A 41,041-nucleotide genomic window follows, 5' to 3' on the forward strand; every position below is an offset into this window, starting at 1 on the left:
CCGCATCCTTCCTGGCATCCTGCTGATGCTCGCCTTCGTCGTGCTGGCCCCGCTGCTGGACACCGCCTCAAAACTCGCCACCGCGGCGATCCCCGTCGGCCAGATCACCACCGCCCGCTTCGTCGTCCAAGGCGCATTGATGCTGCCCATCGCGCTGTTCATGCGGCTAAACCTGCGCATCTCGGCCAAAACCGCAGCCCTGATCACCCTGCGCGCCGCCCTCCTGATCGCCTCAACCTACAGCTTTGTGGCGGGCGTCCAAGTCATGCCAATTGCCGACGCGCTCGCCATCGTGTTCATCGAGCCGTTCATCCTGATGATCCTCGGCTATTTCCTGTTCGGCAATAAGGTCGGCCCACGCCGCATCATCGCCTCGCTGGTGGGCTTTGCGGGCGCCCTGCTGGTGATCCAGCCCTCACTTACCCACTACGGCACCGCCGCCTTGTATCCGCTCGCCACCGCGTTTACCTTCGCGTTCTACATGCTGCTGACCCAATCCATCGCCACCGGAATGCACCCGGTCATCCAGCAACTGCACACCTCTATTGCTGGCAGCATCCTGTGCCTTCCTGTGATGATCTGGGCCAACGGCAGCGGCATTGTTGAATTGGACCCGGTGATGCCGCACGGCCTCAACTGGCTTTGGCTGTTCGGCGTCGGTTTCTGGGCGGCCGCCAGCCATATGTGCATGACCGTGGCGCTGAAATATGCGCCCGCCAGCGCGCTTGCCCCGCTACATTATCTCGAAATGGTCACCGCCGTCGCCGTAGGCTATCTGGTGTTCGGCGATTTCCCCGACGCGCTGACCTGGGCGGGCATTGTGATCATCGTCGCCTCGGGTCTTTATATCATTTACCGAGAGCGTCTGACCGATGCACAAGCCCGCTCAATACTGCCCGCAGAGATTTGATCGGCACGATCACCAACATCTTTGCCGCCGAGAACGTCAAATGCACCGGCCCTGACACCTCATTTGAAGTGCCAATCAAACCATCCGGTGCGAAGTCCAAACCCTTCAACGGCCAGCGCAAACCTTCGCTTGTCCCGGTCACCGCCGCCATCGGAAACAACGAAAACCGACTGCCCACAGGCAAATCCAGCCGCAATTCCGCTGGTGCCAAAAAAATCACATCCTGCGGCGACAGCAACAGACATCGCTGTTCGGGTTGCCGCACCAGAGTGTTCAGCACCGCCAATCCGTGATCGAGCCGCGCGCCTGCGAATCCCAACCCCAGCACAAACGGCGCTCTGATCGACCGCAGCGCCTTATCGAAATCGGTCGTAATTTGTTCCGCAATCGGAAACAACCGATCCGCCAGCCGCGCCTTCGCCATATCTGTGATCGAATCCATGTCGCCGATCACTGCTTCGGGTTCGACGCCCAAGGCCAAAAGCCGATCCGCGCCCCCGTCGGCCCCAACGATTCTTGGTGCAATTCGCATGGCACGGATAAGCTGAGCTTTGCCGAACGGCCCGCCGCCCGCCAAAGTTATGCCCTGCAGAGAGTCGACAATCACCTGTATAATCCCGATACTGTTTTTCTAATTGCGGCACAAACCATGTGTCGTGAACACAAACAATCCTTCAAATTACCCTGTTTTGTCCACGGAATTGAACAAAGCGCAGTGCAGTTTGACCTAGTGAACCTTCAAGAGGCGGCATCCAATGCTCGGTGCAAGTAAAATTCTCACGGTATCGTATGGAACATTCAGCTGTACGCTGGAAGGTTTCGACGAACCCTTCAATACAATGAAGGCGATTGCCGAATATTTCCGGGATTTGGCTGCTGAAGATCGCTACTTTGGGGCCGAGCCGCCCACGCCAGACGCTGCCATGCTGCACCGCATCGCCGAACGCGAGATTCAGCGCCGGGTTGAGGCTAAGATTCAAGACAATGGCGTGATCTTGCGCGCGGCCGATACCGAAGCACCTGCTTTGGCGGCGCCTCTCGTTACCCCCCCCGCCGTCACCGCAGCGCCCGCAGTCGATGCCAATGGTGAGACGGTTGCCGCACGGCTGTCCCGGCTACGCGCCGCTCAATCTGCCGTAGTTTCGCCTGCCGCCATACCCGCGGCGCTGCCCGAAGCTGCCACGCCTGTCCGCCACGTCAGTGAAGCCGCAGCTTTGACCGACGATGCCTATATGGAAGATCAACATTCCGAGGATATTCTGGCGAGCGTTTCGGCACTCGCGGCGAAACCGACCTTGGCGGAACAACATCACCCCGCGCCACCTGTCCTGATCGCAGCCGCACCGCAAGTTGATCACTCCAACACATCACAAGCCGAGACTGTGCCACAAGACCTGCCCAACCTAGCAGCGTTTGAGGCTGTCGCAGCGCCTGAATTGTCTGCTCATTTCGACGACAGTTACGCGCAAGATTTGCTGACGTCGCATGACCTACATTTTGAGGATGATCCGGCATTTTCAGCCGCCCCCGCTTTCGATCTGGTCGCGGCGTTTGAGGACGATCTTGAGCAGATCACCCCAGAGCCTGAAGCAGAAGCAACACCAGATTTCGCTGTTGAAGCCATTGAATCGCAGGACTTCCTGCCTAAAAGTTTCGCCGACGAAAACCCGTTGACGCAAGATTTCGCGGCCGAAGTTTCCGTTCTTGAGGACGCGACCGCCGACGTCCTCGCCGCCGAAGATTTCGCTGCGCAGCCCGACCTTGCGGATTTCGATGACGCTCGTCTCAGCGGTGCGATCGAAATTCAAGCCGAAACGCCAACCAGCCCAGCACCCGAACGCGACGCGATCATCGAAGCGGCGGCTTATGCTGACGAGGACATGCTGGCAACGCTCGGCACACTGATCGCAGAAAACGATCAAGCTGACCTCGATGCCCCAGCTGTAGCCGACGCGAGCGTGGCCGCTTCTTTGATCGAACCCGTGGATGTATTCGACGACTTCGACGATGCAGAGGATGGCCTTCTAAGCGCCAGCCCGATCCATTCGCCACAAGAAAATCCGGCCCTCGACGCCGCTGATGCTGACGCCACAGCAGAGCCGCAAGTCGCGCCTGCACTCGAAATTGCCGCTGAAGTTGATGCCGCCGTTGAAGATGTTTTCGATGAACCCAACGAGAAAATCCAGCGCGCCCGCGCTCGGGTTATCAAGATCCGCCGCGTTGACGTAGCGCCGCGCAGCCCTGACCAAGCCGACATTCAGCCGACCACGTCGTTGCTTTCCGTCGAAGCTGAAGCCGCGTTGCAAGCCGAACTTGCCGAATTGGAAGCTGACGCGCCGGCTTTCTCTGTGACGCCCCTGCGCCCCACCCGTCCGATGCGGCCAGTGCGCCCCGCCCCTGTCGAACCCACTCTCGACAAAGCGGCCCCCGCCGCGGTCTTGACGCAAGTGCCGATGTTCATCGACAGAGATGCAACACCCGAGGCAGACGCTGTCAATGCGATGATTGCGCAAGATAAGGCTGAAACCGCTGCAGATTTCGCCGAGCAAATCTCAAGTAAATCCGATGACTTGTCAGAGGAACTTCATTCAATGCATCACGCAGAATCTCGCAAGCTGCTGGAAGCCGAATCGGATGACGCTGCGGTATCCCGCCTGATGGCCGCCACCAATTCCGCGATGGACGACGAGGAAAGCCGCCGCCGTCATTCGGCGATTTCGCATCTGAAAGCCGCCGTCGCCGCGACCGAGGCCGAACGTCAGATCAAAGCCGCCAACCCCAGCAAACCACAGCCTGATCGGCAAGACATCTACCGTCACGATCTGGAAAGCGTGGTGCGCGCCAAGCCCGTCGATGGCACCATTGAAACCCGTGCCGCCGCCAATGCCGAACGGCTAAGCCCACTGGTTTTGGTATCCGAGCAGCGCATTGACCGCCCAAAACCCGCGGCTCCTGCCGCATCCTTAGCCCCGGTGCCCACAGTTCCGCGCGTCGTGATCCCCGTACGCCCCCGCCGCGTTGGCGGTGCCGCTGCCATGGCCGCGATGCAAGCGATGCCCGCTGAACACAGCCCGCTCGAAGCCCACCTTCTTCAAGACAGCTTGCTTGGCGATGATTTCGACGCTGAAGACAGCCTAAGCTTGGAGGAGACCGTTAATTTCTTCGCGGATGGCCAAAGCTTTGCCGAATTTGCCGAAAAACTTGGAGCGAACTCGCTGCCAGAGTTGCTGGAGGCATCCGCCGTCTATTGCGCGCAAGTGCTGGGCCGTCCCGAGTTCAGCCGACCGTTTATGATGAACCAAGTCGAATCCTTGATCGACGCGCCCGATCACGGCCGCGAAGACAGCCTGCGCGCCTTTGGAACTTTGCTGCGTCAGGGCCGCATCGCCAAGGTCAAACGTGGCCATTTCTCGGTCACTGATCGCTCACCTTTGCTGGCTGAAGCCAAGCGCATCGCGAAATAATCTGCGCAGCACTTGCCCAAGACAAGCCTCAACCCGATAAAACAGGCCGGAAAGCATCGGTTTCCGGCTGTACGCATTTGAAAAACCAAGCGCGCCGATCAGGGTTTGCGATCGGCATCAGGGTCCGCCTGACCGATCCCCAGAAATACCCGTTTGAACGGCAATATCCACGCGACGCCCAAAATCAAATAGGCCGGAACCTCTGCCCAAATCGGCAGACGGTCAATTTTGTCGATCAGGTTGACTGCGACCACGACATAAATCGGCATACCGACCAAAAGGATCAGCAACGACCACCGCTTACGGGATTTGTAACTCAGCGCCATCGCAATCTCCTGAAACCAAAACGCCCCCTGCACAACGGCAAGGGGCGCGGTGAGAGTTAAACCGAAAGATCAATCTGCAAAGGGATCGGTCACCAAAATCGTATCGTCACGCTCTGGGCTCGTCGAAAGCAGCGCCACCGGGCATTGGATCAATTCCTCAATCCGCCGCACATATTTGATCGCAGCCCCCGGCAGATCGGCCCAAGACCTAGCACATGCGGTATTCTCAGACCAGCCCGGCATTTCTTCATAGATCGGCGTGCAACGCGCCTGTTGATCCGCTGCGGTCGGCAGATAATCCAATCGCACGCCGTCAAGATCATAGCCGATGCAGATCTTCAGCACCGGAAAACCATCCAGCACGTCCAGCTTGGTCAACGCAATCCCCGACACGCCCGAAGTCGCACAAGTCTGCCGCACCAGCACGGCATCAAACCAACCGCAACGCCGTTTGCGGCCCGTGACAGTGCCAAATTCATGCCCACGCTCACCCAACCGGTCGCCATCAGCATCAAACAACTCCGCCGGGAACGGGCCCTCACCAACGCGAGTCGTATAGGCTTTCACGATCCCCAACACGAAATCTATCGCCGTCGGCCCAAGGCCAGTGCCCGTCGCCGCCTGCCCTGCGATGACATTCGACGAGGTCACAAACGGATACGTCCCGAAATCAATGTCGAGCAACGCGCCCTGCGCGCCCTCGAACAAAATCCGCTTGCCCGCCTTGCGCGCCTCGGTCAGCACCTTCCACACTGGTTTCGCATAAGGCAAAACCTGCGGCGCAATCGCCCGCAACGCTTCCAGCAGGGCCGCGCGGTCAATCGGCTCAATCCCCAGACCACGCCGCAGCGCATCATGGTGGCCCATCAAGCGATCTACCCGGGTTTCCAGAGTCAACTCATCGGCCAGATCGGCAACCCGAATGGCCCTGCGACCCACCTTATCCTCATAAGCCGGGCCAATACCGCGGCCAGTGGTGCCGATCTTGGCGACCCCCATCTGACCTTCCCGAGCCCGATCCAGCTCACCATGGATCGGCAGGATCAGCGAGGCATTCTCGGCAACCATCAAATTTTCAGGGCTAATATCAACACCCTGCCCGCGCAGCTTTTCGATCTCAGTCATCAGATGCCACGGGTCCACCACCACGCCATTGCCAATCACCGACAATTTCCCGCCGCGCACGATCCCCGAGGGCAGCAGCGACAGCTTATAAACCTTGCCATCAATCACCAAGGTATGCCCGGCGTTATGCCCGCCCTGAAAGCGCGCAATCACATCGGCTCGCTCGGAAAGCCAGTCGACGATTTTCCCTTTACCTTCGTCACCCCACTGGGCTCCGACGACAACAACATTGGCCACGGCATATCCTTCGCATTCTGGAAAAACCGAGCGACCTATAGCGACCCAAGCGGCAGTATGAAACCGCTAAATCGCAGTAGGGCGCTGGACAGAGCAGCGCAGATGCGCGACCAAAGGCATAAGGCGGCACAAACAGGCAGGAAATTCATGGGAATTCTTCTACGCTGGCTTGGGGCATTCATCCTGCTTTCCGCCACTTATAACCCGACGCAAGTGAATTTCACCCGCTGGGCAGAGGCGAACTGGCAAACTCAAATGCCGCTGACCATCCTGCTCGGCCTGCTTTTGGGTGTCGGTTACATGATTTACATCGGCGCAACCCTACGCTCCATCGGCAGTTTCGGCATTTTGCTGGTCGGTGCGATTGTGGCAGCCCTGATCTGGGTGCTGATTGATTACCAGATTCGCACCCTGCAAAATCCTTCACTGAACCTGTGGCTCGGCATCTTCGCGCTGTCGGTGGTCTTAGGCATTGGTCTTTCGTGGAGCATCATCCGCCAACGCATATCCGGCCAAGCCACGGTGGATGAGGTGCAAGAGTAACCGTCACCGCACCGACCAGCCGAACCCGATCATCATCGCAGCCATTAGAAACATCACCGCGAGCAACGCGATACTGCGCCGCCCGAGTAGCAGCATGATAATGCCCTGCGCCGCGCCGATCAGCCCGAAGATCAGCAAAAAAATACTGGCGACACCCGGCAGGCTGCGCAGCCGATCGGCATCTGTCGAACTGGCATCCAAACCGTGAATGCGCAGTCCCGATGAGGGCCTGATCGCGTCCGGTAGCCATTCTGGGAAAGGCCGCGCCAACACAAGCCACATCAGCCAAAGCCCAAACGCCAACAACGGCAGCACAAAAACAAATACAACCGCACCGCGAATGCGGGTGCTTCTCGCTGACAATCTTAACATAAAAATCTCGCTTAAATTTGGTTTCTGAATGCGCGCAGTATGACGCCGCAGCGCCACGAAGCAAGTGGCTTGCCGCAACCGTTCGGGCTAGTCTGGCGCACATTCCATAAGGAAGCCAAATGCTGCTTTACATCACCCTCGGCACCAACGACCTCGCCCGCGCCAAACGCTTCTACGACGCCACATTCGCCCCAATCGACCTGCGTTTCATGGGCGAATTTGACGGCGAAATCGGCTACGGCCCAAGCGGAGCGACCAGCCCCCTCGTCTGGATCAACCCACCCTACGACGGCAAACCCGCCACTGTTGGAAACGGCTCAATGCCCGCCTTCGCAGCCGCAACCCGCGCCGCCGTCGATGGCTTCTACCAAGCCGCAATCAGCCACGGCGGCAGCGATGAAGGCCCTCCCGGCCTGCGCTACAGCCCGAACTTCTACAGCTGTTACGTCCGCGACCCCGATGGCAACAAACTCTCCGCCGTCTGCACAATGCCAGAATAGCGACCGACCCTAGCCATTCATCTGTCGATAAATATCCCCGCCCAAGGCTCCTTACATCAATGTCACATGCCTCCGGCGGGGATATTTAGACACAGAGGATGACCTAAAGCCCCGCTAACCAACCGCGAAGGGCTTGCGCGCCTGACTGCATCCGCCTAGATAGGCCGCGACCTCTTAGAAAGCCCGCCCGCATGGAAAATGTCGTTCTCACCATCCACCTCATCCTCGCCCTGCTGTTGATCGGCGTGGTGCTGTTGCAGCGGTCGGAAGGTGGCGGGCTTGGCATGGGGTCTTCGGGTGGTGCGATTTCGGGCCGTGCGGCAGCGACCGCCTTGGGCAAAGTCACCTGGATTCTGGCGATCGCCTTTATTGTCACCTCGATCACCATGACCATCCTCGCCGCCCGCTCTGCCTCGACCGCTTCGGTGATCGACCAGATCGGTGCCGAGCAACCAGCAGCCACCGCACCGGCGCTTCCGAAGGGCAGTGACTTGTTGCCGCCTTCCAGCAACGATGCGCCAGCAGCGCCTCCGGCCGCGACTGCGCCTGCGCCTGCTGCACCTGCCGCCGATCCGGCCGCGCCCGCAACGCCGCCAGCTTCGAACTAACACCAACTGTTGCAGCGCAACACCGTCAACCGACAGCATCTAGCGGTCGGGTTGCGCATAGGCTTGGCTTAAGCTATTGCTCAACTCCCGTGATGCTGTGATTCCACGCTTGCGAATCATAGCCGATTTAACCAATGCACGGGGGCTTCCACATGGCACGCTATATCTTCATCACAGGCGGCGTGGTGTCCTCGCTCGGCAAGGGTCTGGCCTCCGCCGCCCTTGGCGCATTGCTGCAAGCCCGCGGTTATACGGTGCGATTGCGCAAACTCGACCCCTATCTGAACGTCGATCCCGGCACGATGTCGCCCTTCGAGCATGGCGAGGTTTTCGTCACCGACGATGGCGCTGAAACCGACCTAGACCTCGGCCATTACGAGCGTTTCACTGGAGTATCCGCCCGCCAAACCGACAGCATTTCCTCGGGCCGGATCTATTCCAACGTGCTGGAAAAAGAACGTCGCGGCGATTACCTTGGCAAAACCATCCAAGTCATCCCCCATGTCACCAATGAGATCAAAGACTTCCTGCGCATTGGCGACAACGAAGTTGATTTCATGCTGTGTGAAATCGGCGGCACCGTCGGCGATATTGAGGGCCTGCCGTTCTTTGAGAGCATCCGTCAGTTCATCCACGAACGCCCGCGCGGACAATCCATCCTGATGCACCTCACCCTGCTGCCCTACCTTGCCGCCAGTGGTGAGCTGAAAACCAAACCCACCCAACACTCCGTCAAAGAACTGCAATCCATCGGCCTTGCCCCCGACGTGCTGGTCTGCCGCTCTGAACACCCGATCCCCGACCGCGAACTGGAAAAGATCGCGCTCTTTTGCAACGTCCGCAAAGAGCATGTCATCCCGGCCTACGATCTGAAAACCATCTACGAGGCCCCGCTCGCCTACCACCGCGCTGGCCTCGACCAAGCCGTGCTGGACGCGTTCGGCATCACCCCCGCGCCAAAGCCGAATCTCGCCCGTTGGACCGATGTGATGGACCGTCTGACCCATGCCGAAGGCCAGGTTCGCGTCGCCATCGTCGGCAAATACACCCAGCTTGAAGACGCCTATAAATCCATCGCCGAAGCCCTCACCCATGGCGGTATGGCCAACCGCACCCGCGTCAAAGCCGAATGGATTGACGCCGAAATCTTTGAACGCGAAGACCCCGCCCCCTACCTCGAAAACTTCCACGCCATCCTCGTCCCAGGTGGCTTTGGCGAGCGCGGCACCGAAGGCAAAATCAAAGCCGCCCAATTCGCGCGTGAGAAAAAAATCCCCTACCTCGGCATCTGTCTCGGGATGCAAATGGCCGTCATTGAGTCCGCCCGCAACCTCGCAGGCGTCACCAACGCAGGCTCGGAAGAATTCGACGTTGACGCCGGAGCCAAACGCTTCACCCCCGTCGTCTACCATCTGAAAGAGTGGATCCAAGGCAACCACGTCGTCGCCCGCAAAACCACCGACGACAAAGGCGGCACCATGCGGCTCGGCGCCTACACCGCCGCCCTAACACCGGGCTCCCGCGTCGCCCAAATCTACGGCACGACGACCATCGAAGAACGCCACCGCCACCGCTACGAAGTCGATGCCAAATACATCGCCCAGTTGGAAACCACCGGCCTGATCTTCAGCGGCATGAGCCCGGATGGCAGGCTCCCCGAGATCGTAGAAGTCAAAGACCACCCGTGGTTTATCGGGGTTCAGTTCCACCCGGAGTTGAAAAGCAAACCCTTCGCGCCGCATCCGTTGTTTGCAGATTTCGTGAGGGCCGCTAAGGAGGTGGAGCGGTTGGTGTGAGGGGAAAAAGAAACTAACTTTCTTTTAGATTGGCTTAAGCCTCAACGCTTGCAGCTTTGGCCTTTCTGACGAGGTGTTGTGCGAGTACGAGCAGTTCTAATGCTATCTCAGGTCCATCAATCCAGCCAAACTCATGCGTTGCAGGATTTCTAATTCCAAGCATTACGCCTGAATAAATTTGATGATAACCCTTCTGCTCATCTCGCTCCGAGTTGGTTGTGCGATTACTCCATGCAAGTTTTGGTCTATTTGGAGAAAATGCTTGATCCATCAGCGTTGTCCCCGAATGTGAAAGTCCAGAAAGTGCAGAAACAACTTTGTCGACAGCTTTGTACGCCTCGCTGACTGCCAGATTATAGTGACCAGATGCGAATAAATCACGGGACACAGCCACTATTTCCGGCTCGACGACCGTGCTTGAAAATATAACCGTTCCCGCCCCGCCTTCGGAACTGCGATCTTCAATTGCAAGCATTCTCGGAGCGGGCAGCGCAAGGACAGTCCTTGCAACTCCTAACTCGATTAAAAACTCTTGAAATCTCCTGATTTTTTCAATCATCCCTAAGATATTTCCTCATCGACGAAAAGATTGTCTCAATCTGGTCTGTAGTAGCATCGGCACTGATGTGAATCTGCACATTCACATTCAAAGGCATCAGCATCTCCCCTCTCGTCTTGCTGCCTCTTGGTGTTTCATTCCCCTTCTGAACTCTGCCCCTTGTAGCTTGCGAGGCAGTGCGGGGTTCCACTCGCTTGGCCTCTTTCGCCTTCTCTCCACTAGGACGGGTAGCTTGGTTTGGTGCGCCGTTTGGTTGTAAACTTGTGATAAGAAGGTATGTTGCAGCTTTATTTTTTGCCGATCCCTCACCTAGACCTTGGTTCATAAACCAGCTTACCACACGCGCTCTATCCGCATCTCCTGGTGGTGCAATAGTTATAAGTCCTTCATCATAAACTCCACGGGCCAGCTCCTCCACTGCTTGTGGGTAACTTTCGTCCATCCTCCAACGGCCAGCTAAATCTGTTCCCTTGTTATCGTCATCAAGAATACCAACTCGCTTTAGCTCATTAATATATTGTTTAGCTGCAACAGCTTGAACATTTAGCGAAGCCGCCAGCATGTTCTCATCGAATTTTGCGTTGGGGGTTCTTTTCAACAATTGTCGCATACCCCACCAAACCGTACTGGGGATTTGCGGGAAGGACTGATCGGCCATTGTGAGCACTCTCCGTGTGGACGCGCTTACACGTACCACAATGTATGATTTTTATGCAAATACTCTGTTTTTATTTGGGATACGCCAATTGGTGAGCAGTTCCTCACACCATCTCCACCCGCAGCCTCTTCCCCACTGCCTTCGCATACTTCCGCAACGTCTCCTCCGAGGGCGACACCCGACCGCCCTCCAGCCGCGCAATCGCGGATTGAGTCGTGCCCATCCGCCCCGCCAAAGCGCCTTGCGTCAGCCCCGCCTCGGCGCGCGCCGAGATCATCGGCTCAATCACCGAATACTCCGCATCCGCCTAGGCATAGGCGGCGGCGGTTTCGGGGTCGGCGAGCAGATTGTCTTTCGTTCCCGGCAAAGCAGTCTCGTTGTGAACGCCGTCACCCCATCAGCCGCGACCAAGCCGAAAAGCCGTAAAAACCACCCCGTCAAATCCCTCGGAAACGCTCCAAATCCCCCCATCGGTGTTCCACTCTTTGCTCCTCCCTAACAACAATCATTAACAAACCTTTAATCACACCACCCTATACCATTGAAACGTAACACATAAAACTGCTCCCACGTTTGAAGCCTCACGCCCCCTTCCCCCCCGCAAAATCGCGCCCTATAACCCCACATGCTCAGTTATCAACACCTGTTCCATGCCGGGAACCTCGCCGATGTCCAGAAGCACGCGCTTTTGGCCGTGATGCTGGATTACCTGATCCAAAAAGACAAACCGCTGACCTATATAGAGACCCACGCCGGTCGTGGTCTCTATGATCTGGGCAGCGATGAGGCGCTGAAAACCGGTGAGGCCGAGGCCGGCATCGCCATCGCCGAACAATGGTTTGCGCCCTTGCACCCCTACCGCAATCGCCTGAATGAAATCCGCGCCAGCTACGGCGCGCTTGCATACCCCGGCTCGCCGATGATCGCGGCGCTAAGTTTGCGCGACCAAGACACCATTCATCTGGCCGAACTTCACCCACAAGAACACCAACACCTGCGCCATGCGCTGAACCCATGGAGCGCGCATATCTACCAAAAAGACGGCTTCGAGCTGGCTCTCGCCATCACACCCCCCACGCCCCGGCGCGGCTTGATGCTGATTGACCCGAGCTATGAGGTGAAGGCCGATTACGATGCCATCCCGAAGCATATCGCCAACATCAACCGCAAATGGAACGTCGGCGTCATCGCGCTTTGGTATCCGCTGCTGACAGGTGGCCCGCATGGCCCGATGCTCAAATCGCTAGAAGCCCAATTCCCCGAGGCTTTGCGTTCCGAAGTCCGGTTTCCCCCGGCGCGCGAGGGACATCGTATGGAGGGCTCGGGCATGTTTATCATCAATCCGCCCTATGGTCTCGCCGAGGAAGCGGCCCGGATTGAAGCGCATTTCAAAGGTCTTTAAATGCTGGAATTTCATACCCTTGACGTCTTCACCGAAACCCCATTCGCGGGCAATCCGCTCGCTGTTGTGCTAGACGCCGACGATCTGACCACGAGCGAGATGCAAACCATCGCGCGCGAGTTCAATTTGTCCGAGACGATTTTCGTGCAAGCGCCGCAAGACCCCGCCCATACTGCACGGGTGCGCATCTTTTTCCCCACCGCCGAGATACCCTTCGCAGGCCACCCCACCATCGGCTGCGCCATCCATCTTGCCTGCCAAAACCGGACGGGGGATTTTGAAACCCTGATTACGCTCGAAGAAGAAGCCGGTCTGGTCCCCGTAACCGTCACCCGTCACGGCAACCAAATAGAGGCCGAATTCGCCGCCCCGGTGTTGCCCTTCGCGGTCCTGACCGATCTGCCCTCGGATCTGATCGCCGCCAGCCTTGGCCTGCACGCCCGCCAGATCGGCTTTACCACCCACCGCCCCGCAACCCATCAAGGCGGCCCGCGCTTTCTTTTTGTGCCGGTTGATAACCTCGCCAGCCTCGCCTTGGCCAAACCGTGCGAGCCGCATTGGTCCGCCTTGATGAGCCGCGCCGATGCTCACAATGCCTATGTATACACTCCCGGCGATAATTGCGATTTCCAAGCCCGAATGTTCGCCCCCACTGCAGGCACCTATGAAGACCCCGCCACCGGATCGGCCAGTGCCATTCTTGCAGCCCAGCTTTGGGCAAGTGGCGCCGTCGCCCCGGGCACCACCAAATTCGCCCTGCGCCAAGGCGTTGAAATGGGCCGCCCAAGCAGTATTGGCCTGACGATTGATGCCGACGCCAACGGCCCAACAGCGGTGCGGATCAAAGGCAGCGCCGTGCCAATCAGTTCCGGTCAAATCCGCCGCCGCTGAACGCTTCACCCCACCCACCTTACACATTCATTTCATCAGTCCAACGCACCCAATCCACTTGGCAACGCCAACGCGCCCGCCTATCTTGCTCCGATGTTCGCAGATCTCCTCCGCAGCCTTCTGGCTCCCGCCCCGCCCCGTTTGCCCGAACCTGACGCCCAACTGGCGCTCGCAGCACTTTTGGTGCGGGTGGCCAAAACCGACGGGCTTTATGCCGTCGAAGAGGTTGAGCGGATTGAGAAAATCCTGCGCAACCGCTACGAGCTTGACCCATTTGCCGCCGCAACCTTGCGCGGCCATGCCGAGGATCTCGAATCTCAGGCACCCGACACCGTCCGCTTCACCCGCGCTTTGAAAGCCGCGGTGCCGCTGCAAGACCGCGCAGGGCTTGTCGAGGCGTTGTGGTCGGTGGCCTTGGCCGATGGTGAGCGTGACGCCTCGGAAGATCAGCAAATGCGCCTGCTTTCCAACCTCTTGGGCGTGACAGATGTAGAGTCTGCGCAAGCCCGCCAAAAGGCAGACCGCGAATGATCGCTTCGCGGGGCGGTGTTGCCTCGCTTGGCATGTATGACCGCCCCGAAACTGCCGCCGCCAATGACCGGCTATGGGCGAATATCCGCGACGGCCTGCGCAGCGAAGGCATCCACCAAGCCCCCGACGCATTGACCCGAGGCGACACCGCCTTCTGGACTACATGGCAATCGCCCGATCTGGTGTTCTCGCAAACCTGCGGCTTTCCGTTTCGCGCCAAACTGCACGACCACGTCACTCTGATCGGCACACCCGATTACGGCCTGCCTGGCTGCCCACCCGGCTATTACAACTCGGTGTTTATCGCGCGCAAAGACGATCCGCGCACCACTTTGCCCGAGTTTTCCGGAGCGCCCTTTGCCTATAACGAAGACCTCAGCCAATCCGGCTGGGCAGCACCGCAAAACCACGCGGCAGCGCACGGCCTGCATTTCCCACCCAGCCTGCAAACCGGCGGCCACCGCCTGTCTGCCCTTGCGGTGTCAGAGTCCCGCGCCGATTTGGCGGCAATTGATGCGCTGACTTGGGGACTGCTCCTCGCCCACGATCCATTTGGCACGACCTTGCGCGAAGTCGGCCGCACCGAACCGCCGACGCCCGTGCTGCCCTACATCACCGCCAAAGGCCAAGATGCCGCGCTCTATTTCCGCGTCACCAAAGCTGCGATTGATGCGCTCAGCGCTGATGATAAGGCCACGCTGCACCTGAAAGACCTGATCGCAATACCGGCCACTGCCTATCTCGCAGTGCCAACCCCGGCCGCGCCCTCAGAAATCATGGATGGGCTTTAGGCGCAACACCGAAGCCTACGCCAAGATGCGCCGCAAAAGCCGTTGCAATGCCCGCCATTCTGCGCCCTATTTGGTCACAAGCTTCCCAGACAAGGTCCAACAGTGAACGAATCTGCCGATACTCCTGTCATTGCGATCCACGACCTGCACAAAAGCTATGGCTCGCTTGAGGTCTTGAAGGGCGTCGATCTGATCGCCCCGCGCGGCCACGTCGTCTCGCTGATCGGCTCGTCGGGTTCGGGAAAATCCACCCTGCTGCGTTGCTGCAATCTGCTCGAAGACAGTCAACAGGGCGAGATTTTTTTCGAAGGCGAACCCGTGCGCTGGAAGGGCGAAGGTCTTGGCCGTCACCCGGCAGATCGCGGGCAAGTAACCCGGATGCGCACCAATCTTTCAATGGTGTTTCAACAGTTTAACCTTTGGTCGCATATGACGATCCTGCAAAATGTCATGGAAGCGCCCGTGACCGTGATGAAACGCGACCCTAGGCAGGTAGAGGCGAAAGCCCGCGAATACCTTACGAAAGTTGGCATCGCCGATAAGGCCGATGCTTGGCCCGCAATGCTGTCAGGCGGGCAACAACAACGCGCCGCTATCGCGCGGGCTTTGTGCATGGAGCCCCGCGCTTTGTTGTTTGACGAACCGACCTCGGCGCTCGACCCCGAGCTTGAACAAGAGGTGATCAGGGTCATCAAGGCGCTTGCCGACGAAGGCCGCACGATGCTTCTCGTTACCCACGATATGAAGCTCGCGGCCGATGTGTCTGATCACGTCATCTTCCTGCATCAGGGCAAAATCGAAGAACAAGGACCGCCGTCCACGCTGTTCAGTGCGCCAAAAACCGACCGCCTGCGCGGCTTTCTGTCCGCCGGGGCGCATTAAAGCGTTGCGGGTTTGTCAAAGTTACAAATCTACACCCAAGCTCTTCTCGTTTGAGTTTCGGTTCTAAATACCTCGCAATCACCCTACCAATCGACCAAGATAATCTGGGAGTTACAATGAAAAAGCTACTTCTCGCCACCGTCGTGCTTGCCATGACCGCAGGCTTCGCGTCGGCACAAGTCGTGCGGCTCGCCACCGAGGGCGCTTACCCTCCGTTCAATTTCATCAATGACAAAGGTGAGGTCGCAGGCTTTGAGCGTGAGCTCGGCGACGAGATTTGCAAACGCGCCGCCTTGGAATGTACCTGGACCACCAACGAATGGGACAGCATCATTCCCAACCTGCAATCGGGCAACTACGATGCGATCATCGCCGGCATGTCGATCACCGACGAGCGTTCGAAGGTGATTGCCTTCTCGGACAACTATTATCCGCCAACCGCCTCGGCTTATCTCGCGGCATCAGCGGATGCCGATATCAAAACCGGCGTGGTTGCAGCACAGGTTTCAACCATCCAAGCGGCCTATGTGGCCGAATCCGGTGCAACTCTGCTGGAGTTCCCGACCCCAGACGAAACCGTCGCTGCAGTACGCAACGGTGAGGCAGTTGCGGTATTCGCCGACAAGGATTATCTGCGCCCCTTCGCAGACGAGTCCAACGGTGCGCTGGTGTTTGTTGGTGAAGACGTGGCCATCGGCAGCGGCATCGGCATCGGTCTGCGCCAGTCCGATACCGAACTGAAAGCCAAATTCGATACCGCGATCAAGTCGATGAAAGCCGACGGCTCGATAAACGCCCTAATCGACAAAAATTTCGGCGGAAAAGGTTTGAAATTCTAATCTCCCAAGGCCCGCGATGCACATCGCGGGCCGTTTCCTTTCAGGGCACATTCAATGTTTGCAGCTTGCGCCGACCCAAAGGCAATTGAGGGCCTGACTTGGGCCATGTGCTACCTGACCTCGGGCAAGCACGTCGATTTCTATTGGTCGTTTGTCACCGTGCTGGCCTTGCTTGCCATCACTGCCCCAGTCGCCATGGCTTTGGGCTTTGGTGGCGCAATGGCCGCGCGCAGCCACATCACCCCGATCCGCTGGTTTGGCAAAGCCTATACCGCGATGGTGCGCGGCGTGCCTGACATCGTGTATTTTCTGTTCTTCGTCATCGCGCTAGATCAGGGCATAGAATATCTCAACCACCTGCGCGTCTGCGAAGACCTGTCGCAGCCGGTGTTTCGAGGGCTAGAGTTCCACGTCTGCCCCGAGGCCAAAGTGCCCCCCGCCAGCGCCTCGCCATTCGTAAACCAACTCTACGGCTTTGGCCTTGCCGTCATTACCTTCGCTATCGTGTTTGGCGCTTTCGTCGCCAATGTAATCTTCGGCGCGATGCAGGCAGTCCCGCGCGCCCAGTTGGAAACCGGCGAAGCCTACGGCATGTCGCAACGCCAGGTTTTCCGCCGCATTCTCGTGCCGCAGATGTGGACCTACGCGCTGCCCGGTCTGACCAACCTCTGGATGATCCTGATCAAAGCCACGCCATTGCTGTTCCTGCTGTCGGTCAAGGACATCGTCTACTACGCCCGCGAACTTGGCGGCACCAAGACCCAAGCCTATGACTACCCGCACCCCGATTGGCGCCTGTTCTACTTCCTCGGCCTGCTGGTGTTCTACCTTGCGATGACCAAAATCTCGGAAATCGTGCTCACCCGCATCAGCAACCGTCTTTCGAAAGGCCAAGCCACCGCCGCCGGTGAAGCCATGCGAAAGGCCGCGATATGAGCTGTTGGGAAACCTTCACCGACTACGCCCTGCGCTCCGTCGGTATTGGCGCGAAGCTGCTGCCAAAAGCCGATTTCACCCTGTGCCAGCAATTCACCCTGATCGGCTCCGGCCTGATCTGGAACGTGTATTTTGCGGCCCTCGCGTTGCTGTTCGGCTTCTTCCTCGCCAACGCCTTAGCCCTCGCCCGCATCGCGCACAGCCCCTTCATCCGCAAACCGGCCGAATGGTTCGTCTTCATCTTCCGCGGCTCACCGCTGTTCATCCAATTCTTCCTCGCCTACGAAATGTTGGTCCTACTGCCCCGCACCGGCATCAACCTGTTCGGCATAACCATCGTCACCTCATGGCTGACAAAAGCTTGGGCTGGCGCGCTGATCGTGCTGTTTCTCAACACCGCCGCCTATTCAGCCGAGATTTTCTACGGCGCGCTGCGCTCCATCCCCAAGGGCGACTTAGAGGCTGCCGAGGCTTACGGCCTCACCGGATGGCACAAATTCCGCCGCATCCAATGGCCCACCATGCTGCGCCTCGCGTGGCCCAGCTACACCAACGAGGCGATTTTTCTGTTCCAATCCACCACTTTAGTGTTCTTCTCCGGCTTCCCGGCGTTCAGCCAGCAAGGCGACGCGCTCTATTATGCCAACTATTTCGCCGACAAAACCTTCAACCCGTTCATCCCCTACCCCATCGTTGCCTTCTACTTCGTCATCCTCACCTTGGGGGTGATTTGGCTGTTTGGCCGCATCAATCGCCACCTCAACCGCCACCTGCCGCAAAACAGCCGCAGCAAAATTCGCTTGCGTCCTCAACTGATCCGATAGTAAACTAGATTTGATCAAATTGCGTGGGTGTCACAACGACACTCGCCGGGGTCGGACAAAATAGGATAGGATCAAGGGCATGATCCACAATCCTCCGCTGGCGTTTGCGCAAGTGTGGGGGAATGCGTGCCTTCCTGATGTGTATTGATGAAAGACTGGCTGAGAAAGCATCCCGACGTGCGCACCATTCGTGTCGCTGCGGCGGATTTGAACGGGCAAGCCCGGGGCAAACGCGTGCCTGCGCGCTTTGCCGATAACGTAGTTAAGAACGGCACGCGGTTTCCGTTCTCGGTGTTGAACCTCGACATTTGGGGCGAGGATATTGACGACAGCCAACTGGTGTTCGAACAGGGCGACCAAGACGGCATCCTGAAGCCAACCGAGCGTGGCTTCATGCCAATGCCGTGGCTGGAAGCCCCCACCGCGCTGCTGCCGATCTGGATGTTCCGCGAAAATGGCACGCCCTACGAAGGCGACCCGCGTCATGCTTTGGCGACGGTGGTAAACCGTTTCAAAGCCCGTGGGCTGACACCCGTGTGCGCGATTGAGCTTGAGTTCTTCCTGATTGATGACTCCGGGAAAACCCTGCAAGCCCCCGCGAGCCCTCGCTCCGGCAAGGTGCGTAAAGCCGCAGAAACCCTGTCGATTCGGGCACTTGACGCGTTCGACACCTTCTTCACCGACCTTTACGACGCCTGTGAAGCGATGGATATTCCCGCCGACACCGCCACTTCGGAAACCGGACTTGGCCAGTTTGAGGTTAACCTGATGCACTCCGACGACGCCCTGCGCGCCGCCGATGATGCGTGGTTGTTCAAGATGCTGGTCAAGGGTTTGGCGCGGCGTCACGGCTTTGCCGCCAGCTTTATGGCAAAACCCTACCCTGAGTATTCCGGCTCCGGCCTGCACACCCACTTCAGCGTGCTCGACGAAAAAGGCGACAACGTGTTTGACTCAGGCGGCCCAAAAGGCACCACCATGATGAAGAACGCCGTCGCGGGTTGTTTGAACGCGATGCACGATTCCACGCTGATTTTCGCGCCGCACCAGAACAGCTACGAGCGTCTGGTTCCCGGCAAGCACGCCCCCACCGCCGTTGCTTGGGGCTATGAAAACCGCACCGCCGCGATCCGTATTCCGGCAGGCAATCCGGCCGCGCGCCGCATCGAACACCGCGTTGCGGGCGGCGATGTGAACCCCTACCTGATGCTCGCCGCCATCCTTGGCGCGGCGCTCGACGGTATCGAGAATCAGATGGAGCCGCCAAGCCCGATCGTCGGCAACGCCTATGCCGTCGAAGGTCTGCCGCAGATTCCGACCAGTTGGGAGGCCGCGATTGACGCGATGGAGCAATCCGAAATCGTCGCGCGCTTCATCCATCCCGAGCTGATCAAGAACCTGATCTCCACCAAGCGGCAAGAGCACCACTACATCGGTGAACTGACCGACGCCGAACGGATTGAGCTGTATCTCGACACCGTTTAGCGCGGAAACCGCCGATGCGGCCTCTACCAAATCCTACTGCGTCCCCCCTTGACCAAACGGCGGGACGCAGCGCAGTCTTAACCCACAACAACCCCGGAAAACCCATGCTTATCGGCATCTTGCAAACAGGTCTGGCCCCTGACGCCCTGATAGAGACTTCGGGCGATTACCCAGATATGTTCGCGCGTCTGCTAGCAGGCAATGGCTTCACTTTCCGCACCTATCGCGTGTTGGAAAATCAGTTCCCGGCCTCGGTTTCCGAATGCGACGGCTGGCTGATCACCGGCTCGCGCTTTGGCGCTTACGAAGATCACGACTGGATTCCGCCGTTAGAAAGCTTCATCCGTGACGTCTATGCAGCCCATATTCCGATGGTCGGCATCTGCTTTGGTCACCAAATTATCGCACAAGCGATGGGCGGTAAGGTTGAACGCTACGCAGGCGGCTGGGCGGTAGGCGCCACCGATTACGACTTCAACGGTGAAAAACGCACGCTGAACGCTTGGCACCGTGACCAAGTCACCGAAAAGCCCGCCAGTGCTAAGATTTTGGCCACAAACGATTTCTGCACCAATGCGGCGCTACTTTACGACGATCGCATGTTGACCGTGCAAGCCCATCCTGAATTTCGCCCCGAATTCATTGATGGCCTGATGCAAACTCGGGGCAAAGGTCTGGTCCCCGACGATGTGATGGCGGCAGCCGCCGACAGGCTGTCAGACCCCGTTCAAGATCAGACGATGGCGGCGCAAATCGCTGCATTCTTCAAGGCAAAACGACAATAAGTCCCCAGCCTCGCCGGGGTTAACCCGAACCAACAGTGTGATAAAATGTCCAAATGGACCGACCAACTGCCAGAGGCAGCCCGCAACTATATCGGTGACCGCCGGGTAGACGAAGTCGAATGTGTGATCGGCGACATTGCCGGAGTGGCGCGCGGCAAGGCGATGCCAGCGGCGAAATTCGCCTATCAAACCAACTACTTCCTGCCGAACTCGATCTTCCTGCAAACCATCACCGGGGAATGGGCCGACAACCCCTTCGATGCCTTCACCGAGCCTGACATGATCCTGGAGCCCGATTTCACCACCGCCACCGCCGCGCCGTGGACCGCCGACGTGACGCTGCAAGTCATCCACGACGCCAAAGATCAAGAGGGCAATCTCGTCCCCTTCGCCCCGCGCAACGTGCTGCGCCGGATTGTGGAGCTTTACGCAGCCCAAGGTTGGACCCCCGTAGTCGCGCCCGAGATGGAGTTTTTCCTGACCGCCCGCAACATCGACCCCAACCAGCCGGTGATCCCACCAATGGGCCGCTCTGGCCGTCGCGCGGCTGGCAAGCAAGCCTACAGCCTTTCCGCCATCGACGAATACGGCAAGGTTATCGACGACATCTATGACTTCGCCGAGGCGCAAGGTCTTGAAATTGACGGTATCTTGCAAGAAGGCGGCGCGGGCCAGATCGAGCTCAACCTCGCCCACGGCGACCCGATCCGGCTTGCTGACGACGTGTTTTTCTTCAAACGCATGATCCGCGAAGCCGCCCTGCGCCACGATTGTTTCGCCACTTTCATGGCTAAACCGATTGCAGGCGAGCCGGGTTCGGCCATGCACATCCACACCTCGGTGGTCGATAGCAAAACCGGCAAGAACATCTTCTCGGATAAAAAGGGCGGCGAAACCGATCATTTCCTGCATTTCATCGCCGGATTGCAAAACCACCTCACCGGGGCCATCGCTTTGCTTGCGCCTTACGTGAACAGCTACCGCCGCTATGTGCCTGATTTCGCAGCACCAATTAACCTTGAATGGGGCCGCGACAACCGCACCACCGGCCTGCGTATCCCGATCAGCAGCCCCGCCGGTCGCCGCGTCGAAAACCGTCTGCCCGGAATGGATTGCAACCCCTACCTCGGCATCGCCGCCACCCTCGCTTGCGGTTATCTGGGCCTGATGGAAAAGAAAAACCCCCGGCCCGAATTTGCTGGCTCGGCCTACATCGACAGTGACGATATCCCGGTGAACATGGGCGACGCGCTGGATCTTCTGGAAGAAGACAAAGCCCTGTGCGAAGTGCTTGGGCCAGAATTCGTAGCGGTTTACGACTCAGTAAAACGCAATGAATACAAAGAGTTCCTGCAAGTCATCAGCCCGTGGGAACGCGAACATCTGTTGTTGAACGTGTAACATGAACCTGCTGCACGCCAACGATAAAACCGGCGCTTACCCGCCGTCTTACTACGCCGCGACCCGCACGCCGCTAGCCCCATTCCCAACCCTGCAAGGCGAAACCCGCGCCGATGTTTGCATCGTCGGCGGCGGATACACCGGGCTTTCAGCCGCCCTGCATCTTGCCGAAAAGGGCTATGATGTGGTGCTGCTGGAAGCCCACAAACTCGGCTTCGGCGCATCGGGCCGCAATGGCGGGCAAGTAGGTTCCGGTCAGCGGCAAGATCAAGACTGGATAGAGAACACGGTCGGCGTTGATACCGCGCACAAACTCTGGGATTTAGCCGAAGAATCAAAGGCTTTGGTGAAGAACCTCATCCAAACCCACAACATCCCCGTCACCTTCTACCCCGGCATTGCCCATGCTTGTTGGACAGATGAACAGGTCCGCGACAGCCACGCCTACGCCGAAAAACTCCGCCGCGACTACGGCTACAGCCATCTTGAGACCTTGGACCGCGCAGGCATCCAGGCCCTGATCGGCTCAAAGGTCTTCAAAGGCGGCGAAATCGACCGCGACGCAGGTCACCTCCACCCGCTGAACTACGCGCTCGGTATAGCCGCAGCCGCCGCCAAATCCGGCGCGCGCTTGCATGAATTGTCCGAAGTTATCCGCATTGACCACGGCCCCACCCCCATCGTCCACACCGCCACCGGCCATGTCAAAGCCAAGCAACTCATCCTCGCAGGCAACGGTTATCTCGGCGATCTCGCCCCAAAAGTCGCCGCAAAAGTCATGCCTATCAACAACTTCATCCTGGCCACCGAACCTTTAGGCGACCGCGCCAGGGATATCCTCGCGCAACCCATCGCCGTTGCCGACACCAAATTCGTGGTCAACTACTGGCGCCTCTCCGAAGACAATCGCCTGCTGTTTGGCGGTGGCGAATCCTATGGCTACCGCTTCCCCGACATCATCAAAACCACTTCAAAACCGATGTTGGAGATTTATCCGCAGCTGAAAGGCACCAAAATCGACTACGCTTGGGGCGGCACTTTGGCGATCACGATGAATCGAATGCCCTGCTTCGCGCGGCCGATGCCGAACACGCTTTCGGCCTCGGGTTACTCTGGCCACGGTGTTGCGATGGCGACGCTTGCGGGCAAAATCCTCGCCGAAGCCACCGCCGCGCAGTCCGAGCGTTTCGATCTGATGGCGAGCCTGCCGCAGCATCGCTTTCCCGGCGGCGCTGCCCTGCGCTGGCCGCTTCTGGTGCTGGCGATGACGTGGTATGGCATGCGCGACCGCTTGGGCCTGTAGTTTTTCCATCTCTGCGCGGCCCGCCTGACAACGCGCCACTGTTACAAACTCACGAAACCGCAGCAAAATTCCGCCTGTCAAATAGGCGGAATTCACCCAAAGCCCGAGATTGTCACTAGCCTGTCACCAATCATGCGTTTAAAGCTTTCCTGAAGAAGACTTTAAGGAAAGCTGTGATCATGGCTGCTGACGGACAAAGCCTCGCCCCGAAAACCTACGATTCCGAACCAATCCCAGAGGCCGCCCGCGCTGAAATTGACCGCCTGCTCTCCTCCGGCGATTTGTTCCGCTACACCGCCGCTGAAGGCGCGCCAGTCTCCCTGCTCGAACAGGAATTTGCCGACCTGTTAGGCTCCAAATATGCCCTCGCCGTCGCCTCTTGCTCCGCAGCCCTATTCCTCGCGATCAAAGCACTCGACCTGCCGCGCGATGCCAAAATCCTGATCCCAGCCTTCACCTTCGCCGCTGTGCCCTCTGCCGTTGTCCACGCCGATTGCACCCCGGTTCTGGTCGAGGTCGGCGAGAATTACCGCGTCGATATGGCCGATTTCGCGGCCAAACTCGACGATGCGAGCGCCGTGCTGATCAGCCATATGCGGGGCCATACCTCTGATATGGATGCCATCATGGCGCTTTGTGATGCCAGAAATATCCCGGTGATCGAGGATGCCGCGCACTCGCTTGGCACCACTTGGCATGGCAAAAATATCGGCACCATTGGCAAGGTTGGCTGTTTCAGCTTCCAGTCCTACAAGCTGGTGAACGCGGGTGAAGGTGGCATCCTGATCACCGATGATCCCGAGATTGCCGCCCGTTGTGTCATCATGTCGGGCGCTTACGAGCAGAACTGGAAAAAGCACCCAGGTATGCAAAACAGCTACATGTTGTGGCAAAACAAGCTACCACTCTACAACATGCGGATGCAAAACCTGTCTGCCGCCGTGATCCGCCCACAACTGCCCGAGGTCGCCACCCGCGTTGCCAAGGGTCGCGCGGGCCATGACCGGGTTGCGGCCGAGCTAAACACCAGCGCCTTCCTGACCGTGCCGCCCGCCTTGGCTGCCGAACAGCGCGCCCCCGATTCGATCCAGTTCAACCTCGCGGGCGAGTGGACTGATGCGCAGGCTTTCGCCTTTCAGGCCCACGCCAAACAGCGTGGCGTTTCGGTGCAGATCTTCGGTCTGACCGAAGGCAATGCCCGCGCGTTTTGGAATTGGGAGTTTCTCGGCCCTGCCCCCGAATTGCCGCGCACCCGCGCCATGCTGATGCGGGCTTGCGATGTGCGCCTTCCAACGCGGCTGACCGAATCCGAGCTTGATTACATCGCCACCGCCCTGACGACAGCGGCCGCCGCGGTGAAAGCGCCGCTGAAATCCGCCGCCATCGCCTCGGCCTAAACCCGCTTCGATAAATCAACCGCGCGCTTGCATTTTTACCCTTGCAGCCGCGCCGCCCCTCGCTTATCTCACCGCAATCCGACGGTTGCGGGCGTAGCTCAGGGGTAGAGCATAACCTTGCCAAGGTTAGGGTCGTGAGTTCGAATCTCATCGCCCGCTCCATCGGAAATCAAAAACGGGCGTCCTTCGGGACGCCTTTTTTGTTAGCAAAACCCACCGGTTTGTTTGCGAAACCCACCAAAAATCCGCAGAAATACCGCTTGCACCCCCCACCTCACCCCGCTAAATACCCCCTACGGAGTGCGGGCGTAGCTCAGGGGTAGAGCATAACCTTGCCAAGGTTAGGGTCGTGAGTTCGAATCTCATCGCCCGCTCCAATAGCAAAACGGCCGCTCACCCGAGCGGCCGTTTTGCTATGGCGGGGATCGTGCGCTGTCGCAAACCTGCCAAACACAACCTTCGCACTTACCATAAACCCCTTGCACCGCCCGCCAGTTTCCCCTATTTCACCCGAACCTTGAGGCGGGTGGGCAGGCAGGCTATGCGCTGGATTGCAAATCCATGTAGATCGGTTCGATTCCGATACCCGCCTCCAGGGAATACCTAACTACTTGAACACATCCCCTATTTTTCCTTAGCGGCATCTTTACGCGCCTAGCGCAGCGGTCAAGATCGTCTGCATAGCGTCGGTTCACCACCGCCTGCGAGTCATTCAAAACGAATTGCTTGATTTTTGCCCGTGACGTGCCAAACTCCGTCGCCAGATGCACCAGGTGCATCATATTTTTGGTCGATGCTACGAGTCGTCAGATTTTGGGCGAACTTTGCAGTTTCCGGGCTTTGAAGGTCTGGCTCCCAAACTGGTGCACAGGATGCGAATTTGAATATTGGGTTGGGCCTCGCCCTATCCCGCTTGCATGGCATAAATTTTTCAGAATGGAGCCGAAGCAATGTTTCTTCTGTCAGAAATCAATGTTCCTCGCCGCTATGGGATGACGCTCAAACTTTCTTGCCTCTGTTTGGTTTTGTCCGGGTCTGTGGCGGTTGCCGACGATCCTATGGCATCGAACAATGGCCTCTATCCGCAACCTGCGGAGTACAACGGGCCTTTTTTGGTAGCCAATCTCAATTACCCCGCCGCGCCGGTCACCCCGGGCTGGATGTTGGGCGGCGGTGTGGGCAAGCTGACCACCCAGAATGCCGCTGCATATGCGCAGGCGGTCAAGACGTATCTTGAGCCGACGCTGCGGACCTTGATCGAAGATCAGGTGTCGTGGGATCCGCGCGCGGCGGGCTGGTACGATCTGGTCTGGTCCGGCGCGGGCGAGCCGGGAAGCTACAATGGCATTGATCCGACATCCGGCCGTGATGCGATCGCAAACACCTACACCGGTCAGATCATGCCAGCGGACACCTTCTTCCCACCTTATACGCCAACCGCCGACGTCCAAAACCACGCGGTGATCTATTATAACGATGTCGCCGCCACCATGTTGGGCGCGATTTGGAAGAACATCTATAAGCCCGACCTCGGCGCGGTCGGCTTTCCTGACGGGTCAATCGTCGTGAAGGCGGAAGCGGTGACGACAACGCCAGCACAATGGGGCGTGATCAAAGGTGCCAGCAGTTGGAGGGTCTTTCGTCCTTCGATCGAAGATCAGCAAGCCAAAACCCAGCCGCTCGTGCCGCAGGTGCTGACGGTCTATCCGATCCAGATAGCGATAAAGATCAAGGATCCAATCGCTGCGCCCAAGACCGAATGGGTATTTCTGGCGTTTGTTTATGACGCAAAAAGCCAAGGTGCGACGCCGTGGGATCGCTTTGTTCCGGTGGGTGCGATGTGGGGCAACGATCCAGAATTTGCGCGCGATCCCAACGGGCTGCCGGCTGGCAAGGTTCTTACCGAATCCTGGATCAATCCCGACCGACCTGCCTTCACCGACAGCAGTCTTGGCTGGGGCGGCCGGCTTGCGGGACCGATGGATGTGGCCACGCGTCACAACGTGTTGACGCCGTCCGGCCGGCGCTACGAAAAGGACGATCATCTGCGCGCCTCGTCGTGCATGAGCTGCCACGGCGTCGCGGAGTTTCCCTTTACATCCAATCTATATCCGTCGCCCAACAAGTCGTTCCCGAGGGATGGCCAACAATTCCTGCTCTATGATCCCGGATCGCAAGACTGGGCGCACTGGTTCCAGTCCGAACCGGGCGACAAACCGATGTCGGGCAACATCGGAGGCCAAGCCTTGGATTATGACATGGCGATCATGTTCGCGCTGTCTGAAAATGCCGAGGCCATCGGTCAGTCTTCGTTCCTTCAGGAGAGGGTGGATGGTCACTGAGGCTGCCTCTGGAGTGTGGACCGCAAGGAATAACCCTCGGGCCGCCGATGCCGAAGGTCAGGCTGCGACTGAATACCGAGGCGTTTCGGTTCTGATGGCCGATCTCGTCGGATCAACAGATCTGATGGAAGATCTCGGAGCCGAAGGTTACGCCGAAATCATCCGGCGCTTTCACGCGATCTGCAACACGGCGGTCCGCAAGCGGGGCGGGGTTGTCGCCCAATACCAGGGCGATGGGATCATCTGCTATTTTGGCTTTCCGCATTCGTCCGAAGACGATGCCGTGCGTGCCATAGAAGCGGCGCTTGGCATCATGGACGGCCTGCGTGCGGTCAGCGGAAGCACGCCATTCGCGGCGCGGATCGGCATCTCATCCGGTTCGGTTATGATCCGTTCGGATGGCGACGAGTTCGGCGCGAACGCGGTGGGTTCCGCGATCAACCGTGCCGCCCGCCTCGAGTCGCTTGCCGAAAAAGACACGATCCTGATCTGCCATGACACCCAGCGGCTCGTTGGGTCGATGTTCAATCTGAAGGATCTTGGGCCGAGGCGACTGAAGGGGTTTCGTTTCGACGAGAACATTTTCCTTGTGACGGGCACGCGGCGGGGCGTTGCAACGCGCTTTGAGGCACTCCGAGGCCGTGTAACGGGCGCTATGGTGGGGCGGGATGTCGAGCTCGGTAGGTTGAACGAGATTTTTGAGGCTTGCCGTGCGGGTTCGGGTAGGACCGTGATCCTGAGCGCGGACGCGGGGATCGGCAAATCGCGGCTGGTCCAAGCCTTTCTGCACGGCCTGACGCCGGACCGGGCGACGACTTTTGCCCTGCAATGTTCCCCGGAAAACTCAAGCACGCCACTGCACCCGGTCAGCCGCTATATCGAATGGATAGCGGGTGCGAGCCACTCCGATAGCGATGCAAGCCGTCACAATAAAATCAAGCGCCTGTTCCAAAAAGTTTGGCAGACCGACGTTGCAAACACCGACTTGCTGCTTGATCTGCTGTCGCCGCTCGGTGCAGAGGCCGAGATGGATCCGACCGAGTCAATCCCGCTGCGCAGGCGGCGGGCGTTAACGCTGCTGGCGGAGAAGTTCTTTGGCTCGGTTGCCGGGCGCGGCACACTGGTGCTGGTGCTTGAAGATGTCCATTGGATCGACCCCACCTCTGCCGCCTTTATCGAGATTGTCACCGCCAAAGCCGCGTCGAGCCGGGCGATGGTTCTGCTGACCACCCGTCGCGAGCCGCCCTACGGGTCCGGAGTGGACGGTGCCGAGCTGATCGAGATCAGCCGACTGAACGATGCCGACAGCCAGCGGCTTGCGCGCCAGATCCTTGCGGGGGCCAGTCTGTCAGCAGACCATTTGCAGCAGATCACCGAAAAGGGCGAAGGCGTTCCGTTGTTTCTTGAAGAATATGCCGACATGCTGCGCGAGGCCAAGTCGAGCAGTCTCACCGGCGACAAGGTGCCGCTGACGTTGGCGGGGCTGGTGCAAAGCAAGCTCGACCGCTTGGACCCCAATACCCGGATGTTTGCTCAGGCAGGCTCGGCGCTGGGCCGCAGGTTCAGCCCCGATCTGGTCGAACGGGCGCTCGGTCTGACGCCGATGGCGGTTGGCGACTGTATCGCCGCCTTGGAAGCCATGCGCCTTGGGTTTCGACAGGGCACAGTGCCTGAAGACAACAGCATTGTCTTTTCGCACGCGCTGGTTCGCGATGCGATCTATGGCAGCCTGTCGGGCGACGGCAAAAAGCGGCTGCACAACGCCATTGCCGGGGTTTTCCTCGTGATGGGGATCGAGTCGAAAGTCGGCGAGCAGGTGATGGCCTATCACCTGAAACACGCTGGCCGCTACGAAGAGGCCGTGACGTATTACTTGCGTGCCGGCATCAAGGCCGCCGGACGTGGCGCGGCGTTCGAGGCGCTCGCGCATCTAGAAGCTGGCCTGTCGTGTATCCAGTTTCTTCCGACCGGCCCCGAGCGTGACCTGCGCGAGCTTCAGCTTTTATCGGTGCGCGGCCCGACGCAAATGGTGACCCGCGGTCCCGGCAACCCCGAGTTCGGCGCAACCCAAGCCCGCGCGATGCAACTCGTCGATATTCTTGGCCTGCATGAAGACATGGTTCCGGTCATTTACAACACTGCACTGCATGCGTGGGCGGTCGCAGATCTTGACCGGGCGCTGCGCATTGCCGACGCCATCGCGATGATCGAAGCTAAGGCTCCTTCCGATGCGTCGTATCTAGCCGCCAACACGATGCAGGGCTTGATCGCGTGGCATCAGGGGCGCAACATCGTCGCGGCTGAATGGTTGGGCAACACGGTCGCACGGCACGACCCCCGGCTGCACCACGACCTCTATGCCAAGTTTCTCAAAGAGTTCGGCGTGTTCAGCCTGTTTTACCTTGGGCTTACCCAATCCGTCATGGGCAACTTCGCCAAGGCTAAAGAACATGCCGATCACGCCTTCGCTTTGGCCGAAACGATGGGATTTCCGCACGCCCATGGCTTCGGCCTGCTTGCCCGCTTCACCACCGCCATGATGCGCGGCGACATCGACGCGGCCGACAAGATCAGCGACGAGAGCTTTGCGTTCGCCGCGCTTCAGGGCTTTCCCGAATTTCTGGCGATGTCGCAGTTCTGCCAAGGCTGGACCAAGGCGCGGCGCGGCGAACTGGAAGGTGGCGTTGCACAGATGCGCGAAGGGCTCAATTTGTGGGCGATGACCGGTTTCACCTGCTGGCAGGCGCTTTTTGCCGGATATCTTTCGCGTGATATGATCGCCCTAGGGCATTTGCCCGAAGCCGAGGCGCTGATCGCGCATTACATCGCCCTGATTGACCGCACCGGCGAAAACCAGCACCGCGCGCTTTTGTTGCTGGCGACAGCCGAACTGCAAGAAGCCCGTGGCCAGACGGCAGCCGCCGCTATCACAGCCAGCAAGGCGCGGGAGGTCGCGCGCAGTCAATCAGCCAAGCTCTGGCTTTCCATGCTGAATGAACGCTTTCAGGAGTGACCCCGATGCCCCGCAATATCAACGACACCGAGCTTGGCCTGTTGCGCGCCGCATCAGATAACACCGGCTACACCCTGATGATTGCGGCTGGGCTTGATACGGCGCATCAACGCATCGCTTCTGCCGACACCTATATCGACGCCCAAAGCCCCTTTGACCGCCACGCCCGTATCGGCATTCCGCAGGGGGCGGCGACGGTCGATCAAACCCTGTTCCTCGCCTATCTCGGCACGCAGATTTTAGCGTGGAGCGATGATGAGACGCAGAAACTGACCAAGATCACCGCCAATCTACGGCTGATCTTCGACTCGATGTCGCTGCATCTGCCCGAACGCATCTATCTGGTGAAATCGACCGGCCGCGAAGAAGCCGCTGCAGCTTATACCCGGCACCTCGACACCATCGTGCTGCCCGCAAACATGGTGGCATCGCTTTACGCCACGCCGCCGGGCGGCGACCCGCTGCATCCAGGCCAGTCAACCGAATACTTGGCCGGGGTGGTGACCCACGAACTCTTTCACCTTCTGTCCAAGAACAATCCGGCATGGCGCGCGCAACTCTACGGCTACGTCGGCTACCGCATCCTCGAAAACAGCGTCACCCTCCCGGATACCAAAGGCCCGAACGGTTTTTCGCTCTGCGATCTGAAGATCACCAACCCCGACGCGCCGCTCTTGAACGTCGCCGTTGATCTGATCCCGCCGGGTGAAACCGACCCCTGCCCGATGGTACCAGTGCTGGCGTCTTCGCAACCCTACGCAACCGGCGAGTTCTTTGACACGCTAAACTGGTTTTTCTTGGCCGTCGAACGCGAGGCAGGCGAATGGAAAGCAAGGCGGCACGATGCGATGCCCGCCTTCAATCCGTCAGACCCGACCGACCCGATGCTGACGCAATATCTTGCCAAGATCGGGCGCAATTTTACCGGCGAACTGTTCCATCCTGACGAAGTTTTGGCGCAGAACTTCGTCATCGCCGCAGCCGAACCCAGTCTCGATCTCCTCAAGCAAATCCGCTTAGCCATCTGGCCGAACACATGAATCTCAAGGTCGCCGCACCTTAACCAAGCGCATTCATTGACACGTCGATGCGATGGTGAGCCTCGGTTGGGTCAGCCTTTGCGGGTGACAAAACGGGTTTCGATATAGGCTTCGATGGCTTCCGAGCCGCCCTCGGTGCCATAGCCCGAGTCTTTGACGCCGCCGAACGGCACCTCAGCCAAGGCGAGCCCCAGATGGTTGATCGACAGCATACCAACCTCAACCTCATTGCCCAACCGCGTGGCTGTTTCGCCGCTGCGGGTGAAGGCATAGGCCGAAAGCCCGAACGGCAGCCGGTTGGCCTCTGCAATGATGGCGTCCATATCGGCATAACGATTGATCACCGCCACCGGGCCGAACGGCTCCTCGTTCATGATCCGCGCGGTGATGGGTACATCGGCGAGCACGGTGGGCTCAAAGAACCAACCTTCGTTGCCAATGCGCCGCCCGCCGGTCATCAGTCTTGCGCCTTTTTCCACCGCATCGGCCACCAGAGCCTCTAGCGCGGGGATGCGACGATCATTGGCCAGTGGCCCCATCTGGGTCTGCGGGTCCATGCCGTTGCCGACCACCACGGCCTTAGCGCCTAGGGTAAAGCGGTCAATAAACGTATCGGCTACAGGGTTCTGCACCAGATAGCGGGTAGGCGAGACGCAGACTTGCCCGGCGTTGCGGAACTTGTGCGTGACCATCAGATCAAGCGCCAAATCCAGATCGGCATCTGCGGCGACGATCACCGGCGCGTGGCCGCCAAGCTCCATCGTTGATCGTTTCATATGCAGCGATGCCAGAGCCGCGAGCTGTTTGCCAACCGGGGTGGAGCCCGTAAAACTGATCTTGCGGATCACCGGATGCGGAATGAGATAGGCGGAAATCTCGGATGGCACCCCGTAGATTAAGTTCACCACCCCTGCCGGGATACCTGCATCGGCAAAGGCGCGGATCAGCTCGGCTGGCGAGGCCGGAGTTTCTTCGGGGGCTTTAACGATGATCGAACACCCTGCAGCGACCGCAGCCGACAGCTTGCGAACCACCTGATTGATCGGGAAGTTCCACGGTGTAAAGGCCGCAACCGGGCCCACCGGCAGCTTCAGCGTCATCTGCAAAACACCGGGCGCGCGGGCGGGAATGGTTTGGCCATAGGTGCGCTGCGCTTCTCCGGCGAACCAGTCAATGATATCAGCGCCAGCAAGCGTCTCCATCCGCGACTGCAAAAGCGGCTTGCCCTGCTCCAGCGTCATCATCTCGGCAATCGTATCGCTGCGCTCGCGGATCAGATCAGCAGCGCGGCGCATCAACCTTGCGCGCTCGTAAGCAGAGGTGTTGCGCCAGATTTGAAATCCCTTCTCGGCCGCCGCCAGTGCTGCGTCAAGATCGGGCGTTTCGGCCCATGCAACCGTACCGATCTCCAAACCCGTTGCGGGGTTCAGAACCGGAATGGTTTTGCCATTGGCGGCTGCGCGCCAAGTGCCATCAATGAAAAGCTGGGTGTTGGGGTAGGTCATCTGGGTCATTCCCATTTTTGGAGTTTGGGGGTGGCGTGCGTGCAAAAATATCGGCCCGCCCAAGTGGCGTGGAAAGCCTTAACCATGCGCGGTCCGGCACATCATAAAGGCGAGATCGCCAAGCGCAATCGCGCCCAAGCATACCTCACGGGCTTGCGCCAACCGTCATAGTTTGCCGTGCCGAGTTGTGTGCCGCGGCGCGTCCCGGATCATCATTCGGCTGATCAAAGGCGCAAGATACCACGCCCGCCCGGATCAAGCCCTCAATCCGGGCCGCATCATAGCCGAGCACATCAGAGAGAACCGCACGGGTATCTTCACCCAAAAGCGGCGGCGCTTTGGGGGTATGGTCTTGCTGCGCCGCCAAACCATGCGCCGAGCGGATCAGCGCGACCGGGCCAAGCGTCGGATGGTCTAACCGCTGGATCACGCCGCGCTCGGTTACGCTGGGGCTTTGCAGCGCCTCTGCCACGGTCTTGACCCGACCTGCCGGAACGCTGGCCCGATTGCACGCCGCCAACCAATCCTCGCACGTGCGGTGACGGATAATCTCGGCGATAATCGGCAGCAACTCGTCGCGGTGCAGCGCGCGCTGGTGCGAACTGACAAAGCGCGGGTCGGCGCCAAGTGCCGGACGCTCGATCACCTGTTCGCAAAAATCGACGAACATGCGGTCATTGCCCACGGCCAGCGCAAAGATGCCGTCCTGCGTGTCAAAAATCTGGTACGGCACCACGGTCGGATGCGCATTGCCATAGCGAACCGGCTCGACCCCGGCGTTCAGGTAACCCGTGCCGACATTGATCAGCATATTCAGCGCCGAATCCAGCAAAGCCACGTCGATGTATTGCCCCAGTCCGGTATCGCGGCGCTGATAAAGCGCGGCCAAGATCGACTGGGTTGCGATCATCCCTGCCACCACGTCGGTGAACGCCACGCCCAGCCGGTTCGGCGGGCCATCCTTTTCGCCAGTAATCGACATCAGCCCGCTTTCGGCCTGCATAATAAAGTCATACCCCGGGCGATCACGTTCCGGTCCAGTTTGGCCATACCCCGAAATCGAGCAATAGATGATGCCGGGGTTAAACTGTCGGATCGCCTCATAGCCCACGCCCAGACGCTCCACGGTGCCCGCCCGAAAATTCTCGACCACGATATCGGCTTTCGCGGCCAGATCGAGCACGATTTTGCGGCCTTCGGCAGCCTTCATGTCCAAGGCAAGACTGTGCTTGCCACGGTTGGCGCAGAGGTAATAAGTGCTGACGCCCTTGTAATTCGGCACCGACCAGGCTCGGGTATCATCACCGCCTTGGATGTTCTCAATCTTCCAGACTTCAGCCCCAAGATCGCCGAGGCTCATTGTGGCCCAAGGTCCGGCGAGTACGCGGGTCAAATCCAGCACTTTCAACCCGGCGAGCGGCAAATTGGACGCGGTCATCAACGGCTCTCCTGAACGGCAACCGAGCCTGACAGCCCGGTTTCGATGGCCTTGGGGTAATGGCAGGCAACGGCATGGTCTGGCCCAAGCAACGCGAGCGGCGGCTCCACCTCGGCACAAAGCGGCTGCGCCATCGGGCAACGTGTCCGAAACCGACAGCCCGACGGCGGGTTCATTGGGCTCGGCACATCGCCTTTCAGCACCATACGGACCCGGCTGCGTTCGCGCACAGGATCAGCCAATGGCACCGCCGACATCAGCGCCTGCGTGTAAGGGTGCATCGGCGCGCGGTAGAGCGTGGATTTCGGTGCAATCTCGACGATCTTGCCCAGATACATCACTGCCACCCGATGCGAGATATGCTGCACCACCGAAAGATCATGCGCGATGAACAGATAAGCAGTTCCCATATCGCGCTGAATATCCTTCAGCAGGTTCAGCACCCCCGCCTGCACCGAGACATCCAGCGCCGACACGGGTTCGTCCAACACCAGCAGATCAGGCTTCAACGCCAGCGCACGCGCAATCACCACGCGCTGCCGCTGCCCGCCTGACATCTCATGCGCATAGCGCTGGCCATGCTCGGGGTTCAGCCGCACCAACTCTAACATCTCGGCCACACGGGCCTTGCGCTGGACCGACGACAGATCGCTGATCCGCAGCGGCTCGGCGATGTTGTCGGCCACCGTCATGCGCGGATGCAGCGAGGCGTAGGGATCTTGAAATACCATCTGCACATGGCGACGGTGCAAGCGCATCTCGGCGCGCGACAAAGCGTTCAGATCCTGCCCGCGAAACAGCGTCTCGCCTGAACTTGGCTCAATCAGTCGCAACAGACAGCGAGCCAGAGTGGATTTGCCACAGCCAGACTCGCCGACAAGACCCAGCGTCTCACCGGCAGGCACGTCAAACGACACCCCCGCCACGGCGTTGACCTGGCCGATATCGCGCTCAATCAGCAGACCGCCCCGCACAGGGAAGCTTTTGACCAGATTGCGAACGGAAAGGATCGGCTGAGAGTTTGTCATCAGACATGCCTCTCTGGCAAATCTGTGAAGTGGCAGGCCGCGATATGGCTGGCGGTACCGCGCATCGGCGGGGCCAGCCTGCGACAGATATCCTGCGCCATAGTGCAGCGCGGATGAAATGCGCAACCGCCGGGCAGTTTGCCAAGCACAGGCGGGGTGCCTTCGATGGAAAACAGCCTGTCACGCTCGACTGCCATGTTTGGGATCGAGGCGATCAACCCGCGCGTATAGGGGTGACTGGGCCGGACAAAAAGATCCTCAACCGAGGCTTGCTCGACAATCTCGCCCGAGTAAACCACCGCCACCCGGTCGGCATGTCCCGCAAGAACCCCCAGATCATGCGTAATCAGCACAAGGCCAAGGTTAAGCCGCTTTTGCAGGTCTGCCAACACCTCCATGATTTGCGCCTGCACCGTTACGTCCAGCGCTGTGGTCGGCTCATCTGCGATCAACAGATCAGGATCATTTGCCACCGCCATCGCGATCATCACCCGCTGCCGCATCCCGCCCGAGAATTCATGTGGATACTGGTGCAGGCGGCGGTCGGGCTGCGGAATGGCCACCAGTGACAGCAATTCCTCTGCTCGCTGCATAGCGGATTTCTTCGTCATGCCATGGTTGTGCAGCAGCAATGCCTCGGCAATCTGCCATCCCACGGTCATCACCGGATTTAGCGATGACAGCGGGTCTTGAAAGATCATCGCAATGCGCGAGCCGCGCAGCTTTTGCAGCTCGCGCCGAGGCATACCCACCAGCTCGCGACCCTTGAACCGCACCGAGCCTGTGACCCGCGCCGTTTCAGCCTGCAAACCAATAGAGGCCAACATTCCTACCGATTTGCCCGAGCCGGACTCGCCGACGATGCCAAGCACCTCGCCATGATTGACCGTCAACGAGATGCCACGCACGGCTTCCGAATATTGGCCGCCATGGCCAAAGGCCACGCGCAAGTTCTGCACGGCGAACAACGGCTGCTCAGTCACTGCGGCGCTCATTTCGACCTCGGATCGAAATAGTCATGCAAGCCGTCTCCGATGAAATTGAAGCCAAGCACGATGGACAAAATCGCAAGGCCCGGCCCAAGCGCCACCCACCAGGAATAGAACTGCGACGCCCCATCCGAGATCATCGAGCCCCATTCGGGCGAGGGCGGCGTGGCCCCTAACCCGATGAAACTAAGCGAGGCCGCCAGCAGAATGACCTGCCCCAGATCCATCGTGGCGCTGATCAAAACCGGGGTCCAGCACAGTGGCAGAATGTGCTTGAACAGCACGCGCGGCGCCGCCGCCCCCGCCGCTACCGCTGCTTCTACATGCTCGCGTTCGCGCACTTCCAGCACCTGCGCGCGCATCAGACGGGCATAAACCGGCCACCACACGATCACCATCGCCACCGTGGCATTGCCCAATCCCGGCCCCAGCGAAGCCGCGACCGCCATCGCCAGCAGCATCGGCGGAAACGACAGCGTCACATCAACCAATCGCATGATCGCCGCGCCTATAAAACCGCCAACAAACCCCGAGACAGCCCCCAAAAGCGCGCCCACCGCCACGGCAATCGTCACCACGATCACCGCGATAGGCAACGAATACCGCGCGCCGTGCAGGGTGCGGCTTAGCACATCGCGCCCCAAAGCGTCGGTGCCAAGCCAATGCTCCCAGCTCGGCTGCTGCAGGCGGCGACCGACCAACTCCAGCGGGTCATACTGGCTTATTGCCGGGGCCAGAACCGTGGCTGCCAACCAGAACAGCACGACAGCGGCACCAATGCCCAGCGGCACCGTCAGCCAGCGCGGACGCTTCATAAAGATATGCGGAACAGTCGTCATGGCCCTACCCCAACCTGACGCGCGGATTGGCCACCACATAAGCGATATCAGTGATCAGATTTGTCACCAAAAACACCACGCCGCCCACAATCGTCACCCCGATAATTGCGGGGAAATCAAGTCCACGCGCGGCATCGACAGCATAAGATCCCATACCGGGCCATGAGAAAATCGTCTCGGTCAAAATCGCTCCTGTCAGCAGATAGGCGAAGGAATACCCAATCACCGTCAGCGTCGGCACCAGCGTGTTACGCAAAGCGTGGCGCACCACGACGCGAAATTCGCCTGCCCCCTTGGCACGTGCGGTCAGGATGAACTCGCGCCCCAGCACCTCCAGCATATTGGCGCGCACCAGTCGCGATATGGTGCCCGCCACCGCCCAACCCAGCACGAACGCCGGAAGAATAAGATGCCAGACCGCATCGACGAACACCCGAAGATCGCCTGCCAGCAAGGCGTCTATCGTCAGCACACCAGTCACCGACGGAGGCAGCTGCATCCGGGCATCCACCCTGCCCGGACCGGGCAACACCCCCCATTTCACCGAAAACACGTAAAGCAACGCCAAACCAAGCCAGAACACCGGCACAGACGAGCCGAACAGCGCAAAAAATCGGGCAAGATGGTCGATGAAGCTGTTGCGATAATAGGCGGCCAACGCGCCCAGCGTGATGCCAATGGTTGTTCCCACCACCATCGCCGCCGTCACCAACTCCATGGTCGCGGGCAAACGATACAAGATATCCTGCGCCACTGGGCGGCGGGTGATGAAAGAAGTTCCCATATCGCCAGTCAGCAGATTGCCCACATAAATCGCATAGCGTTCCGGCAAGCTGCGATCCAACCCCCAGCGCGCCTTCGCTGCGGCAACAGCCTCCGGATCGTTCATCTGCCGGTCCGAAAGGATAGCGGCCAAGGGGTCGCCCTTGGTCACCGTCGTCAACAAAAACGCCAGAGTGACGATTCCAAGCACCAGAAACGGCATCGCGATCAGCCGACGCAGGATGTAACGGGCCATGCTTTGCTTCCCCACAGCTAGATCGCCGCCTTTTTGCGTGACGCTCGGCAGTGCTTTGATCCATATTGACAACAGGGGCGCGCGGCGTCAACATAAATGAAATTAAATTCCATTTACGAAAGATCATCGCATAGCGAAGACGGATCGACCGATAAACGGCGACGAAGGGAAGAACTTTGCGAAAAAGAACCAAGCCGGTAGAGGGCGCAACCAAAACAGATGCCAGCAATTCGGCAGCATCACTGACCCGAGGGCTCGAGATTTTGCGCGCCTTCACCATCGAGGATGCAACACTGGGAAATCAAGAGCTTATCGAGCGGACGGGTCTGCCAAAGGCGACGGTGTCACGCCTGACTTCCACCTTGGTCAGCTTGGGCTACCTGCATTACGATGATGCGCTTGGCCGCTACAGCATCGGTCCTGCGACGGTGTCCTTGGGCTATTCGGCGCTCAGCTCGAACGCGGTGATCCATCTTGCGCGCCCACTGATGCAAAAGTTGGCGGACGAAACCGGCGCCGCTGTGGCTTTGGGCACCCGCGACGGGCTAGAGATGGTGTATCTGGCAAACTGCCGCTCCAACAGTCCGGTGTCGTTGCGGCTGAATGTCGGCTCACGGCTGCCGATCTGGCGCACCGCGATGGGTCTGGCATATTTGGCCGAAATGACGCCGCAGGTTCGCAGCTCCGTCCTGCAACAGCTGGTGCAAAGTGGCCCAGAGGATGCCGAGCGCATTCAAACATCGGTTCAAGATGCGTTGCAGCAGCGCGATGCCAGTGGTTTCGTGGCGGCGTTCGGCGTCTGGTTCAGCTACATCAACGCGGTTGGCGTCGCCTTCAGGCCCACAGATGGATCGCCGCTGATTGCGCTGACCTGCGGCGGCATCGTCGATATTCTGCCACGTGAGCGTTGCCGCAACCTGGTCGGACCCGCACTGGTAAACCTGACCCAGCGCCTGCGCGCGCAGTTGGCAGGCCATGAAACCCCACAATCCACCGCCCTATTGCCGTCCAGCTGGAAGACCACGGCCGAATAGCCACGCATTAAGGAGCCATCATGCCGACACCGGTTATCTATCCGAAAGTCAGTTTGGAAAACGCTGTCGGCAAAGTCTCGCAGTGGCGGGTTACCGAGGGCGAGGTCGTGTGCGCCGGTCAGGTGTTGTTCGAGATTGAGAATGACAAGGCCGCGGTCGAGGTCGAAGCCGCCGCCGATGGCGTGATCCGTCATTTGACCCCGGCGGGTACAGAGGTCGATGTCGGCGCGCAGGTGGCGACGATCTATGCGCCGAGCGAAGCGTTCGGTGATCTGGACACAAAACCGCAACCGGTTGCAACAGCGGCTGCTGCAAAAGCAACGACTGCAACAGTGACGACGTCGGTGGCTCCGCTTGAAAATGCGCAACAAGGACCGCGCCCGACGCCACTGGCGCGGCGTATTGCGCGCGATAAAAGCCTCAGCATCGACGGCCTTGCAGGAACCGGGCCGCGCGGACGGGTGCAAAAGAAAGATGTGCTGGCATATCTGTCGTCTCTGGCCCGCGGTCCCCAAGGCACGTCCCCTGCCCCCCAGCGCAACGCAAATGACACTCTGCACCACGTCTGGTTGCGGCGCGGCAGCGGCGTGCCTGTGGTTTTGTTGCACGGCTTTGCTGGTGATCTGAACAACTGGCGCGGCCTGTTCGCCGGGGCGCGGTTTGAGGGGCCGGTCTTGGCACTGGACCTGCCCGGCCATGGCCAATCACCACTGGATATTCCTGCCGATATGGATGCGCTTGCACTGCTGGTCGAGCAATCCATCGCCGGCTTGGTCGATGGCGCAATCTTGCTCGCGGGACATTCCTTTGGCGCTGCGGTGGCGACCCGGATCGCGGCGCGCGGCAGCCTTGATCTGTGCGGCCTGTGCCTGTTCGCACCCGCTGGCCTTGGCCCCGAGATCAATGCAGCCTTCACCGAAGGCATCCTGCGCGCTGATGTGTCCGATAGTCTGCGACCGTGGCTGAACGAATTGGTGCATGACAGCGCGGTGATTTCCGATGCTTTCTTGCGCGCGGTGGTCGAACAGCGGCGCAATCAGCCGCTGACCGATGCGATGCGCGCCTTTGCCAACCGCTTTTTTCCCGACGGCACGCAAAGCCACTCAATCTTGCAGGATCTCAACAACATCACGCTGCCCACGCGCGTGGTGTTTGGACGAAATGACCGCATTTTGCCTTTCGCGCGCGCAGCCGAGCTTCCGGGCCATGTCGCTTTACATGCGCTCGCCGCCTGCGGGCACATGCCGCATCTGGAACAGCCCGCTCTGGCGCGGCGCATCCTGTCCGAGATGCGGCGCAGCGCCTGAAGCTTTGAGGCACCCAAGCTCAGGCTTTGGGCTGCCTCAGGCTTTGGGCTGCTTGCCGTAAACCGCATATCCAGCATGGACCGCCGCCAGTTCGGCGGAGGTCAACAGCACTGGCGTTCCAGCCGACAGCGCCAGCAGATATTGCCGCGCCAACATGTCCAGCTTTTCGGCGCGTAAAAGCGCGGTTGCCATGTCGGCGGCATGGGTGACAATGCCGTGGTTCGCCATCAAGCAGCCCGAGTAAGTCGTGCCCATTATAGCCACAACAGTATCGGCCAGTGCCTGGCTCCCGAAGGTCGCGTAAAGCGTGCAGGGAATCTCATCACCACCAAAACCCGCAACCATATAGTGAAACGCCGGGATCGGCGCGCGCAGGCAGGAAAGTGCAACGCTTGCGTCTGGATGCGCATGTACCACCGCTTGCGCCTCGGTGGCCTTGTATAAGCCAAGATGGATCGCCCACTCCGAAGATGGCTTCCAGCGACCGGACCATGCGCCTGTCATATCCATGTAGACGATCTGCTCGGTTTGCATATCGTCAGGCGGAACACCCGTCGGCGTGATCAGCATACCCGCGCCAAAGCGCAGGCTCAGATTTCCCGCGGTGCCGCTGTTCAGTCTCAGTGCCACCGTGCGCTGCGACGCTGCAACCAACGCCGCGCGGCTTTCTGCCTCTGTCATGGTATCCTCTCCCTGCCGTCAGGGCTGCATCACGGTGATCGCGCGCAGCAAAATGTCATCAGCGCCAAGTTTGCCGGGCTTCAGGTAAAGCGACAGCTTCGGCGCGGTCTCGGTCACGCAAAAGCCGGTGCCAAGCGGACCTTCCGGCAAAGCCCGCACCCAGCTGATCCCCAGCGCCGCGACCACCGCGCCCGAGGTTTCGCCCCCCGCCACCACCAACCGCCGTACGCCCCGCGCCACCA

The 41,041-nt window shown here is 59.4% G+C and carries 39 protein-coding genes and 3 tRNA genes; 27 read left to right on the plus strand and 15 right to left on the minus strand.

Features of this window, described 5'->3' with window-relative positions; translation table 11 throughout:
• A partial coding sequence (locus JWS10_RS17315; RefSeq protein WP_299509064.1) for a DMT family transporter occupies window positions 1-910 on the plus strand: 910 nt, incomplete at its 5' end.
• Here JWS10_RS17315 and JWS10_RS17320 read toward each other — a convergent pair.
• Window positions 849-1,517 carry a thiamine diphosphokinase gene (locus JWS10_RS17320; protein ID WP_299509065.1) on the minus strand — a complete coding sequence of 223 codons (669 nt, stop codon included), beginning with the start codon at window positions 1,515-1,517 and terminating at the stop codon, window positions 849-851. The two genes, JWS10_RS17315 and JWS10_RS17320, sit on opposite strands and share 62 nt — an antisense overlap.
• Before the next feature lie 148 nt (window positions 1,518-1,665).
• Here JWS10_RS17320 and JWS10_RS17325 point away from each other — a divergent pair, with 148 nt between their 5' ends.
• On the plus strand, window positions 1,666-4,374 hold the full coding sequence (locus tag JWS10_RS17325; protein ID WP_299509066.1) for a hypothetical protein: 2,709 nt from the start codon (window positions 1,666-1,668) through the stop codon (window positions 4,372-4,374).
• A gap of 98 nt (window positions 4,375-4,472) precedes the next feature.
• Here JWS10_RS17325 and JWS10_RS17330 read toward each other — a convergent pair whose 3' ends face one another.
• Both JWS10_RS17330 and JWS10_RS17335 read right to left on the minus strand, forming a co-directional pair.
• Window positions 4,473-4,700, minus strand: coding sequence for a DUF2842 domain-containing protein (locus tag JWS10_RS17330; protein ID WP_299479971.1), 228 nt, complete (start codon window positions 4,698-4,700; stop codon window positions 4,473-4,475).
• Between the two features lie 69 nt (window positions 4,701-4,769).
• Entirely contained in the window at window positions 4,770-6,062 is a 1,293-nt protein-coding gene (locus JWS10_RS17335) for an adenylosuccinate synthase (protein ID WP_299509067.1), read from the minus strand.
• A gap of 147 nt (window positions 6,063-6,209) precedes the next feature.
• Here JWS10_RS17335 and JWS10_RS17340 point away from each other — a divergent pair, with 147 nt between their 5' ends.
• Complete coding sequence (locus tag JWS10_RS17340) at window positions 6,210-6,605, plus strand: DUF6524 family protein (protein ID WP_299509068.1); 396 nt, start codon at window positions 6,210-6,212, stop codon at window positions 6,603-6,605.
• Between the two features lie 3 nt (window positions 6,606-6,608).
• Here the strand turns inward: JWS10_RS17340 and JWS10_RS17345 are convergent, their stop codons facing one another.
• Window positions 6,609-6,977, minus strand: a complete 369-nt coding sequence (locus tag JWS10_RS17345) for a hypothetical protein (protein WP_299509069.1) — start codon at window positions 6,975-6,977, stop codon at window positions 6,609-6,611.
• A 119-nt stretch (window positions 6,978-7,096) separates the two neighbouring features.
• Between JWS10_RS17345 and JWS10_RS17350 the strand changes: the two genes are divergently transcribed.
• The 3 genes from JWS10_RS17350 to JWS10_RS17360 all read left to right on the plus strand — a co-directional run bounded on the left by JWS10_RS17350 (window position 7,097) and on the right by JWS10_RS17360 (window position 9,881).
• On the plus strand, window positions 7,097-7,477 hold the full coding sequence (locus JWS10_RS17350; protein WP_299479980.1) for a VOC family protein: 381 nt from the start codon (window positions 7,097-7,099) through the stop codon (window positions 7,475-7,477).
• 191 nt (window positions 7,478-7,668) lie between these two features.
• Window positions 7,669-8,085: a preprotein translocase subunit SecG gene (gene secG / locus JWS10_RS17355; RefSeq protein ID WP_299509070.1), complete on the plus strand. Its 417-nt coding sequence runs from the start codon at window positions 7,669-7,671 to the stop codon at window positions 8,083-8,085.
• Window positions 8,086-8,237: 152 nt separating this feature from the next.
• Entirely contained in the window at window positions 8,238-9,881 is a 1,644-nt protein-coding gene (locus JWS10_RS17360; protein ID WP_299509071.1) for a CTP synthase, read from the plus strand.
• A gap of 34 nt (window positions 9,882-9,915) precedes the next feature.
• On the opposite strand, the gene JWS10_RS17365 is transcribed toward JWS10_RS17360, so the two are convergent.
• From JWS10_RS17365 to JWS10_RS17375, 3 genes are all read right to left on the minus strand, one after another.
• The gene (locus tag JWS10_RS17365; protein WP_299509072.1) at window positions 9,916-10,440 is read right to left on the minus strand and encodes a TIGR02391 family protein; all 525 of its coding nucleotides are present in this window, start codon (window positions 10,438-10,440) and stop codon (window positions 9,916-9,918) included.
• Window positions 10,433-11,098: a hypothetical protein gene (locus JWS10_RS17370; RefSeq protein ID WP_299509073.1), complete on the minus strand. Its 666-nt coding sequence runs from the start codon at window positions 11,096-11,098 to the stop codon at window positions 10,433-10,435. The genes JWS10_RS17365 and JWS10_RS17370 overlap by 8 nt, the downstream gene beginning before the upstream one ends.
• 103 nt (window positions 11,099-11,201) lie before the next feature.
• A complete protein-coding gene (locus JWS10_RS17375) occupies window positions 11,202-11,387 on the minus strand; it encodes a helix-turn-helix transcriptional regulator (RefSeq protein WP_299509074.1) in 186 nt (61 codons plus the stop codon).
• A gap of 336 nt (window positions 11,388-11,723) precedes the next feature.
• Between JWS10_RS17375 and rlmJ the strand changes: the two genes are divergently transcribed.
• From rlmJ to JWS10_RS17470, 19 genes are all read left to right on the plus strand, one after another.
• A complete protein-coding gene (rlmJ, locus tag JWS10_RS17380) occupies window positions 11,724-12,500 on the plus strand; it encodes a 23S rRNA (adenine(2030)-N(6))-methyltransferase RlmJ (protein ID WP_299509075.1) in 777 nt (258 codons plus the stop codon).
• Complete coding sequence (locus JWS10_RS17385; RefSeq protein ID WP_299509076.1) at window positions 12,501-13,391, plus strand: PhzF family phenazine biosynthesis protein; 891 nt, start codon at window positions 12,501-12,503, stop codon at window positions 13,389-13,391.
• Window positions 13,392-13,484: 93 nt separating this feature from the next.
• Window positions 13,485-13,922, plus strand: coding sequence for a TerB family tellurite resistance protein (locus JWS10_RS17390; RefSeq protein WP_299509077.1), 438 nt, complete (start codon window positions 13,485-13,487; stop codon window positions 13,920-13,922).
• Window positions 13,919-14,713: a PhnD/SsuA/transferrin family substrate-binding protein gene (locus JWS10_RS17395; protein WP_299509078.1), complete on the plus strand. Its 795-nt coding sequence runs from the start codon at window positions 13,919-13,921 to the stop codon at window positions 14,711-14,713. Before JWS10_RS17390 ends, JWS10_RS17395 begins: the two co-directional genes overlap by 4 nt.
• 102 nt (window positions 14,714-14,815) lie before the next feature.
• Window positions 14,816-15,595, plus strand: coding sequence for an amino acid ABC transporter ATP-binding protein (locus JWS10_RS17400; RefSeq protein WP_299509079.1), 780 nt, complete (start codon window positions 14,816-14,818; stop codon window positions 15,593-15,595).
• Between the two features lie 116 nt (window positions 15,596-15,711).
• The gene (locus JWS10_RS17405) at window positions 15,712-16,434 is read left to right on the plus strand and encodes a transporter substrate-binding domain-containing protein (RefSeq protein WP_299509080.1); all 723 of its coding nucleotides are present in this window, start codon (window positions 15,712-15,714) and stop codon (window positions 16,432-16,434) included.
• A gap of 54 nt (window positions 16,435-16,488) precedes the next feature.
• Entirely contained in the window at window positions 16,489-17,370 is an 882-nt protein-coding gene (locus tag JWS10_RS17410) for an ABC transporter permease (protein ID WP_299509081.1), read from the plus strand.
• A complete protein-coding gene (locus JWS10_RS17415; protein ID WP_299509082.1) occupies window positions 17,367-18,194 on the plus strand; it encodes an amino acid ABC transporter permease in 828 nt (275 codons plus the stop codon). The genes JWS10_RS17410 and JWS10_RS17415 overlap by 4 nt, the downstream gene beginning before the upstream one ends.
• Before the next feature lie 147 nt (window positions 18,195-18,341).
• On the plus strand, window positions 18,342-19,679 hold the full coding sequence (locus tag JWS10_RS17420; protein WP_299509083.1) for a glutamine synthetase family protein: 1,338 nt from the start codon (window positions 18,342-18,344) through the stop codon (window positions 19,677-19,679).
• Window positions 19,680-19,783: 104 nt separating this feature from the next.
• Window positions 19,784-20,464: a type 1 glutamine amidotransferase gene (locus tag JWS10_RS17425; RefSeq protein ID WP_299509084.1), complete on the plus strand. Its 681-nt coding sequence runs from the start codon at window positions 19,784-19,786 to the stop codon at window positions 20,462-20,464.
• A 45-nt stretch (window positions 20,465-20,509) separates the two neighbouring features.
• Window positions 20,510-21,865, plus strand: a complete 1,356-nt coding sequence (locus tag JWS10_RS17430) for a glutamine synthetase family protein (RefSeq protein ID WP_299509085.1) — start codon at window positions 20,510-20,512, stop codon at window positions 21,863-21,865.
• A gap of 1 nt (window position 21,866) precedes the next feature.
• Complete coding sequence (locus JWS10_RS17435) at window positions 21,867-23,168, plus strand: FAD-binding oxidoreductase (RefSeq protein WP_299509086.1); 1,302 nt, start codon at window positions 21,867-21,869, stop codon at window positions 23,166-23,168.
• 179 nt (window positions 23,169-23,347) lie between these two features.
• On the plus strand, window positions 23,348-24,565 hold the full coding sequence (locus JWS10_RS17440; RefSeq protein WP_299509087.1) for an aminotransferase class I/II-fold pyridoxal phosphate-dependent enzyme: 1,218 nt from the start codon (window positions 23,348-23,350) through the stop codon (window positions 24,563-24,565).
• Window positions 24,566-24,652: 87 nt separating this feature from the next.
• Window positions 24,653-24,727: transfer RNA gene (locus JWS10_RS17445), tRNA-Gly, on the plus strand.
• Window positions 24,728-24,867: 140 nt separating this feature from the next.
• A tRNA-Gly gene (locus JWS10_RS17450) sits at window positions 24,868-24,942 on the plus strand.
• A gap of 144 nt (window positions 24,943-25,086) precedes the next feature.
• Window positions 25,087-25,160, plus strand: a tRNA-Cys gene (locus JWS10_RS17455).
• Window positions 25,161-25,515: 355 nt separating this feature from the next.
• Window positions 25,516-26,907: a hypothetical protein gene (locus JWS10_RS17460; RefSeq protein WP_299509088.1), complete on the plus strand. Its 1,392-nt coding sequence runs from the start codon at window positions 25,516-25,518 to the stop codon at window positions 26,905-26,907.
• Window positions 26,897-29,920, plus strand: coding sequence for an adenylate/guanylate cyclase domain-containing protein (locus JWS10_RS17465; RefSeq protein WP_299509089.1), 3,024 nt, complete (start codon window positions 26,897-26,899; stop codon window positions 29,918-29,920). The genes JWS10_RS17460 and JWS10_RS17465 overlap by 11 nt, the downstream gene beginning before the upstream one ends.
• 5 nt (window positions 29,921-29,925) lie before the next feature.
• Window positions 29,926-30,960, plus strand: coding sequence for a hypothetical protein (locus JWS10_RS17470; protein WP_299509090.1), 1,035 nt, complete (start codon window positions 29,926-29,928; stop codon window positions 30,958-30,960).
• 71 nt (window positions 30,961-31,031) lie between these two features.
• Here the strand turns inward: JWS10_RS17470 and JWS10_RS17475 are convergent, their stop codons facing one another.
• The 6 genes from JWS10_RS17475 to JWS10_RS17500 all read right to left on the minus strand — a co-directional run bounded on the left by JWS10_RS17475 (window position 31,032) and on the right by JWS10_RS17500 (window position 37,777).
• Window positions 31,032-32,465: an NAD-dependent succinate-semialdehyde dehydrogenase gene (locus JWS10_RS17475; protein ID WP_299509091.1), complete on the minus strand. Its 1,434-nt coding sequence runs from the start codon at window positions 32,463-32,465 to the stop codon at window positions 31,032-31,034.
• 145 nt (window positions 32,466-32,610) lie between these two features.
• Window positions 32,611-33,903: a CaiB/BaiF CoA-transferase family protein gene (locus JWS10_RS17480; RefSeq protein ID WP_299509092.1), complete on the minus strand. Its 1,293-nt coding sequence runs from the start codon at window positions 33,901-33,903 to the stop codon at window positions 32,611-32,613.
• On the minus strand, window positions 33,903-34,931 hold the full coding sequence (locus tag JWS10_RS17485) for an oligopeptide/dipeptide ABC transporter ATP-binding protein (protein WP_299509093.1): 1,029 nt from the start codon (window positions 34,929-34,931) through the stop codon (window positions 33,903-33,905). Before JWS10_RS17485 ends, JWS10_RS17480 begins: the two co-directional genes overlap by 1 nt.
• The gene (locus JWS10_RS17490; RefSeq protein WP_299509094.1) at window positions 34,931-35,926 is read right to left on the minus strand and encodes an ABC transporter ATP-binding protein; all 996 of its coding nucleotides are present in this window, start codon (window positions 35,924-35,926) and stop codon (window positions 34,931-34,933) included. Before JWS10_RS17490 ends, JWS10_RS17485 begins: the two co-directional genes overlap by 1 nt.
• Window positions 35,923-36,759 carry an ABC transporter permease gene (locus tag JWS10_RS17495; protein ID WP_299509095.1) on the minus strand — a complete coding sequence of 279 codons (837 nt, stop codon included), beginning with the start codon at window positions 36,757-36,759 and terminating at the stop codon, window positions 35,923-35,925. Before JWS10_RS17495 ends, JWS10_RS17490 begins: the two co-directional genes overlap by 4 nt.
• Window positions 36,760-36,763: 4 nt before the next feature.
• Window positions 36,764-37,777 (minus strand): ABC transporter permease, encoded by a 1,014-nt coding sequence (locus tag JWS10_RS17500; protein WP_299474398.1) that lies wholly within the window; start codon window positions 37,775-37,777, stop codon window positions 36,764-36,766.
• 176 nt (window positions 37,778-37,953) lie between these two features.
• On the opposite strand from JWS10_RS17500, the gene JWS10_RS17505 reads away from it, so the two are divergent.
• Together JWS10_RS17505 and JWS10_RS17510 are read left to right on the plus strand one after the other, a co-directional pair.
• Entirely contained in the window at window positions 37,954-38,811 is an 858-nt protein-coding gene (locus JWS10_RS17505; protein ID WP_299509096.1) for an IclR family transcriptional regulator, read from the plus strand.
• Between the two features lie 20 nt (window positions 38,812-38,831).
• Window positions 38,832-40,118, plus strand: coding sequence for an acetoin dehydrogenase dihydrolipoyllysine-residue acetyltransferase subunit (locus tag JWS10_RS17510; RefSeq protein ID WP_299509097.1), 1,287 nt, complete (start codon window positions 38,832-38,834; stop codon window positions 40,116-40,118).
• Between the two features lie 36 nt (window positions 40,119-40,154).
• Here the strand turns inward: JWS10_RS17510 and JWS10_RS17515 are convergent, their stop codons facing one another.
• The gene (locus JWS10_RS17515; RefSeq protein WP_299509098.1) at window positions 40,155-40,799 is read right to left on the minus strand and encodes a class II aldolase/adducin family protein; all 645 of its coding nucleotides are present in this window, start codon (window positions 40,797-40,799) and stop codon (window positions 40,155-40,157) included.
• A gap of 18 nt (window positions 40,800-40,817) precedes the next feature.
• Window positions 40,818-41,041: nucleotide-binding domain containing protein (locus tag JWS10_RS17520; RefSeq protein ID WP_299509099.1), on the minus strand; the 224-nt coding region annotated here is incomplete at its 5' end.

It is taken from the genome of Cypionkella sp. (assembly GCF_028290025.1).
Taxonomy (GTDB): Bacteria; Pseudomonadota; Alphaproteobacteria; order Rhodobacterales; family Rhodobacteraceae; genus Cypionkella.

Bases quoted from the DNA above. Each gene is read 5' to 3' on its own strand.
- JWS10_RS17325 (WP_299509066.1), top strand. From the start codon at position 1,666: ATGCTCGGTGCAAGTAAAATTCTCACGGTATCGTATGGAACATTCAGC.
- JWS10_RS17330 (WP_299479971.1), bottom strand. From the start codon at position 4,700: ATGGCGCTGAGTTACAAATCCCGTAAGCGGTGGTCGTTGCTGATCCTT.
- JWS10_RS17340 (WP_299509068.1), top strand. From the start codon at position 6,210: ATGGGAATTCTTCTACGCTGGCTTGGGGCATTCATCCTGCTTTCCGCC.
- JWS10_RS17345 (WP_299509069.1), bottom strand. From the start codon at position 6,977: ATGTTAAGATTGTCAGCGAGAAGCACCCGCATTCGCGGTGCGGTTGTA.
- JWS10_RS17350 (WP_299479980.1), top strand. From the start codon at position 7,097: ATGCTGCTTTACATCACCCTCGGCACCAACGACCTCGCCCGCGCCAAA.
- secG (WP_299509070.1), top strand. From the start codon at position 7,669: ATGGAAAATGTCGTTCTCACCATCCACCTCATCCTCGCCCTGCTGTTG.
- JWS10_RS17360 (WP_299509071.1), top strand. From the start codon at position 8,238: ATGGCACGCTATATCTTCATCACAGGCGGCGTGGTGTCCTCGCTCGGC.
- JWS10_RS17365 (WP_299509072.1), bottom strand. From the start codon at position 10,440: ATGATTGAAAAAATCAGGAGATTTCAAGAGTTTTTAATCGAGTTAGGA.
- JWS10_RS17370 (WP_299509073.1), bottom strand. From the start codon at position 11,098: ATGGCCGATCAGTCCTTCCCGCAAATCCCCAGTACGGTTTGGTGGGGT.
- rlmJ (WP_299509075.1), top strand. From the start codon at position 11,724: ATGCTCAGTTATCAACACCTGTTCCATGCCGGGAACCTCGCCGATGTC.
- JWS10_RS17385 (WP_299509076.1), top strand. From the start codon at position 12,501: ATGCTGGAATTTCATACCCTTGACGTCTTCACCGAAACCCCATTCGCG.
- JWS10_RS17390 (WP_299509077.1), top strand. From the start codon at position 13,485: ATGTTCGCAGATCTCCTCCGCAGCCTTCTGGCTCCCGCCCCGCCCCGT.
- JWS10_RS17395 (WP_299509078.1), top strand. From the start codon at position 13,919: ATGATCGCTTCGCGGGGCGGTGTTGCCTCGCTTGGCATGTATGACCGC.
- JWS10_RS17405 (WP_299509080.1), top strand. From the start codon at position 15,712: ATGAAAAAGCTACTTCTCGCCACCGTCGTGCTTGCCATGACCGCAGGC.
- JWS10_RS17410 (WP_299509081.1), top strand. From the start codon at position 16,489: ATGTTTGCAGCTTGCGCCGACCCAAAGGCAATTGAGGGCCTGACTTGG.
- JWS10_RS17415 (WP_299509082.1), top strand. From the start codon at position 17,367: ATGAGCTGTTGGGAAACCTTCACCGACTACGCCCTGCGCTCCGTCGGT.
- JWS10_RS17420 (WP_299509083.1), top strand. From the start codon at position 18,342: ATGAAAGACTGGCTGAGAAAGCATCCCGACGTGCGCACCATTCGTGTC.
- JWS10_RS17425 (WP_299509084.1), top strand. From the start codon at position 19,784: ATGCTTATCGGCATCTTGCAAACAGGTCTGGCCCCTGACGCCCTGATA.
- JWS10_RS17430 (WP_299509085.1), top strand. From the start codon at position 20,510: ATGTCCAAATGGACCGACCAACTGCCAGAGGCAGCCCGCAACTATATC.
- JWS10_RS17435 (WP_299509086.1), top strand. From the start codon at position 21,867: ATGAACCTGCTGCACGCCAACGATAAAACCGGCGCTTACCCGCCGTCT.
- JWS10_RS17440 (WP_299509087.1), top strand. From the start codon at position 23,348: ATGGCTGCTGACGGACAAAGCCTCGCCCCGAAAACCTACGATTCCGAA.
- JWS10_RS17460 (WP_299509088.1), top strand. From the start codon at position 25,516: ATGTTTCTTCTGTCAGAAATCAATGTTCCTCGCCGCTATGGGATGACG.
- JWS10_RS17465 (WP_299509089.1), top strand. From the start codon at position 26,897: ATGGTCACTGAGGCTGCCTCTGGAGTGTGGACCGCAAGGAATAACCCT.
- JWS10_RS17470 (WP_299509090.1), top strand. From the start codon at position 29,926: ATGCCCCGCAATATCAACGACACCGAGCTTGGCCTGTTGCGCGCCGCA.
- JWS10_RS17475 (WP_299509091.1), bottom strand. From the start codon at position 32,465: ATGACCTACCCCAACACCCAGCTTTTCATTGATGGCACTTGGCGCGCA.
- JWS10_RS17480 (WP_299509092.1), bottom strand. From the start codon at position 33,903: ATGACCGCGTCCAATTTGCCGCTCGCCGGGTTGAAAGTGCTGGATTTG.
- JWS10_RS17485 (WP_299509093.1), bottom strand. From the start codon at position 34,931: ATGACAAACTCTCAGCCGATCCTTTCCGTTCGCAATCTGGTCAAAAGC.
- JWS10_RS17490 (WP_299509094.1), bottom strand. From the start codon at position 35,926: ATGAGCGCCGCAGTGACTGAGCAGCCGTTGTTCGCCGTGCAGAACTTG.
- JWS10_RS17495 (WP_299509095.1), bottom strand. From the start codon at position 36,759: ATGACGACTGTTCCGCATATCTTTATGAAGCGTCCGCGCTGGCTGACG.
- JWS10_RS17500 (WP_299474398.1), bottom strand. From the start codon at position 37,777: ATGGCCCGTTACATCCTGCGTCGGCTGATCGCGATGCCGTTTCTGGTG.
- JWS10_RS17510 (WP_299509097.1), top strand. From the start codon at position 38,832: ATGCCGACACCGGTTATCTATCCGAAAGTCAGTTTGGAAAACGCTGTC.
- JWS10_RS17515 (WP_299509098.1), bottom strand. From the start codon at position 40,799: ATGACAGAGGCAGAAAGCCGCGCGGCGTTGGTTGCAGCGTCGCAGCGC.